General features: G+C 63.1%; 52 protein-coding genes, 1 tRNA gene and 1 pseudogene. 19 read left to right on the top strand and 35 right to left on the bottom strand.

The window, feature by feature from the left end:
• Window positions 1–391 precede the first annotated feature (391 nt).
• A complete protein-coding gene (locus BO1_RS06095) occupies window positions 392–2,530 on the top strand; it encodes a hypothetical protein (protein WP_156992152.1) in 2,139 nt (712 codons plus the stop codon).
• 200 nt (window positions 2,531–2,730) lie between these two features.
• The gene (locus tag BO1_RS58855) at window positions 2,731–4,422 is read left to right on the top strand and encodes a hypothetical protein (protein ID WP_156992150.1); all 1,692 of its coding nucleotides are present in this window, start codon (window positions 2,731–2,733) and stop codon (window positions 4,420–4,422) included.
• Window positions 4,423–4,522: 100 nt separating this feature from the next.
• Here the strand turns inward: BO1_RS58855 and BO1_RS58850 are convergent, their stop codons facing one another.
• Window positions 4,523–5,248: a COG1361 family protein gene (locus BO1_RS58850; RefSeq protein ID WP_156992148.1), complete on the bottom strand. Its 726-nt coding sequence runs from the start codon at window positions 5,246–5,248 to the stop codon at window positions 4,523–4,525.
• Between the two features lie 87 nt (window positions 5,249–5,335).
• Entirely contained in the window at window positions 5,336–5,869 is a 534-nt protein-coding gene (locus BO1_RS06080; RefSeq protein ID WP_028216792.1) for a hypothetical protein, read from the bottom strand.
• 387 nt (window positions 5,870–6,256) lie between these two features.
• Here BO1_RS06080 and BO1_RS58845 point away from each other — a divergent pair, with 387 nt between their 5' ends.
• Together BO1_RS58845 and BO1_RS06075 are read left to right on the top strand one after the other, a co-directional pair.
• Window positions 6,257–6,727 carry a hypothetical protein gene (locus tag BO1_RS58845; protein WP_156992146.1) on the top strand — a complete coding sequence of 157 codons (471 nt, stop codon included), beginning with the start codon at window positions 6,257–6,259 and terminating at the stop codon, window positions 6,725–6,727.
• Window positions 6,728–7,583: 856 nt separating this feature from the next.
• A complete protein-coding gene (locus BO1_RS06075) occupies window positions 7,584–8,069 on the top strand; it encodes a replication/maintenance protein RepL (protein WP_028216791.1) in 486 nt (161 codons plus the stop codon).
• Between the two features lie 72 nt (window positions 8,070–8,141).
• Here BO1_RS06075 and BO1_RS06070 read toward each other — a convergent pair whose 3' ends face one another.
• From BO1_RS06070 to BO1_RS06030, 9 genes are all read right to left on the bottom strand, one after another.
• Window positions 8,142–9,407, bottom strand: coding sequence for a tyrosine-type recombinase/integrase (locus BO1_RS06070; RefSeq protein ID WP_028216790.1), 1,266 nt, complete (start codon window positions 9,405–9,407; stop codon window positions 8,142–8,144).
• A gap of 368 nt (window positions 9,408–9,775) precedes the next feature.
• Entirely contained in the window at window positions 9,776–11,158 is a 1,383-nt protein-coding gene (locus BO1_RS06065; protein WP_028216789.1) for a replicative DNA helicase, read from the bottom strand.
• Window positions 11,159–11,367: 209 nt separating this feature from the next.
• The gene (gene rplI / locus BO1_RS06060) at window positions 11,368–11,820 is read right to left on the bottom strand and encodes a 50S ribosomal protein L9 (protein ID WP_028216788.1); all 453 of its coding nucleotides are present in this window, start codon (window positions 11,818–11,820) and stop codon (window positions 11,368–11,370) included.
• 27 nt (window positions 11,821–11,847) lie between these two features.
• Window positions 11,848–12,123, bottom strand: a complete 276-nt coding sequence (gene rpsR / locus BO1_RS06055) for a 30S ribosomal protein S18 (protein WP_028216787.1) — start codon at window positions 12,121–12,123, stop codon at window positions 11,848–11,850.
• Between the two features lie 2 nt (window positions 12,124–12,125).
• A complete protein-coding gene (priB, locus tag BO1_RS06050) occupies window positions 12,126–12,425 on the bottom strand; it encodes a primosomal replication protein N (RefSeq protein ID WP_028216786.1) in 300 nt (99 codons plus the stop codon).
• A 46-nt stretch (window positions 12,426–12,471) separates the two neighbouring features.
• Window positions 12,472–12,843 (bottom strand): 30S ribosomal protein S6, encoded by a 372-nt coding sequence (gene rpsF / locus BO1_RS06045; RefSeq protein ID WP_028216785.1) that lies wholly within the window; start codon window positions 12,841–12,843, stop codon window positions 12,472–12,474.
• 217 nt (window positions 12,844–13,060) lie between these two features.
• Window positions 13,061–14,014 carry an anti-sigma factor family protein gene (locus BO1_RS06040; protein ID WP_028216784.1) on the bottom strand — a complete coding sequence of 318 codons (954 nt, stop codon included), beginning with the start codon at window positions 14,012–14,014 and terminating at the stop codon, window positions 13,061–13,063.
• Entirely contained in the window at window positions 14,004–14,819 is an 816-nt protein-coding gene (locus BO1_RS49875) for an RNA polymerase sigma factor (RefSeq protein WP_084687781.1), read from the bottom strand. The genes BO1_RS06040 and BO1_RS49875 overlap by 11 nt, the downstream gene beginning before the upstream one ends.
• A gap of 302 nt (window positions 14,820–15,121) precedes the next feature.
• On the bottom strand, window positions 15,122–16,033 hold the full coding sequence (locus tag BO1_RS06030) for a LysR family transcriptional regulator (RefSeq protein ID WP_028216783.1): 912 nt from the start codon (window positions 16,031–16,033) through the stop codon (window positions 15,122–15,124).
• 239 nt (window positions 16,034–16,272) lie between these two features.
• Between BO1_RS06030 and gcl the strand changes: the two genes are divergently transcribed.
• From gcl to lysM, 4 genes are all read left to right on the top strand, one after another.
• Window positions 16,273–18,057 carry a glyoxylate carboligase gene (gene gcl, locus BO1_RS06025; RefSeq protein ID WP_028216782.1) on the top strand — a complete coding sequence of 595 codons (1,785 nt, stop codon included), beginning with the start codon at window positions 16,273–16,275 and terminating at the stop codon, window positions 18,055–18,057.
• 114 nt (window positions 18,058–18,171) lie between these two features.
• A complete protein-coding gene (gene hyi / locus BO1_RS06020; protein ID WP_028216781.1) occupies window positions 18,172–18,969 on the top strand; it encodes a hydroxypyruvate isomerase in 798 nt (265 codons plus the stop codon).
• A 104-nt stretch (window positions 18,970–19,073) separates the two neighbouring features.
• Window positions 19,074–19,991: a 2-hydroxy-3-oxopropionate reductase gene (locus BO1_RS06015; RefSeq protein WP_281179152.1), complete on the top strand. Its 918-nt coding sequence runs from the start codon at window positions 19,074–19,076 to the stop codon at window positions 19,989–19,991.
• A gap of 579 nt (window positions 19,992–20,570) precedes the next feature.
• Window positions 20,571–21,071, top strand: a complete 501-nt coding sequence (lysM, locus tag BO1_RS06010; RefSeq protein ID WP_028216779.1) for a peptidoglycan-binding protein LysM — start codon at window positions 20,571–20,573, stop codon at window positions 21,069–21,071.
• 143 nt (window positions 21,072–21,214) lie between these two features.
• Here the strand turns inward: lysM and BO1_RS06005 are convergent, their stop codons facing one another.
• The 6 genes from BO1_RS06005 to BO1_RS05975 form a co-directional block, all read right to left on the bottom strand.
• The gene (locus tag BO1_RS06005) at window positions 21,215–22,246 is read right to left on the bottom strand and encodes an asparaginase (RefSeq protein WP_028216778.1); all 1,032 of its coding nucleotides are present in this window, start codon (window positions 22,244–22,246) and stop codon (window positions 21,215–21,217) included.
• Between the two features lie 147 nt (window positions 22,247–22,393).
• Window positions 22,394–23,320, bottom strand: coding sequence for a CysB family HTH-type transcriptional regulator (locus BO1_RS06000; RefSeq protein ID WP_028216777.1), 927 nt, complete (start codon window positions 23,318–23,320; stop codon window positions 22,394–22,396).
• Window positions 23,321–23,394: 74 nt separating this feature from the next.
• The gene (locus BO1_RS05995) at window positions 23,395–24,450 is read right to left on the bottom strand and encodes a sulfate/molybdate ABC transporter ATP-binding protein (RefSeq protein WP_028216776.1); all 1,056 of its coding nucleotides are present in this window, start codon (window positions 24,448–24,450) and stop codon (window positions 23,395–23,397) included.
• Between the two features lie 2 nt (window positions 24,451–24,452).
• On the bottom strand, window positions 24,453–25,424 hold the full coding sequence (gene cysW, locus BO1_RS05990; protein ID WP_028216775.1) for a sulfate ABC transporter permease subunit CysW: 972 nt from the start codon (window positions 25,422–25,424) through the stop codon (window positions 24,453–24,455).
• Window positions 25,421–26,320 (bottom strand): sulfate ABC transporter permease subunit CysT, encoded by a 900-nt coding sequence (gene cysT, locus BO1_RS05985; protein WP_028216774.1) that lies wholly within the window; start codon window positions 26,318–26,320, stop codon window positions 25,421–25,423. The genes cysW and cysT overlap by 4 nt, the downstream gene beginning before the upstream one ends.
• 153 nt (window positions 26,321–26,473) lie before the next feature.
• Complete coding sequence (locus BO1_RS05975) at window positions 26,474–27,517, bottom strand: sulfate ABC transporter substrate-binding protein (RefSeq protein WP_028216773.1); 1,044 nt, start codon at window positions 27,515–27,517, stop codon at window positions 26,474–26,476.
• A 294-nt stretch (window positions 27,518–27,811) separates the two neighbouring features.
• On the opposite strand from BO1_RS05975, the gene lexA reads away from it, so the two are divergent.
• The 3 genes from lexA (at window position 27,812) to BO1_RS49870 (ending at window position 29,671) form a co-directional block, all read left to right on the top strand.
• Window positions 27,812–28,462 carry a transcriptional repressor LexA gene (gene lexA / locus BO1_RS05970; RefSeq protein WP_028216772.1) on the top strand — a complete coding sequence of 217 codons (651 nt, stop codon included), beginning with the start codon at window positions 27,812–27,814 and terminating at the stop codon, window positions 28,460–28,462.
• 21 nt (window positions 28,463–28,483) lie between these two features.
• A complete protein-coding gene (locus BO1_RS05965; RefSeq protein WP_028216771.1) occupies window positions 28,484–28,858 on the top strand; it encodes a hypothetical protein in 375 nt (124 codons plus the stop codon).
• A gap of 129 nt (window positions 28,859–28,987) precedes the next feature.
• A complete protein-coding gene (locus tag BO1_RS49870) occupies window positions 28,988–29,671 on the top strand; it encodes a DUF2939 domain-containing protein (protein ID WP_043283886.1) in 684 nt (227 codons plus the stop codon).
• A gap of 118 nt (window positions 29,672–29,789) precedes the next feature.
• Here BO1_RS49870 and BO1_RS05955 read toward each other — a convergent pair whose 3' ends face one another.
• On the bottom strand, window positions 29,790–30,260 hold the full coding sequence (locus BO1_RS05955; protein ID WP_028216770.1) for a universal stress protein: 471 nt from the start codon (window positions 30,258–30,260) through the stop codon (window positions 29,790–29,792).
• A gap of 274 nt (window positions 30,261–30,534) precedes the next feature.
• On the opposite strand from BO1_RS05955, the gene nodI reads away from it, so the two are divergent.
• Complete coding sequence (gene nodI / locus BO1_RS05950; RefSeq protein ID WP_407669905.1) at window positions 30,535–31,461, top strand: nodulation factor ABC transporter ATP-binding protein NodI; 927 nt, start codon at window positions 30,535–30,537, stop codon at window positions 31,459–31,461.
• Window positions 31,462–31,522: 61 nt separating this feature from the next.
• Window positions 31,523–32,359, top strand: a complete 837-nt coding sequence (locus tag BO1_RS05945) for an ABC transporter permease (protein WP_028216768.1) — start codon at window positions 31,523–31,525, stop codon at window positions 32,357–32,359.
• 128 nt (window positions 32,360–32,487) lie between these two features.
• Here BO1_RS05945 and BO1_RS05940 read toward each other — a convergent pair whose 3' ends face one another.
• The 4 genes from BO1_RS05940 to BO1_RS05925 form a co-directional block, all read right to left on the bottom strand.
• Entirely contained in the window at window positions 32,488–32,910 is a 423-nt protein-coding gene (locus tag BO1_RS05940) for a hypothetical protein (protein ID WP_028216767.1), read from the bottom strand.
• Window positions 32,911–33,022: 112 nt separating this feature from the next.
• The gene (locus BO1_RS05935) at window positions 33,023–34,093 is read right to left on the bottom strand and encodes a permease (RefSeq protein ID WP_028216766.1); all 1,071 of its coding nucleotides are present in this window, start codon (window positions 34,091–34,093) and stop codon (window positions 33,023–33,025) included.
• Window positions 34,094–34,225: 132 nt separating this feature from the next.
• Window positions 34,226–35,278: an NADP(H)-dependent aldo-keto reductase gene (locus BO1_RS05930; protein ID WP_028216765.1), complete on the bottom strand. Its 1,053-nt coding sequence runs from the start codon at window positions 35,276–35,278 to the stop codon at window positions 34,226–34,228.
• A gap of 297 nt (window positions 35,279–35,575) precedes the next feature.
• A complete protein-coding gene (locus BO1_RS05925) occupies window positions 35,576–35,905 on the bottom strand; it encodes an RcnB family protein (RefSeq protein ID WP_028216764.1) in 330 nt (109 codons plus the stop codon).
• 197 nt (window positions 35,906–36,102) lie between these two features.
• Between BO1_RS05925 and BO1_RS05920 the strand changes: the two genes are divergently transcribed.
• Window positions 36,103–36,345, top strand: coding sequence for a hypothetical protein (locus tag BO1_RS05920; protein WP_028216763.1), 243 nt, complete (start codon window positions 36,103–36,105; stop codon window positions 36,343–36,345).
• 123 nt (window positions 36,346–36,468) lie between these two features.
• Here BO1_RS05920 and BO1_RS05915 read toward each other — a convergent pair whose 3' ends face one another.
• Window positions 36,469–36,744, bottom strand: coding sequence for a hypothetical protein (locus tag BO1_RS05915; protein WP_028216762.1), 276 nt, complete (start codon window positions 36,742–36,744; stop codon window positions 36,469–36,471).
• Window positions 36,745–37,184: 440 nt separating this feature from the next.
• On the opposite strand from BO1_RS05915, the gene dusA reads away from it, so the two are divergent.
• Together dusA and BO1_RS05905 are read left to right on the top strand one after the other, a co-directional pair.
• Window positions 37,185–38,210 (top strand): tRNA dihydrouridine(20/20a) synthase DusA, encoded by a 1,026-nt coding sequence (gene dusA, locus BO1_RS49865; RefSeq protein ID WP_084687780.1) that lies wholly within the window; start codon window positions 37,185–37,187, stop codon window positions 38,208–38,210.
• 97 nt (window positions 38,211–38,307) lie between these two features.
• Window positions 38,308–38,383 (top strand) — tRNA-His (locus BO1_RS05905).
• A 340-nt stretch (window positions 38,384–38,723) separates the two neighbouring features.
• Here BO1_RS05905 and BO1_RS05900 read toward each other — a convergent pair.
• From BO1_RS05900 to BO1_RS60960, 4 genes and pseudogenes are all read right to left on the bottom strand, one after another.
• Complete coding sequence (locus BO1_RS05900; protein WP_028216761.1) at window positions 38,724–39,386, bottom strand: SOS response-associated peptidase; 663 nt, start codon at window positions 39,384–39,386, stop codon at window positions 38,724–38,726.
• Window positions 39,387–39,687: 301 nt separating this feature from the next.
• Window positions 39,688–39,912 (bottom strand): hypothetical protein, encoded by a 225-nt coding sequence (locus tag BO1_RS05895; RefSeq protein ID WP_028216760.1) that lies wholly within the window; start codon window positions 39,910–39,912, stop codon window positions 39,688–39,690.
• Window positions 39,913–40,226: 314 nt separating this feature from the next.
• Entirely contained in the window at window positions 40,227–40,508 is a 282-nt protein-coding gene (locus tag BO1_RS05885; protein WP_028216759.1) for a helix-turn-helix domain-containing protein, read from the bottom strand.
• Window positions 40,509–40,511: 3 nt separating this feature from the next.
• A pseudogene (locus BO1_RS60960) lies at window positions 40,512–40,610 on the bottom strand (type II toxin-antitoxin system RelE/ParE family toxin); the annotation flags it as partial.
• Between the two features lie 600 nt (window positions 40,611–41,210).
• Between BO1_RS60960 and BO1_RS56215 the strand changes: the two are divergent.
• Window positions 41,211–41,705 (top strand): DUF805 domain-containing protein, encoded by a 495-nt coding sequence (locus BO1_RS56215; RefSeq protein WP_084687779.1) that lies wholly within the window; start codon window positions 41,211–41,213, stop codon window positions 41,703–41,705.
• A gap of 59 nt (window positions 41,706–41,764) precedes the next feature.
• On the opposite strand, the gene BO1_RS05870 is transcribed toward BO1_RS56215, so the two are convergent.
• The 5 genes from BO1_RS05870 to ssuD form a co-directional block, all read right to left on the bottom strand.
• Window positions 41,765–42,013 (bottom strand): DUF6566 family protein, encoded by a 249-nt coding sequence (locus BO1_RS05870; protein ID WP_028216758.1) that lies wholly within the window; start codon window positions 42,011–42,013, stop codon window positions 41,765–41,767.
• Window positions 42,014–42,122: 109 nt separating this feature from the next.
• Window positions 42,123–42,338, bottom strand: a complete 216-nt coding sequence (locus BO1_RS05865) for a TOBE domain-containing protein (RefSeq protein WP_028216757.1) — start codon at window positions 42,336–42,338, stop codon at window positions 42,123–42,125.
• A 60-nt stretch (window positions 42,339–42,398) separates the two neighbouring features.
• Window positions 42,399–43,391: an ATP-binding cassette domain-containing protein gene (locus tag BO1_RS05860; RefSeq protein ID WP_028216756.1), complete on the bottom strand. Its 993-nt coding sequence runs from the start codon at window positions 43,389–43,391 to the stop codon at window positions 42,399–42,401.
• The gene (gene ssuC, locus BO1_RS05855; protein ID WP_028216755.1) at window positions 43,388–44,245 is read right to left on the bottom strand and encodes an aliphatic sulfonate ABC transporter permease SsuC; all 858 of its coding nucleotides are present in this window, start codon (window positions 44,243–44,245) and stop codon (window positions 43,388–43,390) included. The genes BO1_RS05860 and ssuC overlap by 4 nt, the downstream gene beginning before the upstream one ends.
• A 94-nt stretch (window positions 44,246–44,339) precedes the next feature.
• Complete coding sequence (gene ssuD / locus BO1_RS05850; protein WP_028216754.1) at window positions 44,340–45,497, bottom strand: FMNH2-dependent alkanesulfonate monooxygenase; 1,158 nt, start codon at window positions 45,495–45,497, stop codon at window positions 44,340–44,342.
• Between the two features lie 371 nt (window positions 45,498–45,868).
• Here ssuD and BO1_RS05845 point away from each other — a divergent pair, with 371 nt between their 5' ends.
• A complete protein-coding gene (locus BO1_RS05845; protein WP_028216753.1) occupies window positions 45,869–46,294 on the top strand; it encodes a hypothetical protein in 426 nt (141 codons plus the stop codon).
• A gap of 59 nt (window positions 46,295–46,353) precedes the next feature.
• Here BO1_RS05845 and BO1_RS05840 read toward each other — a convergent pair whose 3' ends face one another.
• The 3 genes from BO1_RS05840 to BO1_RS05830 form a co-directional block, all read right to left on the bottom strand.
• Window positions 46,354–47,511 carry an enoyl-CoA hydratase/isomerase family protein gene (locus BO1_RS05840; RefSeq protein WP_028216752.1) on the bottom strand — a complete coding sequence of 386 codons (1,158 nt, stop codon included), beginning with the start codon at window positions 47,509–47,511 and terminating at the stop codon, window positions 46,354–46,356.
• Window positions 47,512–47,614: 103 nt separating this feature from the next.
• The gene (locus tag BO1_RS49855) at window positions 47,615–48,376 is read right to left on the bottom strand and encodes a TetR/AcrR family transcriptional regulator (protein WP_052409367.1); all 762 of its coding nucleotides are present in this window, start codon (window positions 48,374–48,376) and stop codon (window positions 47,615–47,617) included.
• A gap of 59 nt (window positions 48,377–48,435) precedes the next feature.
• The gene (locus BO1_RS05830; protein ID WP_028216751.1) at window positions 48,436–48,720 is read right to left on the bottom strand and encodes a DUF1488 family protein; all 285 of its coding nucleotides are present in this window, start codon (window positions 48,718–48,720) and stop codon (window positions 48,436–48,438) included.
• Between the two features lie 239 nt (window positions 48,721–48,959).
• On the opposite strand from BO1_RS05830, the gene BO1_RS05825 reads away from it, so the two are divergent.
• Window positions 48,960–49,172, top strand: a complete 213-nt coding sequence (locus BO1_RS05825) for a hypothetical protein (RefSeq protein WP_028216750.1) — start codon at window positions 48,960–48,962, stop codon at window positions 49,170–49,172.
• Window positions 49,173–49,181: the final 9 nt, after the last annotated feature.

The following is a 49,181-nucleotide window of genomic DNA, read 5'->3' as shown; positions in this document are numbered from 1 at the left end:
GCAATGTTGTTTCGCCTGTCCAATCTGGCGTAGGTAGCGCCATGAGCGGGGATATGGGCGGTGCATTCGGTAGCGCGCCTACAGGTCTGTTTAGCGGTCTGAACCCCGGTGGCGGAATGAGCGGCACCCAAGCGGGCGCACTGGGTGGCGGTCTGTCGGGGACGACGGCGGGCACCACACCGATTGGCGGGACTTCAATGGGCGGAATGCAGCCAGGGAACACGATGGGTGCAATGGGCGCTTTGGGTGGTGCTATGCAGCGTCAAGGCGCGCAACAGCAACCGCAGTACGCCCCGCCTTCAATGCCAATGGGCGGTGGTGGTGGTGAAGGCATGCAAGCCCTACAGGGTATTAGCCAACGCCTACAGCAACTTTACGGAACACGGTAAATATGGGACTCCTAGATAATCTTTTCGGTGGTGGTAACACGACCGATCCAAATGCAGCAAATGCACCCGCTCAACAGGACCCTAGCATTTCCGACAACCTTGCAAACGCGATGGGTGCCGGTGGCGGGGTCTACACGGATCAACAGCGCCACTCCGCAGCACAGAACGCCCTTTTGAATATGGGCGTCGCAATGATGCAGGCGGGCGCGCCAAGTTTCGACCCTCGTACTAAGAGCCTGGCTTATGGTCTGGCGCAAGGTATTCAGGGTGGCGAACAAGGTTACCAGCAAAGCCTTCAAAACTCGCTTCAGAACCAGATGAACGCGTTCAAGATGAACCAGCTACGCGCACAGATGGGGATGCAGCAACGAATCATGGGCGCAATGAACGGGCAACCGCAAGGCGCAGCAGCTACGCCGGGTGGTTCGGCATCCATTACGGCTGGTGGCGCTCCTAACGGCACTCCGGCAACGGGCGGCGCTCCGGTTGGTTCGGTCGCAGCGGCGGCGAACGCTGGTGCTAACGGTGCTCCCCCGCAAGCGGCTACGGCGGATGGTCACCAAGCCCCGGCGCAAGGGCAAGCCAACACCGACAATCCGTATCTGATTCGTGGCGCACCGCTCGAAGTTTCACAGATGGCCTACGCAGCGGACCCGCAAGGCTACGCGGCAAAGGTGGCGGCAAGTTGGCAAATGACGGATATCGAGAAGAACGCCGCTGACGCTTTCGGTGGACGCGATACGCCCCAGTTCAAGGCGTACATGCAGAACTACGCGAACAAACAGGCGATGACTACGTTCCGTCCGGGTTCGGCCTACATGGGCGCGGACGGTCAACTGCACTACACGAACCCGGCTGCACCGACTGGCTACACCTACGACCAGCAAGGCAACCTTACGCAAATCCCAGGCGGTCTGGCTGCGGTGCGCGCAAGCGAGTCTGCAAAGGCTGCGGGTGAGAACGACCAGAAGCCGTACAGCGGATACGATGCACAAGGCAACCCGCTCCCGGTTATGTCCACGTCGCAAGCGCTGGGCAACCCGGCAACAGGCGGCGCACCTGGTGGTGTTCCTGGTGGTGTTCCTGGTGGTGTCACTGCGCAGGGAAATGTTCCGCTCGGTATCCGGAATAACAATCCAGGCAACATCAAGGCTCCGGACGGTACATACGCGCAGTATCCGACGATGCAGGCGGGTATGCAGGCGGTGGACAATAACCTAGCCGCGTACGGTAGCAAGCACGGTATCAACACCATTAGCGGTGTTATCAACCGTTGGGCACCCGCGAGTGACGGTAACAACACGGCGGCATATATCCAGGACGTTTCACAGCGTACGGGCCTCGCACCGAATCAGCCGATTGACCTGTCTAACCCTATGGTGCGCCAGGTTCTCGGTTCGGCAATCATGATTCACGAGAACGGCCCTGGATTCATGACGGGTGCAGGCGTTCCAATGGCAGCGCAAGGCGCACCGTCTGGCGCGCCCACACAGGCTGCACCTCAGGCCGTGTACGCACAACCGCCACAGGGCGCGCAAGCGGGCGCGAATTCGGCAAGCTCAAGTCAGGCTAAGGCCATGACTCAACAGATGCAGGCCATGAGCGCCCAGGACGCGAACTATCAGCAGACTAACGCCAACCTGGCGCGTATGCGTCAATTGGCGGGGCAAGCTGGCGCAACCGGACGTATCGGGGACATGCTCCCCTATGAACTGGGTCCACGCTTTAATGCGTCGAATGCGGAATACGACAAGCTACACGCGTCCGTGATTTCGTCTATCGCACCAGGTGGAACGGGTACGGATGCATCGCGCGCGACAGTGGCGCAAGCACTCCCGACATACGACCGTCCACAACAGGCGCAGTACGCGGGTATTGATAACGCGGTCGCTCAAAACAACATGAACCACCTGAAGCGGCAAGTGTTGGCACCGATCTACAACAGCCCGAACCCTGACGCGGTGAAGTTCGGCCAGAAGTCGGCGGAATTCGACCAAAACGTTACGCCACAGATGGCGGGTGTTCTGACTTTGACAGACCCTAATCAGCAACGCGCAGCCATTCAGGCGCAAATCGCGAAGAATCCGGCATTGAAGCCGCGCTATCAGTGGGCGTATCAGAATGGCCTAATGGCACAGTAAGGATAAACATGGCTACATCATTCGATGACTGGCTCAACGCGGGGCAACCCGCTAGCGCGTCAAGCGCCCCGGCGAGTGCTCCAGCACAATCAGCCCCCGCGCAGCCGCAATCGTTCGATGCGTGGCTTGGTTCTCCCGCGCAGGCTGCACCCTCACCCGCTCCGGCTGCTGCACAACCGTCCACCGATCCAGCGCCACAAATGGGTCAAGGTGAAGCGATGGTCCGCGCGGCGGGGCATAACTTCATGAAGCCCATTAACGGCCTGGCGCAGCTTGTGGAACACGGCGTTGCGGGTGGTCTTAACTATGTCGCGCCCGGATCCTCAGTCGCGAAGTATGCGCAAGGCGTTTCGGATTCTGACGATGCCGCGCTCGCGCAAAACGAAGCGGACTATCAAAAGGCCGTCCCGGATGGTATCGGGGCAGGTATCGGCGCTACTGTCGGTTCTATTGCGCCGTTCCTTTTGGGCACGGGTGAAGCTAGCGCAGTGGCACGAGGCGCAGGCGCTGACGCTACCTTGGCAGCACGCGCAGGACAGGCGGCGCAAGCTGCTACGGCAAATGCGCCGGGTATCGTTCGCGCGGTCGCTCCGACTGCGGCACGTGTTGGCACCCTGGCAGCTCAAGGCGGTGCATATGGCGCACTAACCCCGGTCACCAATCAAGACCCCGACCAATCCTTTGCCCAACAGAAGCTAGGCCAGATTGGCGAAGGCGCTGTAGGTGGTGCCGTCGCGGGTCCTGTCGGTTCCGTGCTCGGTCGTGTGCTCTCCCCTGTCGGGAATGCTGCGGTCAACACGTTGCAGGCTGCGGGTATCCGTCCGACGTTCGGTCAAGCAATGGGACCGGTTGGCTCCAGCCTGGAACAGAAAGCAGCAAGTCTGCCGTTCGTCGGTGACCTGATCAACAGCGCGCGCGGTCGTGCCGTAGGTGACTTTAACCGGGCCATCGGAAATGATGCGCTCGCACCTATCGGGGAAACGCTACCGGGCGATATCGCGCCAGGTTCGGACATGGTTGCACACGTGCGCGACACCATCGGACAGCGCTTTGACCAAATCGCGCGTAACGGCCAGGTCGTCATGGACCCCGCTTTGCAATCGGATATCGCGAATTTGCAAAATGGGATTGCACAGGACGCACCGTCTCTAGCGGGTCGCTTTAACAACCTCGTCAACAATCAACTGTTGAACAAGAATGGCGGCAACCTGACGGGCGATCAATGGGCGGATTCGCGCTCGATGATTGGCGAAGCTATTCGTGCGCACAGTGGCCCAACCGCCACGAGTGACGATGCTCAGATGGTCAATTACCTGAACGGCTTGCAGGACGCTTTGACGGCCAACGCGGAATACCACAGCAATACGTCAGTCGCCCAGAATCTCCAGCAAGCGAACACCGCATACGCTCGCTACAAGGTCATGGAAAAAGCAGCGGGCGGAACCGGCGCACAGAAGGCTGATAACACATTCACGCCTGCTCAGTACCTAAATGCAGCCCGTGGCGGTCAATCGGCTTTCCAGCGTGCGACCTCGTCGGGTGGCGGACAGGGATATGCACAGAACCTGGCTACGACCGCACAACCCCTATTGGGCGCGACCGTTCCGGACAGCGGAACGGCAGGACGAAACATGATTGGCGGATTGCTCGCACTCCACAATCCGGTGGTGGCGCTGAAAGCTGGCGTTGCTGCGGTTCCGTACCTTCCGGGTATTCGAAATGTGGCCCCGCTTCTGGCAACCGCTCGGGGACCGCTACGGGCGCTAGCAAGTCCCGCGCGTGTTGCGGCACCGTATGTTGGTGGCATGCTCGCGCAACCCGGCCAAGGGGCCGCAAACGCGTCTTATGACCCGAATAACTTCCAGGCTACGAACGCTGGACTGTTGAACTAAGAAAGGGGTGTCCAAATGGGCACCCCTTTTTCTTTTTGGGGCAAGCGAAAGTCTCCCGCCGATCTCGGTTGGAATATAGGGGTCGATTTATCGACCGCGATTATTGATTGGGTTCTGGGTTGCTGTCTTCGTCGTTTCCAGATTTGCAGTACCTCAACTCGCCATTGTCATTGGACACGAAATAACAGAATCTTAACCAGTGACGTGTATTGAAAGCATCCAGATAATCGACCCGTCCAACGATGAAACTATATTCCGTGTCTGAGGAGTTAGTTTTTTGTGGGGCACTCCCCGCGCTAAGCAGTGGCAACGTTGGGGCGGCGTTCGGGGCGATTGAGCCAGGAGTCCATTTTGTTTGGCCATTATTCCCAGATTCTACCATTGCCTGCATCCCCGCAGTGTATTGCGGATTTTCCACAAATTGGAAACTGCCCGACGGATTTGACATCTTCACCTCGACGCTGTGCGCTACGGTTTTGCCGAAATTTTGAACGGATATTTCATATCGAAATACTCGTGGGAAGCCGGGTGATGGGGGCTGTGCTTCAGGATCTCCCACCTTTATTTCTAGCCACGCCCGCTCATCAATTCTGAACGTCTGTCTAGTCTCATTCAGGCTCTCTTTTGCAATGTAAGCCTGCCATGCAGTACCTGCGGCAGCAACTAGAGCAACAAAGCTTCCCCAATAGGCGATCGTGGATTTTAGAAATTTCTTAAACCTGTTTGCGAGGCGAATTTCTTGAGACTCGATCTTCATATTGCCGCTGACCACACCCGGTTCCTGCTGTTTATTGTTTGCATCAGATTGTGGTAAATTTTCTGGCATTAATCTTCATCCAATTTTGTACGCGAGGCTTGGAGTATTAAAAATTATGCTCTGGGTTGGGCCGTAGGCAAAGCTCGCAGTCGCTGTCTATTTGCGAGCAAAGGTCCCTGCCCAATATCCCTTCCCCTCGGAGGCATCCGCTTGCCATTCGTCAGCGACGTTCGCGAACATACGGGCACGTTCAGCAAATTCGTTCTTCAGGTAGATCGCCGTTTCAGGAGTCAGGCCATCCGGGAAGACTTCAGCGTGTGTCTTTTTGTCAGAAATCGCCGCAGCAATGAGGCAAGCGTCTCTGATCTCCGCGTTGGAAACGTCCTGACCGATGAATTCATCGCTCGTAAGGAGCAAGTACGCCAGGCGTTCAAGCCTCGAAACGATCGGCGCTGAAAGCGGCTTACCCTCGCGGTAGCGCGTAACCAGCCTTATCAATTCGATCGGACCAGGCGGGCGGCGGAATTCCTTAACGCAGTGATCGGCGGCGGCGTCGATTTCGTCAACCGTAAAGCTTTTCAGGAAGGGGGACCAAGCGGCAATCCAATCGGGTTTGCTTACCTCCAAATCCCATTGCTGCGCAAACTTGTCGTAGGTCGCCTCAATGGCGAACTTCAGATCAGAACTCAAGCCTTCCCCTTCCTCAAACATACGTCACCCCGCTGGTTACTTGACTTGACCGAATGTTCTAGCGGCGGTCCAAAGAGATATTGTAATGTTGAATGGCGCCGTCAGCACGCCGGTAACGCGCACTATCCCAAGTATGACTGGCGGGTTCGACTAGCTTACACGCTAGACGAATATGCTTACAAGTTCGCACTTTATTGTACGGTGTCGCACGCTAACGGGGAAAGATCCTTCTCTCACCCGTCGGATGATCTATATTCCTAGAGGATGTATCAAATAACCTTTTTAATGTAGTCATCAAAATGATCTAGATCATTACCATTTTACCCGCTATCTGCCTTAAATTCAGTCGATCGACCTCGCCAATTCCAAGATAGAGGATTTTCATCCATGACTATCACTCGTGTTTCGCGTAAAACATCCCGTCTGCTATTTGTAGCATTTGCGATCATGGTGGCATTCGATAGCGCTTCAGCGAAAATTATTCTTCGATGCGATTCAACAGATGACTCTCTTCTAGTTTTCATAACCCCTGAGCAGAAAGATATTGAACTGCACAAAGGCAACCAGGTGGGTTATTTTCAGGATGGCGTAACGTTTGAAGCCAAAAATAGTCAGGTGTTCCCCGATGGATGCCCCATAATGCAAAAGGTCGATATAAGGCAAAATTTTATATCTTTTAGTGAATCAGCTGCTGGATCTAGGGACCAGTGCGACTATTACCCTGGATTTGCGCAAGTTATTAAGTATGAGATTAGCAGAGAAACAGGGGTAATGACCTATTTTGGTTTGACAGTGCACCGTGACCCTTACACAGTGACATATCAGTGCAGAAAATGGTCTCCAGGAGAGGCATTTTGATCACTGAATTTTAGGGGGGGCTGGGCACCCCTTTTTTTGTCTACAGGAAACGCGCTGGGGGGTTAGAGAGGGTCGCGCGCGAGCGCGAGGGTTCCAAGGGGCGCACCAGCCCATTGGTCGATTCGTGCTTTTCGAATCGAAAGCGCGACAGCGCCAACCAAGTCACGCCAACCACCCGCCCGGTTGCAGCCAAGAACATCTCTCATTGAGGCAAGCGAAGCGCGTCAGGGCGAAGCCTGGGACCGTGAGGGTTCCCTGTGTGCGGGTTGGGTGCGGGTCCGAATGGAGCCGTGCCCAGCCGTGCATAGGGACGCGGGCAAACCGATGCGGTTCATAACTGCCCTACTCGATTCCGAATGTCTCGCACCTTGGGCCGCGCAGTCGGGGCCTCACAGCTTTTTGGCTCGCTTCGCTCCCTGCCCTTTTACCCCTCAAACGCTTGCAAACCAAACCGTGCTATTCGCGATTTTACGGTGTGATCCACGGATTACAGATGTGTGATTCTAGGTGGACACGGGTGCGGGTGGAGCCGTGCATTGGGACGCGGGAACTGGCAGGAGCGTATAAAGCAGAATAAGAGGGAACGTCCGGAAACCCCCGCCAGGTATAGAGGTATGTGGTCAAATTTGACCGCGAAAGTAGTCAATTTTGGCCTGCTTCTGCCTCTTTTTTAGGCAAATACATACCTTGGCATGCCCAAAGTATGTATTTCGTGAGGCGCACAAAGTGGACTTTTCTGACCAGTTTGTACGTACTGACGACGACCACTTAACGTGCACTTTTTCAGACCACAAAAGTAGTCACATTCGAGTCTCTTTGTGCTAATCTTCTCCCGTGGCGAACATACGGGGGCAGCATGGGTTCATACTTTCAGGGGCAACGTACCCTGGTCGATCAGGATAGCGGCGAGATTATCGACGCTCAGGTTGTGCTTAAGACGGTTGGGGACGCGGGTTTCCACAAAATCTGGTTGCACGAAATCCTGGATTTGGTGGACGAGGTCGGCAACGCAAAGATGCAAGTGTTGCTGTGGGTGCTTTCCCAGGCGGATGCACAGAACCGCGTCTTTGCCACGCAAAAGGAAATCGCGGATGCGACGAATACGAGCCTGAAGACGGTTCAACGGCTCATGTCGTCCCTCGCATCCGCGAACGTGATTACGGAAGTGCGGCGCAGTCTCTGGCGTCTGAATCCGTCTGTGATCTTCAAGGGTGACCACAATAAGCGTATGTCGGTGCTTATCAAGTATCGCAACGAATCGGATGCGAACGAGCCTACGCCGAATGCCCCGGTGGCTGATTCGGCGGCAAAGCTTCGCGTGGTTAAGAATGACGAAGAATGAAAAACCCCGCCTGGTGCGGGGTTCTTTGTACGGTCGATTGCGCGCGATGCGTGGGGCACTGCCCCGCTAGTACTAAAGTATCGAAACCTTGTCGAGCCGCGCGCGCAGGTTTTCTGTTGCGCCACCGTAGTTGGTTTCAATGATTTCTACACTTGTCCCGCATTGCAAGGCGACCGTGTAAATATCGATTCCTTGGTCGATATATTCCCGGATGAAGGTATGCCGGAAATAATACAAAACCGCATCGGGCATTTTTGCCAATACGCGGGCTTCGCGGAACAGTCTCCCCCAAATTGGCGCGGACCAACGCTCACCGTTTTCCATCGGCAAAAGCGGCGCGTTTCCAATTCGTCCTTTTGTCTGTTCCTTGAAAAACTCCAGGGCTTTAGTCGAAAGCGTAACAGTTCGTTCGCCGGTTTTACCCTTTGTCAGCGTCAGTTCCCCCTTAACCTTATCGAGGTTGCTAACGTTCGCTTTAGCTAGTTCGCCGGGACGCGCGCCGATATGCAGCATTGCTTGCGCTAGATTGCGCAAATCAGCCGGCAGAACTCCCAGCAATTCCGCGCGCGCCTTGGCGTCCAAGTATCCGATACGGCGCGCGCCAACGTCTTTCCCGCCCTCGCGCTTATACATTTCGGCTTCCTTCCAGCCCTTATCAGTCGCTACCCAATTCAGCTTGTTTTTGGCGTAATTCAGCGCCGCTTTGAGGGACTTGAGATTACGATTAATCGTATCCTTGGCGCGCAATAGCTCTTCGTCGTCTTCGGGGTCGAAGTCACAGGAATCTAGTTGCGCATCGCACCAGCGCTCAACATCGTGGGGGCGAAGCTGCGCAAGGGGAATCTCCCCGATAGGGTTCTCGTAGACAAACGCGGCTTCGCGCTTCAGGCGTTTGCGTTTCTTGCTCCCGTCAGGCAAAGACTCGCCCTCTTTCAGCCCGCACGTTTCCGGGTACACGTACCGCGTGAATCGGCGCTCGGCATCATAGGCGGTATCGGCCCCCTTCCGAGCACGCCGATTTGCCACATAGGCGCGGCACGCATCCGCAACCGTATGTTTCTGACGCGTATGAACGACGACCCCGGACGCCAGTTCATCGTTCCACTTCTCCACCGCCTTTTTCGCAGCCGGATAGTCCATACCCCGTTCATCGCCAACGGTCTGGTACTGATATTTCGGTTGCCCACCGCTTGCCCGCCGCCCTATCCACGTGCCGAACTCGCCCGCATTTTTCCGGTAGCCGATGGAAAGACCCCGCTGGAGGTTGTCCCAATACGGCATGTGCCGGGGCGTCAGCCTGTCGCGAGCGGTCTTTGTCTTGAAGTTGGCTGCTGCCATGTTCGTTGCCCCCGGCCGAAGGTGCTTACGCACCAAGTTACGCACTTTCGATTCTTCGTCTGTAGAAGCTCCTATTGAACGAATGACAACTTTTTTAGACTTTTCAAGGGCTTAAAAATTGGCATCGTTCGATAGGAGCGCTTAGAACGCTAGTTTACCTTATTGTTTTCGCCCTCGGTGGGCATGAATCGACCGAACATTGGAATCCCGGTAATTGGTCTCGGATCGCCGTCACAAAACGGCAAGATAGCCGTCATAAAACGGCGACATTGTATCGTCACGAACCGCTGGCCGCACTCGTCCAGGCATGCGCAATCGGCATTTGCGCCACTTTGGCGCAAATGCTCCGCATCCCGGCTACGTTTGAGTTACTCGGCGTAGAAGTTCTGCGCCCCGGCAAAATTGTCGAATTTCGTGTATTGGCCGTGGAACGTGAGTCGAACGGGCCCGATTGGGCCGTTACGCTGCTTGCCGATGATGATTTCGGCCGTGCCCTTGTCCGGGCTGTCCGGGTTATAGACTTCATCGCGGTAGATAAACAGGATGACGTCCGCATCCTGTTCGATAGCACCCGATTCACGCAGGTCCGACATGACCGGACGCTTGTTGGGACGCTGCTCGAGGCCGCGATTGAGCTGCGAAAGCGCGATCACCGGAACGTCGAGTTCCTTGGCGAGGCTCTTGAGCGAGCGCGAAATTTCCGAAATCTCGGTCGCGCGGTTTTCGCCCGATGAAGAGCCGCTCATCAACTGCAGATAGTCGATGATGATGAGCCCGAGCTTGCCGCACTGGCGCGACAGACGCCGCGCGCGCGAGCGCAGTTCCATCGGGTTCAGGCCGCCGGTTTCGTCGATGAAGATCTGCGCCTCGCTCATTTTCTGCACGGCGTGCGTGAGCTTGGGCCAATCCTCGTCGGTCAGGCGGCCCGTGCGCATGCGGTGCTGATCGAGACGGCCGACCGAGCCCAGCATACGCATGATGAGCTGCGTACCCGGCATTTCCATCGAGAACACCGCGACCGGGAGGCCGTACTCCACGGCCACGTATTCGCCGATGTTCATCGAGAACGCGGTCTTACCCATCGATGGCCGCCCCGCCACGATGATCAGCTCGCCGCCGTGCATGCCCGAGGTCATGCGGTCGAGGTCCATGAAGCCAGTGGGCGTGCCCGTCACGTCGCTCGGATTGGCCGTGTGGTAGAGCGTGTCGATGCGCTCGACCACCTGCGTGAGCAGCGGCCCGATTTCGAGGAAGCCCTGGGTGCCGCGCGCGCCGTCCTCGGCAATCGAGAAGACCTTCGACTCGGCCTCGTCGAGCAACTGCCGCACTTCCTTGCCCTGCGGGTTGAAAGCGTCGGCCGAGATTTCGTCGGCGACTGAAACGAGGCGGCGCAACACCGCGCGGTCACGCACGATTTCCGCATAGCGGCGGATGTTTGCGGCGCTCGGCGTGTTTTGTGCGAGCGCGTTCAGGTACGCGAGGCCGCCCACCTCCTCGGCCTTGCCCGAGGTCCCGAGCGCTTCGTACACGGTCACCACGTCCGCCGGGCGCGTCGCCGCGATCAGGCGGCCGATATGCTCGAAGATGATGCGGTGATCGTAGCGGTAGAAGTCGCTTTGCGAGAGAAAGTCGGCAATCCGGTCCCAGGCGGCGTTATCCAGCAGCAGGCCGCCAAGCACCGACTGCTCGGCTTCGATCGAATGCGGCGGGACCTTCAGCGAGTCGAGTTGGGGATCTTTCGGAGCGTTCATGGAGGGCAATTATCGGACAAGCCGGCTACCTGGAACAAGCGGAAACCAGCAGCAAGACGCCAGCAAACCAGCGGCAAAGGCGCCGCAAGCGGGCGGCAAAACTGCAGCGGCGCTCGCGCAACAAAAAAGGCAGAAGCCGCGGGGCTCCTGCCTTCCTTGAAATGACAGCGGTCAAACGACCTCGGGTCACCCCAAGGCCGCCTGGGTGCTTAGGCGTGCTCGCCCAGCACCGACACCGTGACGTCGACGAGGACGTCGGTGTGCAGCGAAACCTGCACCGGGTGGTCGCCCACCATCTTCAGCGGGCCTTCCGGCAGACGCACTTGCGCCTTTTCCACTGCGAAGCCTTGCTTCGTGAGCGCAACGGCGATGTCCGCGTTCGTGACCGAGCCGAACAGACGGCCGTCCACGCCAGCCTTCTGGCCGATCTGAACGGTCAGGCCGTTCAGCTTTTCGCCTTCGGCTTGAGCAGCTGCCAGCTTTTCAGCGGCGCCCTTTTCGAGTTCAGCGCGGCGAACTTCGAATTCAGCGATTGCGTCCTTCGTTGCGCGGCGTGCCTTCTTGTTCGGGATCAGGAAGTTACGTGCGTAACCGTCCTTCACCTTCACGATGTCGCCGAGGTTACCCAGGTTGACGACTTTTTCCAGAAGAATGATCTGCATTCTATTGCTCCTTATCGCGTCGTCTTGTTAGGCCTTGTGCTGGTCGGTGTACGGCATCAGCGCGAGGAAACGCGCGCGCTTGATAGCCGTGTCCAGCTGACGCTGATAGTGGGCCTTCGTACCCGTCAGACGAGCCGGCGTGATCTTGCCGTTTTCGCCGATGAAGTCCTTCAGCGTTTCGATGTCCTTGTAGTCGATCTGATCGACGCCTGCAGCCGTGAAGCGGCAGAACTTCTTGCGCTTGAAGAGCGGGTTTTGCTGTTGACGACGCTTGTCGAATTTCTTACCAGTCGGGCGGGGCATGATTAGTCCTTTCCTGTGCCTTGCATTTCGGTGATGTGAAACACCAGGGTTCGCGCGTTGCGGTGCTTTTTCGCCAGAAAGCCGGTGAAGAGCGCTTCCACGCCCATCTCGCAGCTTTCGACGAGACCGCAGGCCTTGCCGGCCGCCACCGCGGGCATCGTGAGCTCGACGAAGCGGGCAATGCCGGCCTCGACGACCTCCGTGCGGTGCTGCAACGTGACGCTGGCGATCGGAACGCCGGCGGGGGTGTACCGCACCGGTTCGCGTTCGACGACACTAGCCGTGAGCTGCAGCCTGTTCACGCGGTTGGTCTACGCAACTGAGCCTGAATCCTGATGGCTTGTTCTATTAAGCCTGCGCTTCGGTCGGCTGAGCAGCCGCCTTCTTGGCTTCTTCGCGCTGCACTTCCTTCATCATCGGCGACGGGCCGGTTTCGGCCTTCTTCATCTTGACGATGAGGTGACGCAGGACGGCGTCGTTGAACTTGAACGCGTGTTCCAGTTCGTCGAGCGTGGCCTGGTCGCATTCGATGTTCATGCAGACGTAGTGAGCCTTCGCGAGTTTCTCGATCATGTAGGCCAGTTGGCGACGGCCCCAGTCTTCGATACGGTGGATCTGGCCACCGTGCGACGTGATCGTGCTCTTGTAACGCTCGATCATCGCGGGCACTTGCTCGCTTTGATCGGGGTGCACGATGAAGACGATTTCGTAATGACGCATGTTCACTCCTTGTGGATTAAAGCCGCCCGGGCGTCGGAACCGGTGCGGCAAGTGAGAAGCCGAAGAGTATAGCGCGATCCGTCCCGCTCGCGCAACCGGAATTACGGTTTCGGGCGTATTTTCAAGGACTTGCGCGGCCGCGCACGGTGTCGGGCGACCGATTTCGCCGCGCAGGCGCGCGTCGGTCCGGGTCTCGGTCCGGGTCGCGGCCTGCGTTTCAGCCGCCGCTTCCGCCGCCCGCGAGCCGCGCCTCGAGCGCCGCGTGCAGGCCGTCAAGCGCATCCGGCCCCGCATCGGTGACGGCCCACCAGGTCATGCCGGCGGCCTGCCAGCGCGCGAGCGCATAGCCGTCGCTCGCGCGCGGCGCGGCCGCATCCACCATCGGCCCTGTCGAGCCCGGCGGGAAGACGTAGACGTCGATGACGTGCTTGCGATAGCGGTAGACCAGCACCGCGACGCGCTCGCGCCCCACGTAATCGAGGCGCCCGCCCACGAGCGGGAAGCCTTGCGCGGTGAAATCCTCCACAGGCGGCGCATAGTCGATACGGCCGTTGAACCACGGCTTCACCGTATGCCGGTCTGTGGAAATCACGTCGAGGTCGCGCCCGGAGATCTGCGCGCGCACGTGGCTCGCCACGAGTTCGTCGACGAACACCCCATCGGCCGCAGGTTTGCGCAAATGCAGGACCGCCACCACGCTCAGGGCACAGACGATCAACACGGCGCCGGCAAGCCATGCAAGGCCCGCTGCGGGCACGCCGAGCGCACCCGCCCCGCCCGGCACGCCACCTGGTGCGGGGCCATGGCCACCGCCCCTACCCGCCGCTCCCGCTCCAGAGCCGGACAACGGCCATAGCCAGCGGAACCCACGCAAGCGTGCTCGCGGGGGCGCCGCAGCGGCGCTTTGCGCTTCATCCTGGGTGTTTGAGGCATCTTGCGCAGGCTGGACCTGCACGGGCGGCAAAGCCGCCGCAATGCGCGCGGCCAGGCCTTCCGGCGCCCGATGGTAGGGCGCCGCACGCGTCATACGGGAAATGGCTTGCACGTTCGCGGCCTCCTGTCGGCACTGCGCGCAGCCAGCGAGATGCTCGCGCACGCGCCATTCGTCGGCGGCGGAAAGTTCATGGTCGACGCTCGCGTCGACCAGCGGGCGCGCTTCGTCACAGTTCATCTGGCGCCTCCGTAGCAGGGCCGCGCGCAAGCGGATCACTGGGCCCGCGCGGTCCGCCGTCGACGGCCGGCTCCTCACGGAACCGGCCGTCGGGCCCCCGGCCGGATGGTCTCCACGCTTTGCTGCTTTCCCCGTAATCCGTCTTGCTGCCTGTGCTGCTCGCCTGCCCCTGCATCTGTCCTGCCACGCCGGTGTCGCAAGGCGCAGCATTGCCATGCCCCGGCGCCGCCAGCAGCGCGGCAAGGCGTCTGCGGCCTCGCGCGAGCCGCGACATCACCGTGCCCATCGGCACGTCGATGACCGTCGCGATCTCGCGATAATTCAGCTCCTCCAGCTCGCGCAGCACCAGCACCTCGCGATACTCCACCGGCAGGCGCTGCAGCGCCTCCTGCACGCGCCGCGTGTCCTCGGCGCGAATCGCGAGCGTTTCCGGGTCGGCGCTGCCCGTGTCCCAGCCGTCGGGCGGCTGGTCGTCGCGCAATTCGTCGAACGGCGTGACTTCTTCCGCGCCCGCGCGCCGCCGCCATTCGTCGTACCAGACGCGCCGCACGATCGCGAGCAGCCAGGGCCGCGCCTGTTCGCCGCGAAACGCGTCGAAGAAGCGGAACGCGCGCAGAAACGCTTCCTGCACGATGTCCTCGGCGTCGCCGGGATTGCGCGAGAGCCAGCGGGCCAGGTTGTACGCGGCGTCCAGATGCGGCAGCGCCAGCGCCTGAAAACGGCGGCTGCGCTCGGCCTCGGCATGCGCGCTGCTCTGCGCCTCATGCGCGTACTGGCCGTGCTGCCCGTTCGCGGTTTCGCCCACGTCGTCCCCTCGTGCCCCACGGCTCGCGCGCGCCTTGCGCCGTGCGCGGCGCGGCTTTCGCCGCACCCGCAAGCGCCTGTCGCCGCGCCGCTTCCATTCTTCGCCCGCGCAGCCCGGCGTCGACACGGCTCCCGTTCACCGGTCCCGCATCTGCACTACTGGCGCAGCGGCCAGTTTATTCCCGCGAAATGCGGACGAAAACCAAAAATAAATGGCGCGTGCCAGAAGCGGACGCCGACACGACAGTCAAGCGCGCACGCGGTGCGCAAGGCGCATGGTCAGGACAAAAGCAGACGGCAAGCTCACACCACGCCGCTCCAGTACCCCGGCCGCGCGTAGACCTCCTTCAGATAGTCGATGAAATAACGCACCTTGGCCGGCACGTAGCGCTGCTGCGGATAGACAGCGAGGATGTCGTAGTCGGGCAGCGCGTACTCGTCGAGCACGGTCTCGAGTTCGCCGCGCGCGAGCTGCGCGTCGATCTCCCACGTCGAGCGCCAGCCGAGCCCGAGCCCCTCAGTCACCCAGCGGTGCAGCAGCTCGCCGTCGTTGCAGTCGAGCGTGCCGCCCACGCGCACGGTCGCGAGCTTGCCGTTGCGGCGGAAATACCAGCCGCGGTTCTGGCCGCCCTGCAGATTGAACGCGAGGCAATTGTGGCTGGGCAGGTCTTCGAGCGTCTTCGGCTTGCCGTGCTTGCGAAAATACTCGGGCGTGCCGCACACCACGCGCCGGTTCGAGGCGAGCTTCACGGCGACGAAATTCGGGTCGACGGACCCGCCAATGCGGATCGACAGGTCATAGCCCTCGCGCACCAGATCGACCACGCGATCGGTCAGATTGAACGAAACCTGCAGCTCGGGCTTGTCGGCCAGAAACGCGGGCGCGAGCGGCGCCACATGCTTGCGCCCGAAGGCCGCCGGCGCCGAGACGATCAGGTGCCCGTTCACCACGCGCCGCCCCGCCGAGAGCTCGTTTTCGGCCTGATCCCATTCCGCCAGCAGGCCGCGGCACCGCTCGAGAAACGCGCCGCCCTCTTCGCTCACCACGAGCCGCCGGGTCGAGCGGTACATGAGCTTCACGCCAAGGCGCTTTTCGAGCGCGTCGATCCGACGCCCGAGTATGACCGGCGAGACGCCTTCCTCGAGCGCGGCGGCCGCGAGGCTGCCCGCGTCGGCCACGCGTACGAAGGTTTCGATCTGTTTGAAGCGGTCCATCGCCTGTCTCCTGTGTCGCGCACTGCGACGCCATGCCGCGGGCCAGAAACCCCGGCGCACGGCCTGTCCACGGGCTCTTGCGCCCGAAAGCGCCGCCCCACGGCATTCAATACTTTTTGTTTCGGAATAAACGACCCGAACTCATCTTATCAAACCTTTCCTGCGAGCCTACAGTGCGATCAAACGCTGTACCCAATGCGTAGCCATTTCAGCCAATTGCCATATTCAGGAGACTTTTCATGGCCAAGATGAGAGCCATCGACGCAGCCGTGCTGGTGCTCGAGAAAGAAGGTATCGATACCGCCTTTGGCGTGCCCGGCGCCGCGATCAATCCGCTGTATTCGGCGCTCAAGAAGGCCGGCGGCATCACCCACGTGCTGGCTCGCCACGTCGAAGGCGCCTCGCACATGGCTGAAGGCTATACGCGTGCCGCCCCCGGCAACATCGGCGTGTGTATCGGCACCTCGGGCCCCGCGGGCACCGACATGATCACGGGTCTCTACTCCGCTTCCGCCGACTCGATTCCGATCCTCGCGATCACGGGCCAGGCCCCGCGTGCGCGTCTGTACAAGGAAGACTTCCAGGCCGTCGACATCGAGGCGATCGCCAAGCCCGTCACGAAGTGGGCCGTGACCGTGCGTGAGCCGGCACTCGTGCCGCGCGTGTTCCAGCAGGCGTTCCACCTGATGCGCTCGGGCCGTCCGGGTCCGGTGCTGGTCGACCTGCCGATCGACGTGCAGCTCGCCGAAATCGAATTCGACATCGACACCTATGAGCCGCTGCCGGTCTACAAGCCGCACGCGACGCGCAAGCAGATCGAAGCCGCGCTGGAGCTGCTCAACGCAAGCGAGAAGCCGCTGATCGTCTCGGGCGGCGGCGTGCTCAACGCTGCAGCTGAAGACCTGCTCGTGCAATTCGCCGAAATCGTCGGCGTGCCGGTGATCCCGACGCTGATGTCGTGGGGCGCCATCCCCGACGATCACCCGCTCATGGCGGGCATGGTCGGCCTGCAAACCTCGCACCGCTACGGCAACGCAACGATGCTCGCCTCGGACTTCGTGCTCGGCATCGGCAACCGCTGGGCGAACCGCCACACGGGCAGCGTCGAGGTCTACACGAAGGGCCGCAAGTTCGTGCACGTCGACATCGAGCCCACGCAGATCGGCCGCGTGTTCGGCCCGGATCTGGGCATCGTGTCGGACGCCAAGGCTGCACTCGAGCTGTTCGTCGAAGTCGCGCAGGAATGGAAGGCCGCAGGCAAGCTCAAGGATCGCAGCGCGTGGGTGGCTGACTGCCAGGAACGCAAGCGCACCATGCTGCGCAAGACGCACTTCGAGAACACGCCGATCAAGCCGCAGCGCGTGTACGAAGAGATGAACAAGGTGTTCGGCCGCGATACGTGCTTCGTGAGCACGATCGGCCTCTCGCAGATCGCAGGCGCCCAGTTCCTGCACGTCTACAAGGCGCGCAACTGGATCAACTGCGGCCAGGCAGGCCCGCTCGGCTGGACGATTCCGGCAGCACTGGGTGTGCGCGCAGCCGATCCGGCACGCCCCATCGTGGCGCTCTCGGGCGACTACGACTTCCAGTTCATGATCGAGGAACTGGCCGCTGGCGCACAGTTCAAGCTGCCCTATGTGCACGTGCTCGTGAACAACTCGTACCTCGGCCTGATCCGCCAGGCACAGCGCGCGTTCGACATGGACTACTGCGTGCAGCTCGGCTTCGAGAACATCAACGCGCCTGACCTCAACGGCTATGGCGTCGATCACGTGACCGTGGTCGAAGGTCTCGGCTGCAAGGCGCTGCGCGTGTTCAAGCCCGAAGAGATCGAGCCGGCGCTGAAGCAAGCGCAGGCGATGGCTGCGGAGTTCAGCGTGCCGGTGGTCGTGGAAGTGATTCTCGAGCGTGTGACCAACATTTCGATGGGCACCGAGATCGACGCGATCAACGAGTTCGAAGACCTCGCCGAGAAGCACGAGGATGCGCCGACGGCCATCAGCGCCCTCAATGCCCTCGACTAAGCAGCGTGCATTGAACTGAGCCAACGCCCTCGGGCGTGCTCAACGCAGGCGGTGCGCTCCAGCGCGCCGCCTGCCTGAAATTCTTTTTACTGACCGACCGCGAGACCCAGCACCATGCCAAAATTCGCAGCGAATCTCACCATGCTGTTCAACGAAGTGCCGTTCCTCGACCGCTTTGCCGCGGCAGCCGAGGCGGGCTTCGATGCCGTCGAATTCCTTTTCCCGTATCCGTTCAAAGCCGCGGAACTGGCCGAGCGCCTGGCCGCGCACAACCTGAAGCTCGTGCTGCACAATCTGCCCGCCGGCAACTGGGAAGGTGGCGAGCGCGGTATCGCCTGCCTGCCCGATCGCAAGGGCGAGTTCAAGGAAGGCGTTGGCCGTGCGATCGAGTACGCCAAAGCGCTGAACGTGCCGCAACTGAACTGCCTCGTGGGTATTCCGACGGCAGGCGTCGACCGCGACACGGCACTCGCGACCATCGTCGAGAACCTGAGCTACGCCGCGGGCGAGCTCAAGCGCGAAGGCATCCGCCTGCTCGTCGAGCCGTGCAATTCGTACGACATCCCGGGCTTTGCGCTGAACCGTTCGGCCGAAGCGCTCGACGTGATCGCGCAAACGGGCTCGGACAACCTGTTCCTGCAGTACGACATCTATCACATGCAACGGATGGAAGGCGAACTCGCCGCGACGATCAAGAAGCACTTCGCGAAGATCGCCCACATCCAGCTCGCCGACAACCCGGGCCGCAACGAGCCGGGCACGGGCGAAATCAACTATCCCTTCCTGTTCGATCTGCTCGACACGCTCGGCTACGAGGGCTACATCGGCTGCGAATACAAGCCGCGCACGACGACCGTCGAAGGTCTCGGCTGGCTGCGCAGCGCGCAGCGCCGCGCGGCGGAACTCGCCTGATCAGCCCGCATCGTCAGCCTTGACCGCTGCTCGCGTGACACGCCCGACTCACTGGATTTAGCGGGCGCGCACGCCGGGTCGCGTCGACTCACACATCGAACCGCATTCGACTCAACGGAGACATACAGATGGCAAAGATTGGTTTTATCGGCCTCGGCATCATGGGCTCGCACATGGCCCGCAACCTGATCAAGGGCGGCCACTCGCTCGTCGTGAACGGCAAGTTCCCGGTGCCCGAAGACCTGCAAAAGCTGACCACCGTGGTCGCTGATTCGACGGCCGTGGCGCAGGCTTCGGACATCGTCATCCTGATGGTGCCGGACACCCCCGACGTGCAGAAGGTCCTGTTCGCCGATGATGGCGTCGCGAAGGGCCTCTCGGCCGGCAAGCTCGTGATCGACATGAGCTCGATCTCGCCGATCGAAACGCAAGAGTTCGCCAAGCAGATCAACGCGCTCGGCTGCGACTACCTCGACGCACCGGTCTCGGGCGGCGAAGTCGGCGCGCGCGAAGCGACGCTCACGATCATGGTCGGCGGCCCGGAGAAGTCGTTCGAAATCGCCAAGCCGCTGTTCGATCTGATGGGCAAGAACATCTCGCTGATCGGCGAGAACGGCGCGGGCCAGACCACCAAGGTCGCGAACCAGATCATCGTCGCGCTGAATATCGAAGCCGTGGCTGAAGCGCTGCTCTTCGCCGCACGCTCGGGCGCGGATCCGGAGCGCGTTCGCAAGGCGCTCATGGGCGGCTTCGCTTCGTCGCGCATTCTCGAAGTGCACGGCGAGCGCATGACCAAGCGCACGTTCGACCCGGGCTTCCGTATCGAGCTGCACCAGAAGGACCTGAACCTCGCGATCGACGGTGCACGCAAGCTGGGCATCGCCCTGCCGCACACCGCCAGCGCGCAGCAGCTCTTCAGCGTGTGCGCCGCGAACGGTGGCAAGGCATGGGACCACTCGGCGATGATCCGCGCGCTCGAGATCATGGCGAACTTCGAAATCACCGAAAGCAAGAAGGCGTAAGGCCTGGCGGCTTGATCGCCTGCTGAGCTCATGCTGGGCTCAGTGATGAAGTTGAGGCGTTGCGCGCGGATTTCGCGCGCAACGCTCCTCGAAAGCATGCTTTTACAGCGGTAGTACACGCAAAAATTCAGGCTGGCGCGCACGAGCGCGACGGCCACAAGTGGGGCGCTTCGTGGTGGCGGCAACCGCCGCGGAGCAAATCGGGGCCGCTCTGGGCTGAGGGCGGCCAGTGGGGTCCGAAAGCGGCACTCGGTGACGACGGGGAAGCCTTGGTCGGTCAGACGTTGTCTCCGGGTGTCCGCCTGTCGGATCGCGGCACCCTGTCAGCCTTCGCGCCCTCGGCGCGCAGCAGCACACTCTTCCATCATCTTCCATAACGCACCCGCCTCTGCTCTCGCGCAATGCATGCCGCGGAGTTCATCTTCTTTTCACACTCTTTAACGCTGCGGCGCTGGACGTCTTCGTGCCCGCGTTTCTAGAATCATGCTTTCATTCGTCTGTCATGCAGACGGTGCAAGGTGGGCACGCTACCCGATGCGTGGCTACGCAACCAATCCCAGCACGTGAGGAGTGTGATCGATGGGCATTATCAACTTCATCAAGGAAGCCGGCGAGAAGCTGTTCGGCGCAGCGGCCGCGCCGGCCCAGGCGGCCGAAACCGCAGCCGCACCGGCCGCGAATCTCGCCGAACTGAACCAGAAGGCCGGCGATGCGATCGCCGCCTATATCCGCGCGCAGGGCCTCGATGCCGACAACCTCGGCGTGACCTATGACGGTGTCTCGCACACGGTCACGGTGACGGGCAATGCCGCCGATCAGGCAACGAAGGAAAAGATCCTCGTGGCCGCCGGCAATGTGCAGAACGTGGACAAGGTCGACGACCAGATGACGGTGACGAATCCGGCGCCGGAAGCGCAGCACCACACCGTGGTCGCAGGCGACAATCTCTGGAAGATCGCCGAGAAGTACTACGGCAGTGGCGCGAAGAACGACGTCATCTTCCAGGCGAACACGCCGATGCTCAAGAGCCCGGACAAGATCTATCCGGGCCAGGTGCTCGTGATTCCGCCGCTGCAATAACGCGTGCAAAAGCGCGCGCAATATCGCGCGCGGCCGGAAACGAAACGGGCCTTGCGGAGCAATCCGCAAGGCCCGTTTGCATTTCTCTTCGCGTGGACGCCAAAGCGCATGAAAGCGCGTGCGATCCACGTGCTCAGTACAACTCAGTACGTGCCGAACACTCGCTGCAGCGCGGCCTTCTCGTTCGTGCCCGCCGCAAGCGCAAGCATCAACAGCACACGCGCCTTATACGGGTTCAGCGTACCCGCCGAAACGAAGCCGAGCGCATCGTCCTTCGCCGCACCGTTGTGCATCACGTGACCCGAGCCCACGCGCGACGCACGCACCACGGCAATGCCCTGCGCAGCCGCTTCAACGAGCGCCTGCTGCAGCGTGGCGTGAATCGAGCCGTTACCGGTGCCCGCCACGACGATGCCGCGCACGCCCGCGGCCACGAGCGCATCCACAGCAATGCGCGATACGCCGGCATAGCTCGTGACGATCTCGACGTGCGGCCATTGCGCGTCTGCCGTGAACGGCGCATCCACGGTATGGGGCCGCAGTGCGCGCCGCTGGAATTCCACCCGTCCGTCCTGCACCCAGCCCAGCGCGCCAATCTCGGGCGACTGGAACGCGTCCACCGCGTAGGTGCTGATCTTGGTGACGTCGCGTGCGCAATGGATGCGGTTGTTGAACGCCACCAGCACGCCCTGCCCCGCCGCCTGGCCGCTCGCCGCCAGCGTCACCGCATTGAGCAGATTCAGCGGACCGTCGGCGGAAAGCGCCGAGGCGGGCCGCATGGCCGCGGTCAGGATGACGGGCTTGGCGCTCTTCACCACGAGATGCAGCAGGTACGCGGTTTCTTCGAGCGTATCGGTGCCGTGCGTGATCACGATGGCGTCGATGTCGTCGCCGGCGAGCAGCTCGTTCACGCGCTGCGCGAGCGTGCTCCAGAGCGCGAACGACATGTCCTTGCTGTCGACGCTCGCCACCTGCTCGGCATGGATCTGCGCAACCGCGTCGAGGCCCGGCACGGCCGCGAGCAACTGCGCCACGCCGATCACGCCGGCCTGATAGCCGGCGGTATTGGCTGCGTCGGGGGCGGAGCCCGCGATGGTGCCGCCGGTGGCAAGCACGGCGACGCGCGGCAGCGCCTGGGCGCCGGCCGCGGTTTGGGATGGGGTGGGTGTATTCATGGCGCCGATTTTAAGCGATCCGCCAGGCGCGCCGACATAGACAGAAGCCCGACGAAAGACCGGGCCAGACGCCGCGCGCGGAATCCGGGCGGAATCGGGCCCAAGCCCGGTCCGAGCACGTCCAAAACCCGGCCAGGCCCGCTCCGCTCAGGCCGGCTCGCGCAACTGGCTCGCGATCTGCTGCTCGGTAAGCTGGGGCGCGAACATTTCAATGAGCTTGTAGGCGTACTGACGCAGGAAGGCGCCCTTGCGCAGGCCCACGCGCGTCGTGCTGGCCTCGAACAGATGCTGCGTGTCGAGCGCGACGAGCTCGCTGTCGCGCTTCGGGTCGTAGGCCATTGCGGCCACCACGCCCACGCCCATGCCCAGTTCGACGTAGGTCTTGATCACGTCCGCGTCGATGGCGGTCAGCACGACGTCGGGCACGGTGCCCGCCTTCGCGAACGCCTGGTCGATATGCGAGCGGCCCGTGAAATCCTGATCGTAGGTGATGATCGGATACTCGGCGATCTCCTCAAGCGTGAGGTTCTCACGGCCCACGAGCGGATGCGTCTTCGGCACGACCACCACGTGATGCCACGAATAGCACGGGAACGTCACGATATCGGGGAAACGGTCGAGCGCTTCGGTCGAGATGCCGATGTCGGCCTCGCCGTTGATGATCATCTGCGCGATCTGCTGCGGATTGCCCTGGCGCAGCGCGAGATGCACCTTCGGAAACACTTCGCGGAACTGGTGCACGACCTTGGGCAGCGCATAGCGCGCCTGCGTGTGCGTCGTGGCCACGACGAGGTGGCCGCTGTCCTGATCGGCGAACTGGCGCGCCACGCGGCGCAGGTTCTCGGCGTCGAGCAGCATGCGCTCGATCAGCTGATGCACGGCCTTGCCCGGCTCCGTGAGACCCGTGAGGCGCTTGCCGCGGCGAATGAAGATGTCGACGCCGAGCTCGTCCTCCAGATCCTTGATCTGCTTGGAGACGCCTGACTGCGACGTGTAGAGCACGTTCGCCACTTCGGTCAGGTTCATGTTCTGCCGCACGGCTTCGCGCACGAAACGCAACTGCTGAAAATTCATTTTCTACTCTCCGGAACTGCCGACCGATTATTCGTTATTCATTCGTTATTCGTTGATCGCTCTGATTGGGCCAATCAGGCGGGAAACACGCGCAGCCCGCGCGGCACCGCCGTCACGCCGTCGCCGACCGAAAGGCTCAGCGCGCGCCACGTCTCGCGGTCGAGCTGAGCCTCGAGCGCGCCGCCCGTGCGGCTTTCGAGTTCCACGCGCACGGCGCCGGCCAGGGTCACCACGCGGCGCACGTCCACGACGATGCCGTCGCGATGCGCACCGGCCTCGCGGTGCAGCACGAGATCGTGCGGCCGCACATAGGCGAGCGCCGGGCCTTCGAAGCCGGCCTGCACCGCGATCGGCTGCGCCGCGCCGTCGGCCACGAAACCGTGTGCATCGACGCGGCCGCGCAGACGGTTCGCCGCGCCCAGGAACTCATAGACAAACGCCGACTGAGGATGATCGTACACGTCTTGCGGGCTGCCCACCTGCTCCACATGCCCATGATTCATCACGACGATGCGGTCGGCCACTTCGAGCGCCTCCTCCTGGTCGTGCGTGACGAAGATCGTCGAGATGTGCAGGTCGTCGTGCAGGCGCCGCAGCCAGCTGCGCAACTCCTTGCGCACCTTGGCGTCGAGCGCGCCGAACGGCTCGTCGAGCAGCAACACTTTCGGCTCCACCGCCAGTGCGCGCGCGAGCGCAATGCGCTGGCGCTGGCCGCCCGACAGCTCGGACGGATAGCGCTGCGCGAGCCAGTCGAGCTGCACGAGCTTGAGCAGTTCGTGCACTTTTTCGCGGATCTGCGCTTCGGAGGGACGCTCGTTGCGCGGCTTCACGCGCAACCCGAACGCCACGTTCTCGAACACGGTCATATGGCGAAACAGCGCGTAATGCTGGAACACGAAGCCCACCTGGCGCTCGCGCGCCCCCACCGTACCCACGTCCTGCCCCTGGAGCACGACCTGGCCCTCATCGGCGTATTCGAGACCCGCGATCACACGCAGCAGCGTGGTCTTGCCGCAACCGGAGGGCCCGAGCAAGGCGACCAGCTCGCCTGCCGGAAAATCGAGCGAAACATTGTCGAGCGCCGTGAAGTCGCCGAAGCGCTTTTGCAGATTGCGAACGATGATGCCCATCTTTACAGCTCTCCCTGTTGAAGCGACTGGCGCAGGACGCCTGCGTGCTGTGCCTGTTGTCCGTTGGCGGTGCCCGGCGTGCCCAGCGGCCCCGCGAAGGCCGGCACGTCACCCGCTTCGCGCAATTCGGCGGACAGGTGGCGCTCGGCCAGCAGCTTGAGACCCAGCGTCACGAGCGCGAGCAACGCGAGCAGCGAGGCCACGGCAAACGCTGCCGCGAAGTTGTATTCGTTGTAGAGGATCTCGACGTGCAGCGGCATGGTGTCGGTCTGGCCGCGAATGTGGCCCGACACCACCGAGACCGCGCCGAACTCGCCCATCGCACGCGCGTTACAGAGAATCACGCCGTACAGCAAGCCCCAGCGGATATTCGGCAGCGTCACGCGCCGGAACATCTGCCAGCCCGAGGCGCCGAGCACGTGCGCGGCTTCTTCCTCGTCGTTGCCCTGGGCCTGCATCAGCGGAATCAGCTCGCGCGCGACGAACGGGAATGTCACGAAGATCGTCGCGAGCACGATGCCCGGCACCGCGAAGATGATCTGCACGTCGTGGTCCGCGAGCCACGGGCCGAGCCAGCCCTGCGCGCCGAACAGCAGCACGTAGATGAGCCCCGAAATCACCGGCGAAACCGAAAACGGCAGGTCGATCAAGGTCGTGAGCAGCGCCTTGCCGCGGAACTCGAACTTGGCGATCGCCCACGACGCGGCGAGGCCGAACGCGAGATTGAGCGGCACGGCAATCGCGGCGGTGATCAGCGTGAGCTTGATCGCGGCGAGTGCGTCGGGGTCGGCGAGCGATTCGAAGTAGAAGCCGATGCCCTTGCTCAAGGCCTGCCAGAACACCGCGACGAGCGGCACCACCAGAAACAGTGCGAGAAACGCGAGCGCGATCCCGGTGAGAAGCCAGCGCACCCACAGCGCTTCGGTGACGGGGTCCGGACGGCGCGCACCCTTTTGACGGACTGCAGTGCTCATTGCACACCTCCTGCGGTGGCTGCCACGTTCGCCGTGTTCGGCGCGCCTGCCGACGACGCCCCGCGGCTCGTGCGCCGCTGCAGATACCACTGCAGCGTATTGATGAGCAGCAGCATGACGAACGACACGCACAGCATCACCACGGCGAGCGCCGTGGCGCCCGCGTAATCGTATTGCTCGAGCTTCGTGATGATGAGCAGCGAAGTGATTTCCGACTTCATCGGCACATTGCCGGCGATGAAGATGACCGAGCCGTACTCGCCCAACGCGCGCGCGAACGCGAGCGCAAAGCCCGTGAGCAGCGCGGGCAGCGCGGCCGGCAGCACCACGCGGCGGAACGTCAGCCAGCGCGACGCGCCCAGGCACGCGGCGGCCTCCTCCTGCTCGCGCTCGAACTCCTCGAGCACGGGCTGCACCGTGCGCACGACGAACGGCAAGCCGATGAAGGTGAGCGCCACGAGCACGCCGAGCGGCGTGAACGCGATCTTGATGCCGAGCGGCTGCAGATACTGACCGATCCAGCCGTTGCCCGCATACACGGCGGCAAGCGAGATGCCGGCCACGGAAGTCGGCAATGCGAACGGCAGATCGACGAGCGCGTCGATCACACGCTTGAAGGGAAACGTATAGCGCACCAGCACCCACGCGAGCAAGAATCCGAACACCGCGTTGATGAGCGCGCCGCCTAGCGCGGAGAAAAACGTGAGGCGGTAAGAGGCGAGCACACGCGGCGACGCCACGGCGCGCACGAACTGCGCCCAGTCGAGCGTCGCGGTCTTGAGGAACGTGGCCGCGAGCGGAATGAGCACCACGAGGCTCAGATAGGCCACCGTGATGCCGAGCGTCACGCCGAATCCCGGCAGCGCACCTGGCCTCTGTAATCGAAACGTCGTCATGCTCTATCTCTTCACATGGGTTGCGCGGAGCGCCCTCGTTGCGTGCCGCGCACAGGGCGTCCTGCGTCGAAAAGCGCGCCTCTTCGGGCGCGCCTTGTTGTTGTGTGTCGTTGCTTAGCGCAGCCGCTTATTGCGGCCGCTTGTTCCAGCCGGTTACTGCGGTTGATAAATCGAATCGAACACGCCGCCATCCGCGAAATGCGTCTTCTGGGCGTTGGCCCAGCCGCCGAAGGTGTCGTCGACCGTATAGAGCTTCAGCTTCGGAAACTTCGCCGTGAGCGCCGCGGGCACCTTGTCCGAGCGCGGACGATAGAAGTTCTTCGCGGCGATCTCCTGGCCTTCTTCGCTATAAAGGAACTGGAGGTAGGCCTGCGCCACCTTGCGCGTGCCGCGCTTGTCCACGACCTTGTCGACCACCGCAACCGGCGGCTCCGCCAGGATGCTCGCCGAAGGCACCACGATCTCGAACTTCTCCGGCCCGAACTCCTTGAGCGAGAGGAATGCCTCGTTTTCCCAGGCAATCAGCACATCGCCGATGTCACGCTGCACGAAGCTCGTGGTCGCGCCGCGCGCGCCGGAGTCGAGCACGCCGGCGTTCTTGTAGAGCTTCGTGACGAATTCCTTCGCCTTCTGCTCATTGCCGCCAGGCTGGTGCAGGGCATAGGCCCAGGCCGCGAGATAGTTCCAGCGCGCGCCGCCCGAGGTCTTCGGATTGGGCGTGACGATCGACACGCCGGGCTTCACGAGGTCGTCCCAGTCCTTGATGTGCTTCGGATTGCCCTTGCGCACGAGAAACACGATGGTCGAGGTGTACGGCGAGGCGTTGTCGGGCAGGCGCTTTTGCCAGTCCTTCTCGATCAGCCCCTTGTTGGCGAGCGCGTCGACGTCCCAGGCGAGCGCGAGCGTCACGACGTCGGCCTGCAGCCCGTCGAGCACCGAGCGCGCCTGCGCGCCCGAGCCGCCGTGCGACTGCTTGATGGTGAGCGTCTCGCCCGTCTTCGCCTTCCACTCCTTGATGAAGGCCACATTGATGTCCTGATACAGCTCGCGCGTGGGATCGTAGGAGACGTTGAGCAGCGCCGTGTCCGCATGCGCGGCCGGCGCCAGCGCGGCCATGCCCAGCAGCGGCGCCACGCCGATCACCAGTTTCGCCGCCAGTGTCCTCACCCATGCGCGCCCCGTAGTGCCTTGCTTCATCTGTTTTTTCTCCGTGTCGTCGTGCGTTTTCGTTTGTCGTGCAGCAATCGATGGAGGCCAGTCTAGCGATTGGCTTACATTATTAAAAATGATGTTTTCTCATTCTTTAATACGTAAAAGTGGTAAGGACGGAGGAATCGGGCGTTCGAGCGTGTTTTCGTCTGTGATTTCGTCGGGATGAGCGCAGGAAAGCGCCGCCGCGGGGCCATCCCGATCACAAACCTCAAGTAACACTTGAAAAGCGGCGAGTACTGTATAAAAATACAGTCACCTGTTCAAACATACAGTGGCGCCATGACCAAACTCACCGCACGACAGCAGCAGGTTTTCGATCTGATCCGCCGCGCGATCGAGCGCACGGGCTTTCCGCCCACGCGCGCCGAAATCGCCGCCGAACTGGGCTTCAGCTCGGCCAACTCGGCGGAGGAACACCTGCGGGCGCTGGCGCGCAAGGGCGTGATCGAGCTGGCTGCGGGCGCTTCGCGCGGCATCCGCCTGCTGCCCGGCCCGGACGACCTGCCGCACCAGTTCACGCTGCCGCACGCGAGCATCATGCAGCTCTCGCTGCCGCTCGTTGGCCGCGTCGCGGCGGGCAGCCCGATCCTCGCGCAAGAACACATCTCGCAGAACTACACCTGCGACCCGGCGCTCTTCTCTAGCCGGCCCGACTACCTGCTGAAGGTGCGTGGCCTGTCCATGCGCGACGCGGGCATCCTCGACGGCGACCTGCTCGCCGTGCAGAAAAAGAGCGAAGCGAAAGACGGCCAGATCATCGTTGCGCGCCTTGGCGACGACGTGACCGTGAAGCGCCTGAAGCGGCAGCCCAACGGCATCGAGCTGATTGCCGAGAACCCCGACTACGAGAACATCTTCGTCGCAGTCGGCAGCGCGGACTTCGCGCTCGAAGGCATTGCCGTCGGTCTGATCCGCCCCACCGAATTCTGATAATTCCGCCTGGAGAGAGTCATGGAACGCCTTGCCCGCCTGTTGCCCTTCCGTCAATTCGGCCGTCTGCGTCATCTGCGCGGGATCGCCTCGTGCGCAATGCGTGAGGCGCGCGCCTCCGCGGCCGCGCTGGGCCGCCAGGTCAATGGTTCGCTCTTCGACGACATCGAGCGCGAAGAGGAAGCCCCCGCGCTGCCTTCGGCGCAGCCGGCGTTCGCACGCGTCTCGCTCAACAGCACGCTGAATGCAGAACAGCCGGGCCGCCGCGCGCCGGTGCGCGTCTATCACGGTCAGTCGCGGCTCATCATGGTGGGCACGATGGAAGCGGTATGCCGCGCCATCGACCGCTGCATCGCGGAACAGCAAGCCGACCTGCCCTCCGCGCTGGCGAAGTAATCGCGCCCCAGTCGCTCCGCAGTGACCCTGCAGTGAGCCCGTAGTCGCTCGGTAATCGACACGCCAGGGATCGTTTTTGATTGCGCGCGGTCAACACCCTGTTTGCCTATTTCAGGGTTGCCCTACTCAATGACCGACATCCAAACGAATCCCCGCAAACCGGCAGGCTGGAAGAAGCCGGTCGCAATCGCCGTCGCGGCGGTTGCGATCGTGGCCGCGGCAGGCTATGGCTATGCGTCGCCGTACATCGCCCTGAATCACCTCAAGGCAGCCGCCGACGCACGCGACGCGGCCGCTCTGGACGAGTACGTCGATTACCCGGCGCTACGCGTGAGCCTGAAGCAACAGATCGGCGAGATGCTGCAACGGCGCATCGAGGCAGCGCACGCCAGCAACCCGTTGCAGCTCTTTGGCGCGGTGATCGGCAGCGTGCTGATCGGCCCGCTCGTGGACGCGTATGTCACACCCGACGGCGTAGCCGCGCTGCTCAGCGGCATGCCGCCAACTGGCAAGCCAGGCGAGCGGCCCACGCCCGCGCAACCGTCCGGGGCGCCGCCATCGTCGCAAGCTGGCGAAGCCACGCCGCCCGCGCCCGGCAATTCGGGCGCACAAGCGCAGCAGCAAAACCAGCCACGGGCGGAAACCTCAGCGGGCTATCGCGGGCTGAACACGTTTGCCGTCACGTGGCAGCGCAACGCCAAAAGCGAGCGCTATGCCGCCATCCTGCAGCGTCATGGACTGTTTTCGTGGAAGCTCGCCGCTGTGGAGTTGAACTGGCCGGACACCGACAGCGGCGCAAACGCGTCGAATTGATGAAGTCAGCGGGAAACGGAAGGACTGCGGCGAGCCATCCTGACAGTTGGCCGCCGCGTTGGGATCATTGTGTGGACGCCGCAACAGCGCCCACACAACGCGTAGAGAGCAGCCGCGGCTAGGCGGCGGCCTGCTGCTGCTTTTCCTCGGCCGCCGAAGAACAGGCCACGAGTATGCTGCACGTCACGCGGTCGAGCAGCGGCGTATTGCCCGCACCCATCCACCAGCGCGACAGCCCGGTGCGGCAGCGGTGCCCCACCACCACGAGATCGACATGCAACTCGTTGGCGAGATTCGCAATCTCGTCGATCGGATGCCCGAACGCGAAGTGGCCCTGCGCGCGCACGCCGCGCTCGGTCAGCCAGTCCACGCCTTCCTGCAAGATCTCGCGCGCCGTTTCTTCGAAGCGCCCACACGCCACATCCGTGAGCAAGCCCGCACTTTGCGCGATCGTCGAGCGCATGTCGACCACCGACAGCAAATGTGTCTCCGCGTGCAGGTCCAATGCCAGATCCGCCCCACAACGCAACGCCTTGCGGCCTTCGCGCGAGCCGTCGTAGCAAAGCAGAATTTTCTTGTAGCTCGCCATCATCACCTCTCCCTACCCGCCTGGAAACGCGGGTCACAATCGCATGATGGTGCGCCGCAATTCGACATGCAAGGGCTGGAAAACGCCAGGTATGCTTGCACGTGCATGGTGCACGGGGACTGGGTTTGCGCGAAAACAATACTTGTCGCGACAGACATTGACGGGGCATTGGTGCACTGCACGCGTCGCGGATGCGCGCGTGGTGCCGCCAACCCCATGCCCGGCAATGCACTAGAATAGGCCGCCTTACAACGTGCACCACGCACGCGCTTACATGAACAGCCGCTCAAACATGCCCGCCATCGAATTCGAGCAGGTGATCAAGCACTATGGAGACAGGGCGGTCGTGAACGGCCTGTCGTTCGACGTCGTTCCCGGCGAATGCTTCGGGCTCCTTGGCCCCAACGGCGCGGGCAAGACCACCACGTTGCGCATGCTGCTCGGCATCGTCTCGCCCGACGCCGGACGCATCAGCCTGTGCGGCGAACCCGTGCCCGCGCGCGCGCGTCATGCACGCGCCCGCGTGGGCGTAGTGCCTCAGTTCGACAATCTCGACCCCGACTTCACCGTGCGCGAGAACCTGCTCGTGTTCGGCCGTTACTTCGGGCTGTCCGCGCGCGAAACGCGCGCGCTCGTGGCGCCGCTGCTCGAATTCGCGCGCCTCGAAAGCAAGGCCGACGCGCGCGTCGGCGAGCTCTCGGGCGGCATGCGCCGGCGTCTCACGCTGGCGCGCGCACTCGTCAACGACCCCGACGTGCTGGTGATGGACGAACCCACCACGGGCCTCGACCCGCAGGCGCGTCATCTGATCTGGGAGCGGCTGCGCTCGCTGCTCGCGCGCGGCAAGACGATCCTCCTGACGACGCATTTCATGGAGGAGGCCGAACGACTTTGCAATCGCGTCTGCGTGATCGAGGAAGGCCGCAAGATCGCCGAGGGCGCACCGAAGGCGCTGATCGAATCGGAAATCGGCTGCGACGTGATCGAGGTCTATGGCCCGGACCCGGTGGCGCTGCGCGACGAGCTCGCGCCGCACGCCAAGCGCACCGAGATCAGCGGCGAGACGCTCTTCTGCTATGTCGACGAAGCCGCGCCCGTGCATGCGCTGTTGCGCCATCGCTCGGATTTGCGCTACCTGCACCGGCCCGCCAACCTCGAAGACGTCTTCTTGCGGCTCACGGGCCGCGAGATGCAGGACTAACCATGCGGCAACCCTGAACCTGCGCCAGGACCGACCCCGATCGCATCCCACAACAGCCACCATGCAGACACGCACCCAATCGCCGCCGCCCACACGCCCCGCCGCATCGCCCCTGCGCGAGCCGCGGGCGGCGATGCCGTCGAACGCGACGCACTGGATCGCCGTGTGGCGGCGCAATTACCTCGTCTGGCGCAAGCTTGCGATCGCATCGATGTTCGGCAATCTCGCCGATCCGATGATCTATCTGTTCGGCCTCGGCTTCGGTCTCGGGCTGATGGTCGGCCACGTCGATGGCGTCTCGTATATCGCGTTTCTGGCGGCGGGCACGGTGTCGTCGTCGGTGATGATGTCGGCGAGCTTCGAGTCGATGTACTCGGGTTTCTCGCGCATGCACGTGCAGCGTACGTGGGAAGCGATCATGCACACGCCGCTCTCGCTCGGCGACGTGGTGCTCGGCGAAGTGGTGTGGGCCGCCAGCAAGTCGGTGCTCTCGGGCGCGGCCATCATGATCGTGGCGGGGCTGCTCGGCTACGCGAGCTTTCCGTCGATGCTGCTCGCGCTGCCCGTGATCGCGCTCGCGGGCCTCGCGTTCGCGAGTTGCGCGATGATCGTCACCGCGCTCGCGCCGTCCTACGACTTCTTCATGTTCTATCAGACGCTCGTGCTCACGCCGATGCTGCTGCTCTCCGGCGTGTTCTTTCCGATCGCGCAATTGCCCGCAGCGGCGCAGCACGTCACGCTGATGCTGCCGCTCGCGCATGCCGTCGAGCTGATCCGCCCGGCCATGCTCGGGCGTCCGATCGAGCACGCGGGACTGCATCTCGCCGTGCTCGTGCTTTACGTGCTGGTGCCTTTCGGCGTTGCCTCGATTCTGTTCCGGCGGCGCATGATGCGCTGAAGCGCCTGGGAGCATGCCGATCGCGCGGCGCCAGGCGCGTCTGAACATCTGCGCGCCAGGCGCGCCTGAGATCCGCGCCCCTACCCTCCCGTGCCTCTGGCGGACCGCATGCGCGGTTCGAGAACCGCTCAGTCCTCGTCGTCGCCCCACGGAATGTCGACGTCCGAAATAAACGCGACGGTGGCGAACGGTCCGCCCTCCTGGCGGCCGATCTTGCCGTCGGCGCGGTGCCATTCGACGCGGAACAGCGTGCCCTGGGACTGGGCAAGCAGGCGGATCGTGCGGATCTCTTCCGGGTCCGAGTCCTCAACGGGGCCGTCGAGCGAGATCAGCAACTGCTGCGGCCAGAGGCCGTCTGCGGGATCGTAGATGCGGTCGCCGTCGGGAATCGACGTGTGCGCCTCGACGCCGATGGTCGCCGACGCCTCGACGATCATCTTGCCGAGCGCGCGCAAGACCGCCGTTGCGCGAGCGGAGTTGGCCTGACGGATGGCGAGATCGCCGCGCGTCAGGGCTTGTTCGAGTTTCGGATTCGTTTTTTGCTTTGCCATGGCGGTTCCTGGGCCGAAGCCCTTTTCTGTGCGGACGGCCAGCCTGCAAGCCGACCTTCCGCCGTTGATGCATAAGCCTTATCTTAGGGCTCGTTCACGCTAAAGGCAGGCGCTAGAACCCCAGCGCGACCGTCGCGAGCCCCGCCACGACGCCGAACGCCACGACCACCGCGCCCACCAGCGCCAGCGTGCGCATGCGGAACGACCCGGCCAGCATCGCGAACGACGGCACGCTCACGGGCGGCAGCGTCATCAGCAGCGCGCCCGCCGGCCCCACGCCCATGCCGAGCGCGAGCATCGCCTGAATGATAGGCACCTCGCCGGCGGTCGGGATCACGAACAGCATGCCGGCCACCGCGAAAGCGACGATCCAGCCGAGACTGCTGGTGACCTCGGGCCCGATGTGGGGAAACAGCCACGCACGCGCCGCGCCCAGCAACAGCACGAGCACGATGTATTCCGGCACGAGGCGCACCGCCATGCGCACGAACAGCCGCAGCCAGCGCGCGAGCACGTTGCCGGCTTCGGCCTGCTCCTGCGCGAACATCGCGAGCCGCACATCGGCGGAAAGCGCCTCCTCGTGCGTCACCAGCCGGTTCGCGAGCCAGCCGAGGCCGAACACCATCAGGAGGCCCAGCACGAGGCGCAGCGCGCTCCACTGCCAGCCCAGCACGAAGCCCATGAACACGAGCGTCGCGGGATTGAGGACCGAGTTGCCGAGCCAGAAGGCGATCGCCCCGCCCGGCGACGCATTGCGCGCGCGCAACCCCGCCACCACGGGCGCCGCGCAGCACGTGCACATCATGCCGGGCACCGCGAGCAGGCCGCCCGCCGCGACGCTGCCGAAACCGTGGCGTCCGAGCACGCGCGCAATCCACTGCGCCGGCAACAGCGCCTGCACACCCGAGCCGAGCAGCAGGCCCAGCACCATCGCCTGCCAGATCGCCTTGCCGTAGGCAAAGGCATAGTCGAGCGCGGCGCTCACGGAAGGCTCGGGCGCGCTCGCCTCGCCGCCCATCAGGATGGATTTGCCGATCGAGTGCGTTGCCTCGGCCGTAAATGCGCGGTGGTAATACGGGAACCACTTCACATAGAACAGACCGGCAACGGCCAGCAGAATAAAAAGGGGCCAGCCCCAGGAGGGCGGCGACTGGGGTGGTTGCGCGTCGCGTGCGCTCGTCATTGTTGTGATACTCCGCTAAGGGGCTCGGGTCGGATGATTGGGGTCGAGCGGGTCAAGCAAGGCGCGCGTCCGGCGGACCGGACGGCGCGCGCCGCATGATGCCAGCACGCGCAACGCTTGATCAAGCCAAATTCACGGCGCGGGATTGGGCTGCGCTTCGTGCAGCACGTCGATCTGCGCGAGCACTTCGGGCGAGAGCCGGACATCGACGCTGCCGATATTCTCCTTCAACTGCGCAACGGAAGTCGCGCCGATCAGGTTGCTCGTCACGAACGGGCGGCTGTTGACGAACGCGAGCGCGAATTGCGCAGGCGTTAGCCCCAGTTCCCTCGCGAGCGCCACATAGCGCGACGTGGCCGCCACCGCCTGCGGCTTGCTATAGCGCTGAAAGCGCTCGAACAGTGTGATGCGCGCGCCCTCGGGCCGCGCGCCGCCCTCGTACTTGCCCGAGAGCCAGCCGAACGCGAGCGGCGAATACGCGAGCAGGCCAATGCCGTCACGATGCGTGAACTCGGAGAGCCCGCTTTCGAAGGTGCGGTTGAGGAGGCTATACGGATTCTGGATGCTGACGATGCGCGGCAGGCCCAGCTTTTCGGCAGCGCGCAGGAATTGCGCGACGCCCCAGGGCGTCTCGTTCGACACGCCGATATGGCGCACCTTGCCCGCCTTCACGAAATCCGCCAGCACGGCGAGCGTCTCCTCGATCGGCACCGTATAGGCATCGTCGACCCACGGATAGGCATTGCGGCCGAAGGTCATCGTGCTGCGGTCGGGCCAGTGCAACTGATAGAGATCGACGTAATCGGTCTGCAGGCGCTTGAGGCTGCCTTCGAGCGCCTCGGTCAGGTTCTTGCGGTCGAACTGATTGCCCTCGCCGCGGATATGACGCGGATTGTGCGGCTGACGCGCCGGGCCCGTCATCTTGGTCGCGAGCACGATGCGATCGCGCGCGGCGCGATGCTGCGCGAGCCATGTGCCGATGAAGCGTTCAGTCTGCCCCTGCGTTTCGGGGCGCGGCGGCACCGGATACATTTCCGCGGCATCGATGAGCGTGACGCCGTGATCGAGCGCGTAATCGATCTGCTCGTGCGCTTCGCGCTCAGTGTTCTGCTCGCCCCAAGTCATCGTGCCGAGGCCGATCAGGCTCACTTTGACGTTCGTGTCGCCGAGAGTGCGGTATTCCATCGAAGCGTTTTCCATCGTCTGGTTGGAGGGAACGGCGAAACTATCACGCCCGCCGATTTTTTTCAGGCGCCGGAAAATGCGCCCGGCCCGCGCGAGCGCCCCGCATGGGCGCGGCAACACGCGTGGTGACAGCACAGATACCGCGCGGTTGCCGGGTCGGCACGCAAAAAGGCCGGACACGGCTCAGCCGGCCCGGCCCTGCAATCGACATACTGCGCGGCGCGCGACAACGCTGGCGACAGCGGCTCTTGGGCCGCCACGTCATTGGCCGCGCGCGAGCCGCCTTCTCAGGCGGTGTTACGGCCCGACGCGCTCCACGGTCCAGTTCGAATTGCTCACCAGATAATACTGACCGCCCACGCCGACCCAGTGATAGCCGCGCGGCGGCGGCTTCAGGTGATATTCGCGCCAGTCCTCTACCACGTATTGACGATCGCGGAATTCGGGTGAGACCCGATCGCCCCTGTGCCATTGCGGTGCGGGCATGTCGGGCGGCGGATGATTGGGCGGCGGACCGCCGTGATACTCGTTCGGCCCCGGACGGGGCGGCTGCTGAGCAAAGGAAAACGCCGACGCGAGCAGGCCCGGAAGCGCCAGCGCGGCAAGAAGCAACACTCGTTTCTTCATTGTTCACCTCCTGGTTGGCCAGCAACGGCCTGGCGTTGCAGGTGCGCGACGCAGCACGCGCGGTGCGCACCCCCGCAAGTCATGTTAGTACAGCGTACGGGACGGCCGATTCGAACACGGCCGAGCCATGCACAGCGCGCGGCGCCGCGCGCGCCAGTCGTGCCAGAATCGGCAGGAACGACAGAGGAGAAAGGGGCATGGAAAATCGACGCAGCTATGACTACATGGGATTCGACATGACCGCCGGCGTGGACGGCGACCATGCGGCCGGCTACTTCGTTTCGACTCAGACAATCCACAGCCTCACCGACAACACGCACGACAGCGTGCCGATCGACGGCGTAGCCGCCGGGCGCTTTCCCACCCAGGACAACGCGTTCGACGCCGCCTTCGATCGCATCCGCGAGGCGATCGACCAGCGCGTGCGCGCCGCGCCCTGAGCACGACCGGCAACATCGGCACTCCGGGCATGACAAGCGCGCCAAAGCAAAACGCCGGGGTCCAGAGGACACCCGGCGTTCGGGCCGCCCGGCAGACGGACGGCGCTTCAGACAGCGAAAGGCTTACTGGCCGAAGAACACTTGCTGTGCGCGCGGCGTTTGGTCAGTGCGCGTGCCCGACTGGGTCGCCACACCCGACACGCCGCCGTACGACGAATCGACGCCTTGCTGCTGGGCGCGCTCTGCGGTGACGGTCTGCGCGCTCTGGCCTTGCTGCGAAGCCGGTGCGCCAACGTCCGGACGATAGAACGGTGCCGGGCCATAGCCGCTGGCGAAAGCCGGAGCGGCGATAGAAGCGGAAGCTGCGACCAGCAGCGCTGCGATCAGTTTGGTCTTCATGGTGGGCTCCAAGATCAGGTTCAGTTGCGGTTCGGGGATGGCGCCGCGCCTAGGAGGTCATTGCCCACGAGCTGCGTCAATGAGACCTAGTGTATACACCTACTATCGAAAAATAATCGCGATAATCCGAATTTACTATTCCAACACCGGAAACAATCGCGTCTGCCAGTCCTGGCTTGCCTGAGCGACGAACAGACCCTAAAATGACGTCCCAAAATTTTTTGCGCGACGCACCACGCGAAGGCGGGATTACATAACGAGAAAAGGGTCTTTCACGCTGCAAGGCCCGCTGGAAGCGCTTCCCGCAGGCCACTGCGCGTATCGCAGTGCGCCCTCACCCGCATTGCCGCAGTGCAAAATCGCAGAGAACGGTCGTGGCCGCTTGCGATAAAATAGAAGGTTGATCCACGCTTGCCGCGCCTCTCGCGCACCGATTTGCCATGTCCGCCAACCGTATCGCCAGTCCCCGCCGCGTGTCCGTCGCACCCATGATGGACTGGACCGATCGCCACTGTCGCTCGCTGCACCGCTTCATCTCCCGGCACACGTGGCTGTATACGGAGATGGTGACGACGGGCGCCCTGCTCCACGGCGACGTGCCGCGCCATCTCGCGTTCACGCCCGGCGAAGCGCCCGTCGCGCTGCAGCTCGGCGGCAGCGAACCGGCCGATCTCGCCCGCTCGGCCAAGCTCGGCGAGCAATGGGGCTATGACGAGATCAACCTGAATTGCGGCTGCCCGTCCGAGCGCGTCCAGCGCGGCGCGTTCGGCGCCTGCCTGATGAACGAACCGCAGCTCGTGGCCGATTGCGTGAAGGCGATGCGCGACGCGGTTTCCGTGCCGGTGACAGTCAAGCACCGTATCGGCGTGGATGCGGTCGAGGACTACGCGTTCGTGCGCGATTTCGTCGGCACCATCGCGGATGCGGGTTGCACGGTTTTCATCGTGCACGCGCGCAATGCCATCCTGAAGGGCCTGAGCCCGAAGGAAAATCGCGAGATCCCGCCGCTCAAGTACGACTACGCGTACCGGCTCAAGCGCGATTTCCCAAAGCTCGAGATCATCATCAACGGCGGCATCAAGACGCTCGACGAAGTGGCTGAGCACCTCGAGCACGTCGACGGCGTGATGCTCGGGCGTGAGGCTTACCACAACCCCTACGTGCTGGCCGACGTCGATGCGCGTTTCTACGGCTCGAGTGAAGCGGCGCTCACGCGCGACGAGGTCGAAGCGAGGCTGGTGGACTATTGCGCGAGCGAAATCGCGCGCGGCACTTACCTGGGCGCGATCACGCGTCATGCCCTGGGGCTGTATCGCGGCGAAGCCGGTGCACGCGGCTGGCGGCGCGTGCTGTCGGACAACCGCAAGCTCGCCAAGGGCGATCTCGCGATCTTCGCAGAAGCGCGCGCGCATCTGCGCGGCCCCATGGAGGCGCCGGCGGAGCTTTCTTCTGAAATATTTGAATAAAGGGGCTAGGCAAGCCCGATCTGTCGTGTATATAATCTTGCTTCTTGATTGACGCCGCTCACAAAGCAGCGACAACAAGAAGATAGTTGGAACAGTGGTGGCTGTAGCTCAGTTGGTAGAGTCCAGGATTGTGATTCCTGTTGTCGTGGGTTCGAGTCCCATCAGCCACCCCAAAGAATTCCCCGGTAGCTCAAGCAGTTAGAGAAAGGCACTGTGATTTGCACAGTGCCTTTTTTGCTTTCAAGTCCAAAAGAATCCGATCTGGGAATCTCCTTGCTCATGCGTGTACAGGTTAATAGCCTGGACATGCTTCGAATCGCCGTCTCTCCACCGGCAAATACACAAGGCTTCCAGCGCGGAAGCTTTTTGCTTGGGTGATTCGCTTGCCCACTCCCTGAAGCTCTAGCGCGTCATTTCCGTTCAGCGACGCCGCGCAAAGTCTGCCCGAAAATGAAAAGGGCCCGCCTGGTTTAGCGAGCTTTCGAGCATGGCAAGCGGCCAATCTCGCACGCGCTACGCACCGACGTCTTTGTCTTTCGCCGCGCGCGGCGGCGCTGGAAACGCCTCCGCATGCATCTTGTTTGCCGGAAAGAGATTCAAGAACGAGCGCGCCTCGTCCATCGACCTGCTGGCGAGCCAACCTTCATATTCCTCGGCAGGCAGGATCACGACCGAGCGCTTCTCATCGTCAGGCTTGTGGAAGCGACTCATGAGCGGATGCTCAGCCGAGTTGACCGTCAACATAGTGAACGAATAGGCGAGCCCATCAGCCTCGTTCCACTCGCGCCATAGCCCGGCTATCGCAAACGGAGAGCCGTCGGCCATGCCGATGCGCCAACGTACGGCTTTCCCGGTCTCATAGCTGAATTCGTAGAACGCATCGGCCGGGATCAAACAAAGCTGTAGCCCTTTCCAGGCGCCGCTGAAGTTTCGTTTCTCGCCGACCGTCTCCGCACGCGCATTCATGGTGTCGAAGTCTCTCACTCCCTTGGGAATGTGCTTCTTCGGCCTCATTCCGAACGTCGCCACGTCTACCCGCACGGCGCCATCGACGCGCCGGATGATCGGCGCTGGATAGTCCTTGTAGACCTCGTCGCGCCACGGGCTGTCGGGCGGCTCGACGCCGAAGTGCTTGAAGAGCTGATCGCGGCGTGCGGCGGCGTAATTCGTGCACATGGGCGACTCCCGGTGGCGAGCCACCATCATAGCCAAGTCAGCGTCAGCCCTGACAGCACTGTGTATTCGCACCGGCTCTGAGGTTCAAATGGCGCCAGTTTCCCAGTGGAAGCGAGAGCGCTGGAGCGAGGACGAGCGCCGCCTGGAGGTCACATCCGATCCTCATCATCGTACGAATAAGAAAAGGCCCGCCTGAATGGCGAGCCCTTCTGTTCAAACGTTCACTATCCTCAGCTTCGTCGAGCCATTCGCGAGGCCCATCCTGGCGAGACGGCCGGCGAAACTCAGAAGCGTGATCGCGCTACAACTGAGCGGCTGAAGTAATAGGTCCCGTAGAACCCTTCAATGCGTCGTAAAGTTCCGATAGGGGCAAATCACCAATCTCGCTTCGGATGTACGTGGTAAATGCGCGATCGTAGAGCGCGCGCCCCTCTGCGGTTCCCATCGTCATATCGAAGCCCTCCAGTACCAGCTCGGCGACTTCATCGGCCTCGATAAGAACGTGCTCAGCCTTTTTCCTGTCCATGTTCGCTCCTTACTGCAGCATGAGCATGAATTTTAGGGTATTCGCGTGCGTATTGAAAAGAAAGTAACCGCCCTCCCGCAATCCGGAACCGAACCACAGGCAGCCCACAACGACCATCACTTGCAGACAACCGGTCTGAATTCAGTACTCCAGATCGACAAACGATGACTCGGCTCCATCTGATTGAGGTGCAGCACCCACAATTTCCAGCGCGTCATAAACGGTCGGCCCAATTGCGGCGTCGCGCAACCGGGGCAGACATCGCCGCACCGGTGCCCGCCGATTCTGCCTGAAACCGTCTCGCGGCAGTCCAACTACTTGGCGGCTTCCAGCCGCACCACGACTCGGCTTCCCGTCGCTTCGGCATAACGGGCCAGCGTGCGCAGCGACGGCATCGTGCGGCCGCTCTCCATGCGCGCGATGGTCGATTGGGTCGTCTGCATCCTCTCGGCCACCTGTTCCTGCGTCAATCCAGCGCGTACACGAGCGGCGATGCGTTCGCGCGCGACGGCAAACTCCGGCGCCTGCACCTCGTACTCGGCCAGGGTGGCAGGGTCGGCCAGCAAGCGCTTCTTCAAGGTTGCAAGGTCGGTCATCGTTCAATCTTCCTTCGTCCGGGGGTAGGCCGTTTCGATGGCGTGGCGCGGGGTCTTCTGCGTCTTCTTCACGAACACGTGCAGCACGACCAGACGCTGTCCGGGCCGTGTGACTTATATCGCCCGCGCGGTGCCATCCCACCCGGTCATGCGGATTTCCCAAAGCTTACCCTCCAGCAGACGCACTTGGATCATCCCTACGCACTACGGGCCGAACTCGACCCGCATCTCCGCGATGTGCAGAAAACGCGCGCATATCTGGCCGCTTCACCAGGAATTCGGCTTCGGCCTCAGGCATCGATATTCAAAATAACTCTTCGATTAAATTTAATACAGAAAATTGAACGTAGACTTCAAATGGATCCAATATCTGATAGCGCGCAACCCTTAATCTATCACCCAACACCACCCGTATATGGCGCATCCTTTCAAATTACCTTCACACCTGAAGACAAGCAGGCAACTCTTTGTCCCTCACGGATAAGACCATGAGAAACTTCTGTCGGCCCCAGAAAATCAAGCCTGGCAACCCTCTTTGCCTGGAACGAGCAAGCGCGGGGATCCGATCAACAAACCGACTCTCAATCCAAACACTGGCAGACTGCGCCTCCCCCTCTTTCCGGGTATCACGACATCTCTTGTCTGCGTCAAACTCGCTTCCGAATACGCAAATTATCCATTACGAATAAATAATGCGGCGTCATGTCAAGCAAACTAGAAAATTGGCGCGACCAGACTACGAAACGCCTTTCCCCCTTGCGTAAAATCTCCTCCCACAACGCAATAATCCCTAAACCCCGCTCGACGACGGAAAAATCGATAACCATGGAAAAATGGCTTGAACGACGCTTCACGCTCGCCGGCCGCGCCACGCGCCGCGAATATGCCATCACGATGGCCGTGTTTGTTTTCTTCATTGCCGCGCTCAACGCTTTCATGCCCGAAGGCGGGCTCGGCGATACGCTCCCGGCCGCGATTCTCGGTATCGTGATCGTCTGCGTGGCGTTCTGGATTCCCATTGCCGCCATGGTGCGCCGGCTGCACGATATCGGCGTGAGCGGCTGGTGGTGGTGGCTGATTGCGCTCATGCCGCTTGGCCAGCTCGGCATGGTCCTGCTGCTATTCGTCGGCCCCGATAAATTCAACCAGACGCGCCATTATCCGGACCCGCGTAAAAGCGGTGCGAATCTCGCCTGATTTTCGCGTGGCGCAATGCCTGCGACGCCATCGCTATCACCCGATCGCTCGATGACCCCTCATTGCGGTTGCGCGGCGCCGCTGTCGATCCATGCGCGGGCCGCTTCGAAGCCCGCCTCGGCGGCGCCGTGCTCGGTCGACCAGAGGCGATCGATATGGACCAGTTGCCAGTCCGCTATCACCGCGCCAGCCTTGAGCACGCGAAAGTGTGCCTTCACGCCCGTGAGCACCTGCTCGACGGCGACCTCGATGTCGTAGTCCTTGTAGCGCTCTTCATAGTCGCCCATGTCGATGCCTTTCGGCTCCATGATCGTCTCTCCGTCGCGGCTTGCCGGTCCATGCTAGCACTTCCACGCCGTGTGCCGGGGGCCGGGCGCCGCCCCCCACACGAAACCGCCCACGGCCACTCGCGACCGCTCACAAGCGCGCGATCGACACCTCCGTCGACTTCACGAGCGCGACGACTTCCGAGCCAACCTTCAGTTCGAGTTCGTCGATCGAGCGCGTCGTGATCACCGACGTGACCACGCCGAACGGCGTGTCGACGTCGACTTCCGATACCACCGGCCCGCGGATGATCTCCCTGACCTTGCCGCGGAACTGGTTGCGCACATTGATGGCGGAAATGCTCATTGAAATAGCTCCCAAAATGGATAAACAAAAATCACGCAATACAAGGGGTTCAGAACGCGTTCAGAGCGCCCAGCGCACATCGGCTGGACGCAGCCCATAAGGCGTCTCCTGCGCGCACGGCGCATGCGCGTTCGCGGGCGTGTCGCTGCCCAGCACGCGCTGCAGCACGCGCTCTTCGAGCGCGGCAAAGCGTGCGTCGGCGCGGGCGCGCGGGCGCTCTAGCGGCACGCGCTGGTCGAGCGCGATGCGGCCCTGCTCCACCAGCAGGATGCGGTCGCCCAGCGCGACGGCCTCATGCACGTCGTGGGTGACCAGCAGCGCCGTAAAGCGATGCTCGCGCCAGAGACGCTCGATCAGTGCATGCATTTCGATGCGGGTGAGCGCGTCGAGCGCGCCGAGCGGCTCGTCGAGCAGCAACAGGCTCGGCCGGTGCACGAGCGCCCGCGCGAGCGCCACGCGCTGGCGCTGGCCGCCCGAGAGCCGGGCCGGCCACTCGTCGGCGCGCGCGAGCAGCCCCACTTCGTCGAGCACGGCGCGCGCGTCCTCGCGTGCGCCGCGGCCGAGCCCCAGCATCACGTTCTGGAGCACCGTCTTCCAGGGCAAAAGCCGCGCGTCCTGAAACATCATGCGCGTCTCTAGCGGCGCCCCGCGCTCGTCGCGCCGCGTCAGCTCGCCGGCATCGGGCGCTTCGAGCCCGGCGACGAGCCGCAGCAGCGTGGATTTCCCGCAGCCGCTGCGCCCGACGATCGCCACGAAGCTGCCGCGCTCGATCGAGAGGTCGAAGCCGTCGAGCACGACGCGCTCGCCGTAGCGCTTGCCCACGCCGCGCAGCTCGACAGCGGAGTCGTATGCGCGGGCATCGCTGCGCGCCGTCGCCGGTGTTACCTTTGCCGCCGCGCCTTGCCCGTCATGCCCGGCCTGTGCGCGCCGCGTGCCGCGCGTCCCGTCGGCTTCATGCGCCTCGCGTTCCTGAATGCGCGGCAATTCGACCTCGGCTTCGAGATCGCGGCCCGCGACGCCGCCGAAATGGGCGGCCAACGTGCTTGCGTTCATGCATCGCTCCCTTGTTGATACGCGGGGTGCCAGCGCAGCGCGGCGCGCTCGATCCCCTTGGCGAGCCAGTCGGCGAGCTTGCCGAGCGCGGCATAGAGCAAAATGCCGACCACCACCACATCGGTCTGCAGAAACTCGCGCGCGTTCATCGTCATGTAGCCGATGCCCGACTGCGCGGAAATCGTTTCCGCTACGATCAGCGTCACCCACATCAGCCCGAGCGCGAAGCGCACGCCCACGAGAATCGACGGCAGCGCCCCCGGCAGGATCACTTCGCGATAGAGCGCGAAGCCCTTGAGCCCGTAGCTGCGCGCCATCTCGATGAGGTTCGTGTCCACCGAGCGAATGCCGTGAAACGTATTCACATACACCGGGAAAAACACGCCGAGCGCGACGAGAAACACCTTTGCCTCCTCTTCGATGCCGAACCAGAGGATCACGAGCGGGATCATCGCGAGCGCGGGAATGTTGCGGATCATCTGGATGGTCGAATCGAGCGCGGTCTCGACGGGCTTGAACAGACCCGTGGCCAGTCCGAGCGCGAGGCCGATGCCGCCGCCGATCGCGAAGCCCGAGATCGCGCGCCACGTGCTCACGCGCACGTCCTGCAGCATCTCGCCCGACTCGATGAGCGACCATGCAGCCTTCACGACTGCGAGCGGCTCCGGCAGCACGCGCGTGGAAAGCACGCCGCTTCGCGCGGCCAGTTCCCACGCGGCCAGGATCGCGAGCGGCACGAGCCAGGGCGCGACGCGCAGGAAGGCCTTGCGTCCGTAGAAAGAGAATGGCCTGCCGCTACGCGGGGCGATGCCCGTGCCGGCAGTACCGGCGGCAGTCACAGCGGATTGAGTCATCGGTGTGCTCTCCTCACCACCTGGTGCCGGGCGAGCGCTGAGCGCGTTCGCTATGCTTGCTCTCGCCGGCCGGTTGAATCCAATTGATTGCGTGTCAGCTCTGGCTGACCTTCGGCAGATACTGATTGCCGACCACTTCGCCGAACGGCCCGGAGACCGGACCGCCAGCCGTCTTCGCCTGGCGCCCCGGCAGCAGCGGAAACACCAGTTCGGCGAAACGGTAGGATTCCTCAAGATGAGGGTAACCAGAAAGAATGAAGGTCTCGATACCGAGCTGCGCGTACTCCTTCATGCGCTCGGCCACCTGCTGCGGATTGCCGACGAGCGCCGTGCCCGCGCCGCCGCGCACGAGGCCCACGCCCGCCCACACGTTCGGGTACACCTCCAGTTCCTTGCGTGTGCCGCGCTTGCCGCCGTGCAGCGCGGCCATGCGGCGCTGGCCCTCCGAATCCATCTTGCCGAACGCGGCCTGCGCACGCGCAATGGTGTCGTCGTCGAGACGGCTGATGAGGCGCTCGGCCGCGGCCCACGCTTCCTCTTCGGTCTCGCGCACGATCACATGCATGCGAATGCCGAAGCGGATCTTGCGGCCGTGCCGCTCGGCCCGCGCGCGGATATCGGCGATCTTCTTCGCGACGGCCTCGGGCGGCTCGCCCCACGTCAAATAGGTATCGATGTGCGCGCCCGCCATCTCGTGCGCGGCCGGTGACGAGCCGCCGAACCACAGCGGCGGGTGCGGATCCTGCACCGGCGGATAGAGCACCTTGCCGCCCTTCGAGCTCAAATGCTTGCCCTCGAAATCGATCGCCTCGTTCGTGTGCGAGGCGGCGAGCAACTTGCGCCAGATATGCAGGAACTCGTCGGTGATTTCGTAGCGCGTATCGTGGTCGACGAACACGCCATCGCCTTCGAGCTCGGCGGCGTCGCCGCCCGTCACGACGTTGATGAGCAGGCGTCCATTCGAAAGGCGGTCGAAAGTCGCGGCCATGCGTGCCGACAGTCCCGGCGACGAGAGGCCCGGACGAATCGCGACGAGGAACTTCAGGCGCCGCGTCGCGGCGATCAGGCTCGATGCCACGACCCATGCGTCTTCGCACGAACGGCCCGTCGGCAGCAGGACGCCTTCGTAACCGAGCGTATCGGCCGCGACGGCCACCTGCTGGAAGTACGCGAGGTCAGCGGCGCGCGCGCCTTCGGCCGTGCCCAGATAGCGGCTGTCACCATGGGTCGGGATGAACCAGAACACATTCATGTGTTGCTCCTGCTTTTGTTCGAGACGTAAGACGAAAAATTCGGGACGCGGCGCCGGCAACACGCGAGGCGCGACGCACAGGCCATCGCCCATGCGATTGCAAGGACCGGGAGAGCGGCAAGGCCGGCGCCATGACGGCGGCGCCGTCTTCATGGGGATTCAGTCTAGGGATGGCACTAAGCGTTTAGAACGATTTTTTTGAGCTTAGGTTTTCCACTTTCGTGCTTTACGCGACGCTTTAGCATACGCAGGGGCAATCACGGGCGCGGCGCGCCGATATAATGGCGCACACATCGACAATAATCCGGCCGGCCGCGCTTTCACGCCTTTGCGGGCATGCGCGCTCCGCGCCACGCAACCCTCGCGCCCTCATGCAAAAACTAATTTTGCCGTTCGTCTCCGGCTTTCTGGCCTCGCTGTTCTTTCGCGAGGCCACGCTCGCGCTCCTTCACGCAGCGCAAGTGATCGACGCCGCCGGCTTCTCCACCGAGCCGTTCGCGCCGGTCGGCCTGCCCGAATTCCTCGTCAACGCGATCTGGAGCGCCCTGTGGGCCATCCCGATGACATGGCTGCTGCGCATTTCGCCGTCGCGCCCCGCGCCGTGGGTGCAGGCGTTCGTGTTCGGCGGCATCGTGCTCACGGCCGCCATGCTGTTCGTGATCGATCCGCTGCGCGGCATCTGGCCGAGCGGCAACATGCTGCCGCGCGTGGCCATGGGCTTCGCGTCGAATGCGGTCTGGGGCTGGGGCGCGCTCGTGTTCATGCGCGCCTTCATGAGCGAAACCGAAGAAGACTGAGCCGGTCCGCATGCGCGGTGCAAGGTGTGTACCGCGCAATACCTCACCCAATCGCGACGCTAGTCCGGCAACGCCCGCAGCGGATGCTCCGTCATGTCCCACGGGCTCTTGAACATCGCCTCGACGTCGGCGGGCGACACATCCTCGATACACGCGAAGCGCCAGTGCGGATCATTGTCCTTATCGATGATGCGCGCGCGTATGCCTTCCATCACGTCCCCCTGTGCAACGCTCGAGCGCGTGAGATCGAGATCGCGGCGCAGCACGCTGGCCATCGAGCCCTCCGCAAGCGTCACGACCTCGAGCGAGACCGCCATCGACAACGGCGAGCGCTCGCGCAACACGCCGATGATCTGCTCGGCCCAATCGCGTTGCGCATCCGGGGCGTCGCGCTCCACGCTCTCCAGCGACGCGAGAATCGACGCCACCGAAGGACGCGAAAAATGCAGATCGATCCATGCGCGCGCAACGGCCAGTGCGGGGCGTTGCGCGCCGCGCTGCACGTCGTCGCTGGCGGCGGCCACCTGACGAATGCGCTCCACAACCTCCGCGCCCGAAACAAACGATTCGCTCAGCAGTGCGTCGAGCAGCGCGGGCCGCGTGGACTCGGCGATGAACACATCGGCGAGTCCTGCGTATAGCGCGCTATCGGCATCGATCGTGTCTCCGGTCACGGCGAGATAGCGCCCGAGCGCCCCCGGCGTGCGCGCCAGGAACCAGCCCATACCGACATCGGGAAAGAGACCGATGCGCGTCTCGGGCATCGCCATGCGCGTCGAGCTGCTCACCACGCGCAGGCCGCCCGTGCGATGCGCGCCCTGCGAAATCCCCATGCCGCCGCCCATCACGACGCCACCCATCAGCGCGATATAGGGCTTCGGATAGCTGAAGATCGCGTGGTTCAGGCGGTACTCCTCGGTAAAGAACGTATCGATTGCCGCCTGATCGCCGGCACGGTACGACTCATAGAGAAAGCGGATGTCACCCCCCGCGCAAAACGCACGCGGATGACGCGTGTGCACGACCACGGCGAGCACTTCGGGATCGTTGCGCCAGTCGTCGAGCGCGGCCTGCATCGCGCGGATCATCGCCGTGGACAGCGCATTGAGTGCCTGCGGGCGATCGAGCTCGATGAAGCCGATGCGGTTCTTGACCTGCGTGAGCACGTACTGCCCGGCTTCGGCGGCAAAGGCGCTTGCGTTGGCTTCCTGTGACATGGCAATCGATCGGGATGAAAGCACTATGAAAAGGTGCGTCCGGCGCCAGCGCGCACCATGCTCGCACAACGACACGCACCACGAAACGCGCCCAACGAGGCTATCACGACGAGCCCTCCTGCGTTTGCTTTGCCACATGCGCGGGCGGCGGTGTGTCGTGCCGCGCTTGCGCACGCTCATGCGCCTCCATGGGTGCGCCCAGCCAGCCGTCGAGCGCCGCGTCGACGATCGGCGCCAGCGACGCCTCCCGCGCAAACGCCGGCCCAATCAACGAAAAAGCCACCACGCCATGCAGCATCGCCCATAGCGCGCGGGCGAGCAGCGCGGATTCGCCCGGTACGCCTTGACGCAACAGCCCCGCCGCCGCGAGCGCGTCGGTGAATAGCGCCACGACGCGACCGGCTTCCTCGCATGACAACACATCGTCCTGTGTCGCAGGCGCCAGAGACGCGTCGGTTTCCCGCCTGGCCGCACGCCCCACGGCTTGCGTCCCTGATCGGCCGCCCTCACCCGCCTCCGCGTACATGAGCCGGTATGCCTGCCGATGCGCGCATGCGAACGCGACATAGCCATGTGCAAGCGCATGCAGCCGCTCCCGTGGGTCGCCAATCGCCCCCAGCGGCTCGAGGTGCGCAAGCAGTTGCGCAAAACCCTCGCGTCCGAGCGCGCGGGCGATCGCGTCGCGGCTTTCGAAATACAAATAGAGCGCAGCGGGCGAATAGCCAATCGCAACGGCTAGCTTGCGCATCGAAAGCGCATGAAGCCCGTCCCGCGTCACGATGCGGCGCGCGGCATCGAGTATGCGCGCGCGTAGTGCCTCGCGAAGCGCGTCGGCGCTGCGGTCGTTGGGTTCGGTGATGCTCATGGACGCGATTCTCGAACCGGCGCGGCGAAAAGTCGAGGCGCCGGGCGCGCGCAGCGTCGTCAGGAACGCTGAGTGCCCGGCGGGAAGTGGCCGCTCTTGAGCAGGACCGGGGTGCCGTTGCTGAGCTCGAGATGCGCGCGCGCCACGGCTTCGATGCGCGTGCGCCCCGCGTCGAACGCCTGCATCCACGCCTCGCGTTCGGCGCACAGCGCGCCGAAATGATCTTCGAGCGCCTCGACGGAGATCGCGCAGGGCACGCGCGCGCCGTCCACCAGCGCGGGAAACACGACCGTGAGATTCGAATCGTGCCAGGACGGCGCCTCGGTAGGGAAACGAATATCCATGTTCAACCCCGTACGAAATTCCGCAGATGAAATCCGGCGCCGGCGGACGGCGGGATCGCGCTCCATGTTACCCGCTGCGCTTCCCGGGCGGGCCGATAGCTGGCATCGGAGAAAACGTGATGGGTGGACGTGTGGGCACGGAAGCTGCAACACTGACGCCTGTGCGGCGCGAGCCGAATACGCGCCACGTACCCCTTTCATTATTGCAAGCCCGCTTTGCGCGGGACCACGGGAGAACGATGGAATCGAACCTGAGAGGCCAATACTTCGAAGCAAACCACGAAATACCCGAGCCGCAGGCCGCGACCCTCTGGTTCACCTATGCACAGGAAAACGGCATCGACGTCGCGCGCGCGATCAGCCTGTGGGAAGACGCGGCCACGCCCGAAGGCGGACGAAGCCGCGAAACCATCGCGGGCTGCGGCATCCGCATCGTGCCGCCCGAGCGCTGACGCCGGGAC

Origin of the sequence: Paraburkholderia oxyphila NBRC 105797, from assembly GCF_000685075.1 — a bacterium.
Classification (GTDB): Bacteria; Pseudomonadota; Gammaproteobacteria; order Burkholderiales; family Burkholderiaceae; genus Paraburkholderia; species Paraburkholderia oxyphila.
The sequence above is the reverse complement of the archived record's forward strand: the minus strand, read 5'-3'. Positions and strand labels throughout refer to the sequence as shown.

Bases quoted from the DNA above. Each gene is read 5' to 3' on its own strand.
- BO1_RS06095 (WP_156992152.1), top strand. From the start codon at position 392: ATGGGACTCCTAGATAATCTTTTCGGTGGTGGTAACACGACCGATCCA.
- BO1_RS58855 (WP_156992150.1), top strand. From the start codon at position 2,731: ATGGGTCAAGGTGAAGCGATGGTCCGCGCGGCGGGGCATAACTTCATG.
- BO1_RS58850 (WP_156992148.1), bottom strand. From the start codon at position 5,248: ATGCCAGAAAATTTACCACAATCTGATGCAAACAATAAACAGCAGGAA.
- BO1_RS58845 (WP_156992146.1), top strand. From the start codon at position 6,257: ATGACTATCACTCGTGTTTCGCGTAAAACATCCCGTCTGCTATTTGTA.
- BO1_RS06075 (WP_028216791.1), top strand. From the start codon at position 7,584: ATGGGTTCATACTTTCAGGGGCAACGTACCCTGGTCGATCAGGATAGC.
- BO1_RS06070 (WP_028216790.1), bottom strand. From the start codon at position 9,407: ATGGCAGCAGCCAACTTCAAGACAAAGACCGCTCGCGACAGGCTGACG.
- BO1_RS06065 (WP_028216789.1), bottom strand. From the start codon at position 11,158: ATGAACGCTCCGAAAGATCCCCAACTCGACTCGCTGAAGGTCCCGCCG.
- rplI (WP_028216788.1), bottom strand. From the start codon at position 11,820: ATGCAGATCATTCTTCTGGAAAAAGTCGTCAACCTGGGTAACCTCGGC.
- rpsR (WP_028216787.1), bottom strand. From the start codon at position 12,123: ATGCCCCGCCCGACTGGTAAGAAATTCGACAAGCGTCGTCAACAGCAA.
- rpsF (WP_028216785.1), bottom strand. From the start codon at position 12,843: ATGCGTCATTACGAAATCGTCTTCATCGTGCACCCCGATCAAAGCGAG.
- BO1_RS06040 (WP_028216784.1), bottom strand. From the start codon at position 14,014: ATGAACTGTGACGAAGCGCGCCCGCTGGTCGACGCGAGCGTCGACCAT.
- BO1_RS06030 (WP_028216783.1), bottom strand. From the start codon at position 16,033: ATGGACCGCTTCAAACAGATCGAAACCTTCGTACGCGTGGCCGACGCG.
- gcl (WP_028216782.1), top strand. From the start codon at position 16,273: ATGGCCAAGATGAGAGCCATCGACGCAGCCGTGCTGGTGCTCGAGAAA.
- hyi (WP_028216781.1), top strand. From the start codon at position 18,172: ATGCCAAAATTCGCAGCGAATCTCACCATGCTGTTCAACGAAGTGCCG.
- lysM (WP_028216779.1), top strand. From the start codon at position 20,571: ATGGGCATTATCAACTTCATCAAGGAAGCCGGCGAGAAGCTGTTCGGC.
- BO1_RS06005 (WP_028216778.1), bottom strand. From the start codon at position 22,246: ATGAATACACCCACCCCATCCCAAACCGCGGCCGGCGCCCAGGCGCTG.
- BO1_RS06000 (WP_028216777.1), bottom strand. From the start codon at position 23,320: ATGAATTTTCAGCAGTTGCGTTTCGTGCGCGAAGCCGTGCGGCAGAAC.
- BO1_RS05995 (WP_028216776.1), bottom strand. From the start codon at position 24,450: ATGGGCATCATCGTTCGCAATCTGCAAAAGCGCTTCGGCGACTTCACG.
- cysW (WP_028216775.1), bottom strand. From the start codon at position 25,424: ATGAGCACTGCAGTCCGTCAAAAGGGTGCGCGCCGTCCGGACCCCGTC.
- cysT (WP_028216774.1), bottom strand. From the start codon at position 26,320: ATGACGACGTTTCGATTACAGAGGCCAGGTGCGCTGCCGGGATTCGGC.
- BO1_RS05975 (WP_028216773.1), bottom strand. From the start codon at position 27,517: ATGAAGCAAGGCACTACGGGGCGCGCATGGGTGAGGACACTGGCGGCG.
- lexA (WP_028216772.1), top strand. From the start codon at position 27,812: ATGACCAAACTCACCGCACGACAGCAGCAGGTTTTCGATCTGATCCGC.
- BO1_RS05965 (WP_028216771.1), top strand. From the start codon at position 28,484: ATGGAACGCCTTGCCCGCCTGTTGCCCTTCCGTCAATTCGGCCGTCTG.
- BO1_RS49870 (WP_043283886.1), top strand. From the start codon at position 28,988: ATGACCGACATCCAAACGAATCCCCGCAAACCGGCAGGCTGGAAGAAG.
- BO1_RS05955 (WP_028216770.1), bottom strand. From the start codon at position 30,260: ATGGCGAGCTACAAGAAAATTCTGCTTTGCTACGACGGCTCGCGCGAA.
- nodI (WP_407669905.1), top strand. From the start codon at position 30,535: ATGAACAGCCGCTCAAACATGCCCGCCATCGAATTCGAGCAGGTGATC.
- BO1_RS05945 (WP_028216768.1), top strand. From the start codon at position 31,523: ATGCAGACACGCACCCAATCGCCGCCGCCCACACGCCCCGCCGCATCG.
- BO1_RS05940 (WP_028216767.1), bottom strand. From the start codon at position 32,910: ATGGCAAAGCAAAAAACGAATCCGAAACTCGAACAAGCCCTGACGCGC.
- BO1_RS05935 (WP_028216766.1), bottom strand. From the start codon at position 34,093: ATGACGAGCGCACGCGACGCGCAACCACCCCAGTCGCCGCCCTCCTGG.
- BO1_RS05930 (WP_028216765.1), bottom strand. From the start codon at position 35,278: ATGGAATACCGCACTCTCGGCGACACGAACGTCAAAGTGAGCCTGATC.
- BO1_RS05925 (WP_028216764.1), bottom strand. From the start codon at position 35,905: ATGAAGAAACGAGTGTTGCTTCTTGCCGCGCTGGCGCTTCCGGGCCTG.
- BO1_RS05920 (WP_028216763.1), top strand. From the start codon at position 36,103: ATGGAAAATCGACGCAGCTATGACTACATGGGATTCGACATGACCGCC.
- BO1_RS05915 (WP_028216762.1), bottom strand. From the start codon at position 36,744: ATGAAGACCAAACTGATCGCAGCGCTGCTGGTCGCAGCTTCCGCTTCT.
- dusA (WP_084687780.1), top strand. From the start codon at position 37,185: ATGTCCGCCAACCGTATCGCCAGTCCCCGCCGCGTGTCCGTCGCACCC.
- BO1_RS05900 (WP_028216761.1), bottom strand. From the start codon at position 39,386: ATGTGCACGAATTACGCCGCCGCACGCCGCGATCAGCTCTTCAAGCAC.
- BO1_RS05895 (WP_028216760.1), bottom strand. From the start codon at position 39,912: ATGGACAGGAAAAAGGCTGAGCACGTTCTTATCGAGGCCGATGAAGTC.
- BO1_RS05885 (WP_028216759.1), bottom strand. From the start codon at position 40,508: ATGACCGACCTTGCAACCTTGAAGAAGCGCTTGCTGGCCGACCCTGCC.
- BO1_RS56215 (WP_084687779.1), top strand. From the start codon at position 41,211: ATGTCAAGCAAACTAGAAAATTGGCGCGACCAGACTACGAAACGCCTT.
- BO1_RS05870 (WP_028216758.1), bottom strand. From the start codon at position 42,013: ATGGAGCCGAAAGGCATCGACATGGGCGACTATGAAGAGCGCTACAAG.
- BO1_RS05865 (WP_028216757.1), bottom strand. From the start codon at position 42,338: ATGAGCATTTCCGCCATCAATGTGCGCAACCAGTTCCGCGGCAAGGTC.
- BO1_RS05860 (WP_028216756.1), bottom strand. From the start codon at position 43,391: ATGAACGCAAGCACGTTGGCCGCCCATTTCGGCGGCGTCGCGGGCCGC.
- ssuC (WP_028216755.1), bottom strand. From the start codon at position 44,245: ATGACTCAATCCGCTGTGACTGCCGCCGGTACTGCCGGCACGGGCATC.
- ssuD (WP_028216754.1), bottom strand. From the start codon at position 45,497: ATGAATGTGTTCTGGTTCATCCCGACCCATGGTGACAGCCGCTATCTG.
- BO1_RS05845 (WP_028216753.1), top strand. From the start codon at position 45,869: ATGCAAAAACTAATTTTGCCGTTCGTCTCCGGCTTTCTGGCCTCGCTG.
- BO1_RS05840 (WP_028216752.1), bottom strand. From the start codon at position 47,511: ATGTCACAGGAAGCCAACGCAAGCGCCTTTGCCGCCGAAGCCGGGCAG.
- BO1_RS49855 (WP_052409367.1), bottom strand. From the start codon at position 48,376: ATGAGCATCACCGAACCCAACGACCGCAGCGCCGACGCGCTTCGCGAG.
- BO1_RS05830 (WP_028216751.1), bottom strand. From the start codon at position 48,720: ATGGATATTCGTTTCCCTACCGAGGCGCCGTCCTGGCACGATTCGAAT.
- BO1_RS05825 (WP_028216750.1), top strand. From the start codon at position 48,960: ATGGAATCGAACCTGAGAGGCCAATACTTCGAAGCAAACCACGAAATA.